The organism is Oryzicola mucosus (assembly GCF_014534685.1).
Classification (GTDB): Bacteria; Pseudomonadota; Alphaproteobacteria; order Rhizobiales; family Rhizobiaceae; genus Oryzicola; species Oryzicola mucosus.
On sequence record NZ_JACVVX010000003.1, the window covers coordinates 342,943 to 399,105 of the forward strand.

The window sequence follows — 56,163 nt, forward strand, 5'->3', positions numbered from 1 at the left end:
CGACCCCAAGATCGACGCAGCGCTCAAGCCCTTTGTTCGCGGCAAGGAACTCACTGTTCAAGTCCCCGTCGAAGGCGGCGAGGCAAAGTCCTACAGTGTCCCGCTTAAGGGCTCGGCCGAAGCCATTTTCGCCTATGAGAAATGTCTGGCCGAGGTGGTTTGGAAAACGAGCCTGCCCGCTGCGACAGCCGCAGCACAGAACGACGAGGAATGACGGAGTAGTGGGAGCCGTGGCCGTTCAGGTTTTGGCTCGGTCCAACCGCTTCTCCAGCACCCCCGCCACCGTCTCCGCCAATCCCCTCCCTTCGGCAACCCCACAGGCGCCCATGCGTTCCTGAACCTCGGCGATTTCGCGGGCAAGGCCGCCGTTCAGGCCGAGCGCGTCGAGGGTGGCGGCGCTCTCGTGCATTTCGGCAGCACGGCGCTTGCCATGCCTCGTGGTGCGTTCGAACTGGTATTCGGCAAAGTCGGGCCAGTTCAGTCCGGGATATGAATTCGACAGCGATGCAAGGATCTCACCGAAACAGCCGGAGGCGCGAGCGGCCAAGAGCGCCTCGACCGTGATCGCCTCCAGCCCCTTGACGAACAGCGACCGCACCATCTTGATCGCGGTTGCCGCCCCCGGCTCGTTGCCGGCTATCGAGGCGGAAAACCCAAGCGCCAACAGGTCGGGCAACAGCCTCTCCGCCGGCTGTCCCGCCAACAGAACCGGTGTCGTGTGCTTCTTCGGATGCACCGGCGCCATGACGGCCATGTCGAGATATTCGGCCCCAGCCGCCTCCACGGCCGCGGCCGTCTCCCGCTTGCGACCGGGCGAGACGGAGTTGATGTCGATCAGGACCTGTCCCTGCCGCAGATGCGGCAGCAGCGGCCCCACCGCCAGAAAACTTTGGTCGGCGGTGACGGCGCTGAAAATCCAGTCGGCGTCCCCGAGCCCCGCGATGCCAACCGGCATCGCTCCCCGCTCCTCCATCGCCGCGCGTATCTTGGCGTCCGTGCGGTCGAGCAGGATGTCGTAGGCCAAGACAGAAAGGCCGGGCCGGCTCAACCCTTCGTGAAAGGCGCGTGCCGCTTCGCCATAACCCAGGAACCCGATCTTCATGGTCGCAACCCCTGCCTCAGCCGAATATCAACCCATCGAACAGTTTCCGCGCCGTGCGCAGCACCGCCGCATCGGTCACCTGCCCGTCCCGAACCGTGGCGATCACGCTCATCTCGCCGGTAGGGTGTTCCACCGAAATCAGCTTCTCATCGCCGTCGGGCACGGTGGCGAGGTCGGCCGCCGGCCCTTCCGGCAGCAAACAGGCGGTAGCAATACTGACCGCGCCCAGAACGCCAATGGCGTCGTGGCAGCGATGCGGGATGAAGGTGCGGGTCGAGATTGCCCCGCCGTGGCTCGCCGCCGATACCATTGTCATCTTGGGCACGGATTTCTGCGCCACGTCGCCGAGATTCATCATCGCCCCGGCCTTGAGCCGTATCGCCTCTAGCCTCTCCCGCAATGCCTGGTTGGCTTCCAGTTCCTCAGGGGTCTCCGTGCCCGCCACACCAAGGTCGGCGGCGCGCATCACCACGCAGGGCATGCCGTTGTCGATCAGCGTGCAGTCAATGCCGTCGATCACGTCGACGGCATTGCCGGTGGGCAGCAGCGCGCCGCAGCTCGAACCCGCCGTATCGGCGAAGCTTATCGGGATGGGCGCGGCCGTTCCCGGCACGCCGTCTATCCGCGCATCGCCGGCGTAGGTAACGATACCTCCCGGCGTCTCGACGCGCGCGGTCGCAAGCTGGCCGGTGTTTTCCATGAAGATGCGGACTTCGGTCTGCCTCTCCCGGGCCCTCACCAACCCACGCTCGATGGCAAACGGGCCGACGCCGGCAAGGATGTTGCCGCAGTTCTGGCCATCGCTGACAACGGCGCGGTCTACGAACACCTGCAGAAACAGATAGTCGACATCGACCCCCTCGCGTGCCGATCGCTTTACGACCGCTACCTTGGAGGTCAGCGGGTTGGCGCCGCCCATGCCGTCGATCTGGCGGTGATCGGGCGAGCCCATGGCGCGCAGCAGGAATACGTCGCGGTCTGCAGGCAGGTCTTCGGCCAGGAAGTAACCGCCCTTCGAGGTTCCACCCCGCATCCACATGCAGGGAATGCCGGTCTCAGTGGACATGGGAAGGCCTTGCGGCGGCAATTTCGGCGGCGAAGACCCCATCACCGTCTCGCCCTACGGGCTCGCCACCTCTCCCCCATATTATGGAGGCGAGGAACCCAAGCTGGTTGAACGCAGCCACTGTTGAGGCCGCGTTCCTCTCCCCTACGAAGTGGGGGAGAGGTGGTTTGCGGAGCAAACCGGTGAGTGGGTGCAGCGGCTTTTGAAGGATGGCGCCCATCGCCCCCTCACACATATTTCAAACCCTTCTCGGCCAAACGCTCGCGCATTTTGTAGAGGTCGAGGCCAAGTTCTCCAGCGGCGAGACGCTTGCGCTTGTCGTCCTCGGCGGCGATGCGTGCCTCGGCCTGCCTGGCCACCTCTTCCGCTTCCTCGCGCCGGACCACGCAGACGCCATCGTCGTCAGCCACGATGACATCGCCAGGATTGACCAGCGCGCCGGCGCAGACCACTCGAACGTTGACCGAACCGAGCGTTTCCTTGACCGTACCCTGTGCGGAGATTGCCTTCGACCAAACGGGAAACTTCATCATCGTCAGGTCGGCAACGTCGCGCACGCCGGCATCGATAATCAGCCCCTTGCAGCCGCGTGCCTGCGCCGACGTCGCCAGCAGGTCGCCGAAATAGCCGTCCTCGCACGGACTGGTCGGTGCCAGAAGCAGGATATCGCCCGCCTTGAGCTGTTCGATGGCGACGTGCAGCATCCAGTTGTCGCCGGGCGGCACGGAGATGGTTATGGCACTCGCTGCCAGTCGCGCGCCCGGATAGATCGGTCGCATATAGGATGCGAGCATCCCTTTGCGCCCTTGCGCCTCGTGCACGGTGGCGACGCCACAGGCTGCCAGCCGCTCGATGATCGCGGGATCGGCTCGTTCGATGGTCTGGACCACGATACCCATCGGCTTCTCCCTCAAAGCTCGTCGACGGTGCGCGGAAACACCGACTGGAATCCTTCCGCGTGGGTCGATTTGCGGCCGCCCGACTGGCCGCCGGAGTTGCGCATGAAATGGTTGCCGCGGTTCTCGGCAACGTTTTTGTAGTAGTGCCAGAGATGCTCCTGCCCTTCCATGCACTGGATCGCGGCCCATTTTTTGTCCCACACCGGCGAGATGTCGAGAAACACGTCCGGCTTCCACTCCATCTGCTCGGTCTGATGCGGCTCGAAGAGATAAAGCTGCGGCGCGCCGAGAACCTTTTCACCGGGATTATGGCCCCAGGCCTGGGCGATCATGCGCGCCTCCAGCGCCACCTGCGTCGCATACATATGGTCGGTGTTGTAGGGGTCCCATTTGGAATGGCTCAGCATGAAGTCGGGCTGGACCTTGCGGATGACATCGACGATCCGGTACTTCGCGTCGCGGTCGACTTCGAGCGGATAGTCGCCCAGGTCGAAAAACTGGATGTCGTGCACGTCAAGCGCCTTGGCCGCATTCTCCGCCTCGATTTTGCGCGCCGCCTTGACCTTTTCCAGCGTCATGCCCTCGTTCTTCCACAGCTTGGCGCTTTCGCCGCGCTCGCCATAGGACAGGCAGATCACTGAAACCTCGTAGCCCTTGGACGCATGCAGCGCGATGGCGCCGCCGCAGCGCCAGACGAAATCAGCGGAATGCGCTGAGATGACGAGTGCCGTCTTTGCCATATCGGATTAGCCCTTCTTGTCTGCGCCCACGGGGGGCGTGCCGTGGGTGTGGAATGTCTCGATGGTCTTCAGGCCCCACGCCTGGCCCTTCTTGCGTTCGGTCTCGGTCCAGGTGACGGTTGGCCAGTCCGGCCTAAGGATCAGCCGAGCGCCTGCATTGGCGAGCTCGACGCGGTTGCCCGCAGGCTCCCAGACATAGAGGAAGAACGTGCCCTGGATCGCGTGCTTGTGCGGCCCGGTCTCGATATGGACGCCGTTCTCCAGGAAGATGTCCGCGGCACGCAGGATATCCTCGCGCTGATCCACCGCATAGGTGACGTGGTGGAAACGTCCCTGCCCTCCGCCATGGTCTTCGGAATAGGCGATGTCGTAGCTCTTGTTGTTGACGGTGAACCAGCAACCGCCCAGCCGCCCGTTGTCGAGCTGGATCTGCTCGGTTACCCGGCTGCCCAGCGCTTGGGTCATGAAGTCTCGGATGACCGAAACGTCGGCCGCCAGAAGATTGAGATGGTCGAGCCGGCGCGGACAGCAGCCCCGGCCGTGATAGCGCTGTGCGATGTTCTTCAGGGCCGGCCGTTCAGCTTCCGGAGCCTCATAGATTTTCGTATCGTAGTAGAGTTCGAAAATATGCCCGTCGGGATCGGTGAAACGATAGGCGCGGCCATGGCCGGCATCGCCATCGACCCAACCTATGCCGCAGCCCATCGCCTCGATGACCGCGACCCGCCGCTCCAGCGCCTGCGGCGATGCGGTGCGATAGGCGACATGACCGACCCCGGTGGTGTGATGGCGCGTCAATTTCAGCGTGTGGAATTCATAGTCGTCAAAGGCGCGCAGATAAGCGCAACCGTCTTCGAGCAGGCTCGGCGTCAGCCCGTAGACGCGGGTGAAGAAATCGAGGCTCTCCTCGAACTTGTCGGTATACAACTCGACGTGGCCGAGATGGGCGACATCGAAACACGGCTCCGTCATGCCCCGGCCCTCCCGCAGGCAATGGCGGCGGTACGCAAATCGCTCATTCTCTCCTCCCGGCCTTGCATCCGGTCGCTTTCAGCACCCAAACAACACGACAATGTATTCTTTATGCGCCATTCGATGACGCGTCTCAACACGAAAATTCCGGAAATGTCTGTATTTTCGCGGAGAGCCTGAAATTTCGTGATTGCAGTTTTGATTCTCATGTATACATTCTGGCTTAAGGATATGGGCGGGAGGTCTGGAATGGGTCTGTTCAGTTTTTCACGAAAGCCCAAGGCTTCCGAACTGGGGCCTGAAGCCTTCGACTTTGCCGAAAACTGGTCGATCGAGGTGATGCCGCGCACGGCGGCTAAGATCGAGGACTTCCGGACCCTGCTGCCCAAGGGCACCCGCGTCTACATCGCCCATATTGCCGGCACGCCCATCGAAGACATGGTGGCGACCGCCAAGCGGTTGAATGAGCAGGGTTTTCCGGTGATGCCGCATTTCCCGGCGCGCTGCATCGCCGATGCTGCGACACTTGAAGACTGGATCAAGCGCTATCGCGAAGAAGCGGATGTCCGGCAGGCACTGCTTCTGGGCGGCGGAAGCTCCACTCCGGAGGGCGAGCTTCACAGCTCGATCGAGATGATCGAGACGGGCCTGTTCGACCGCCACGGCTTTACCCACCTCCACATAGCGGGTCATCCTGAAGGCAATGGCGACATCGACAAGGATGCCTCGACGACGAATGTCGACGCAGCACTTTTGTGGAAACAGGACTTTTCCAGCCGGACCGATGCCGACATGGCCATCGCCACGCAGTTCGCCTTCGAGGCCGAGGTGGTGACGGATTGGGCTGAGCGTATTCGCGACATGGGTGTCACCTTGCCGATCCATGTCGGCATTGCTGGCCCGGCCAAGCTGCAGACGCTGATCAAATATGCAGTCTCCTGCGGCGTCGGTCCCTCGCTCAAGGTGTTGCAGAAACGCGCGCTCGATGTCACCCGCCTGCTCTTGCCCTATGAGCCGACCGAAGTGGTTGCCGGTCTCGCCGACTACAAGGCGAAACATCCCGACAGCCTGATCGAACAGCTTCATGTCTTTCCGCTGGGCGGCATTCAGCCCGCGGCCGAGTGGATGGCCAGGCACGCCACGGCAGACAGTAAGGTGGCTGCCGGATAGCATCAGCACCTGTCCGGTCTCGCAACCTTCCTTGCATCATCGCCGCGAGTATGCACTGCGCGGCTGCCTTGCCGATGAGACCCTCTGAAACTTGCTCTCCGCGCTGACGCTGTATACATGGCTGCAGTCGAATTGCTGACTTGATTCAGGAGGATTTCATGCTCGTCCAAACCCCGCCCTTCCGTGCCGATCATGTCGGTTCGCTGCTCCGAAACGCCTCGGTCAAAGCTGCGCGGCATCGGTTTTTCGACGAGCATGCGACCGGCCGCGAGGAACTGACGGAGGTCGAGGACGAGGCAATCCGCGATGCGGTGAAGCTGCAGGAAGATGTCGGCCTGCCAGTCGCCACCGATGGCGAAATCCGCCGCTCTTTCTGGCACTATGATTTCATGCAGGACCTGACCGGCTTCGAATTCGTCCAGCGCGAGGTCACCACAGGCATCCACTTCAAGGGCGCCAACACCAAGCCGATTTTTCCGACCATCACCGGCCCGCTCGACTTTCCCGAAGATCACCCCATGCTGGACCACTATCGATTTTTGGCCTCGACCACGAAGGTCATGCCGAAAATCTCGATCCCTGGGCCGAGCTGCTGTCATTTCCGCGTCGCCAAGAGCGATATCGGCTGGAAGCCCTATAGCGACGATGTCGAGTTGCTGTTTTCCGACCTCGCCAAGACCTACAAGAAGGCCGTGGACGCCTTCTACCAGGCCGGCTGCCGCTACCTTCAGATGGACGACATTTTCTTCGCCTATCTGTGCGACCCGAAAATCCGCGCCGAAAAGAAAGCCGAGGGACTGGATCCCGACTGGCTGATCGACCAGTACGCCAAGATGATGCATGACGCCATCGCCGACCGCCCGGCCGACATGGTCATCGGCATGCATATGTGCCGAGGCAATTTCAAATCCACCTGGGTGGCCGAAGGCGCCTATGATCCGGCGGCCGATGCCGTGTTCAACAAGACCGGCGTCGACATCTATTTCATGGAATACGACACCGACCGCGCGGGCGGATTGCAGCCTCTGAAACTCCTGCCCAAGGGCAAGAAGCGCGTGCTGCCCGGCTTCATCACGACGAAGACGGGCGAATTGGAAACGATCGACGATCTGCGCCGCAAATTCGACGAGGCCGCCAAATACGCCGATCTCGATCAGATGGGCATCGCCCCGCAATGCGGGTTTTCCTCCACAGAGGAAGGCAATTCCATCACCGTTGACGATCAGAAGCGCAAGCTGGAACTCGTCGTCAAAACAGCTGAGGCGATCTGGGGATCGGTGTAAGAGTGCTTGCTGCCTGCCACCGCAGATTTGCCGGTGGCAAGCGGCGGCGAAGACAACATGCTGATCCGGGCGCGGTTTGATCGTCTTGCACCCAGCATCGATCAACCGACGCCGAGATAGCTTTCCATCAGCGCCGGATCGACCGCCAGTTCGCCAGCCGGTCCGGTCCGCTTGACTTCGCCCAGTTCGACCAGATAGCCGAAATCGGCGATCTCCAGGGCCGCGCGCGCATTTTGTTCGACCAAGAGAACCGACACGCCGGTGGTCCGCAGTTCGGCGACGATGCGCAAGATGTCGGCGACGATCTTGGGCGCCAGGCCAAGGCTGGGTTCGTCCAAAAGCAGCAGGCGCGGCCGGCTCATCAGCGCTCGGGCCAGCGCCAGCATCTGGCGTTCGCCGCCCGACAGGGTGCCGGCGAGCTGTTTCCGTCGCTCGGCGAGGCGCGGAAAGCGGTCGTAAAGCTCACCGCGCGTCTCGTTGCGTTCGGCTGCGGTTCGCAGGAAGCCGCCCAACTCGATATTGTCCTCCACGCTCATCGAGCCGAACAATTCGCGCTTTTCGGGCACCAGGCACATGCCGGCGGCGACGCGTGCTTCGACCGAGCGCGGCACAGGCTTGCCGTCATAAAGGATCGTGCCGGTCGAGGGCACCACGCCCATTGCCGCGTTCAACAGCGTCGTCTTGCCCGCGCCGTTGGCGCCGATCACGGTGACGATGCTGCCTGGCTCCATGCTGAGCGAAATGCCGTGCAGCACCTCGGCATGACCGTAGGAGACATGGATGTTCTTGAGATCGAGCAGGCTGCCGGTCATGCCACGCCCCCGAGATAGGCGGCAATCACCGCGGGATGCTTGCGCACCTCCTGCGGCTTGCCTTGTGCGATCAGCGTGCCGAAATCGAGCACCACGAGATTGTCGACCAGCCCCATGACGAAGCCCATGTCGTGCTCGACCAAAAGCACGCTGACACCTTCGCTGCGCAGCTTTTTCAACAGGTTGGAGAGTTCCTGCTTTTCGCCGTGGCGCAGGCCGGCGGCGGGTTCGTCGAGCAGCAGCAGCGTCGGGTCGGCGGCGAGAGCGCGGGCTATTTCCAGGATGCGTATCTGGCCGAGCGCCAGGTCGCCCGCGGGTCGGTCGCGATACTGGCCTAGGCCGACGCGCTCGATCTGTCGCGCCGCCTCAGTGAGCAGCGTGGCCTCCTCCTTACGCTCCAGCCTCAGGATGCTGCGGAACACGCCGGCGGAGCCACGCAGATGCGCGCCAAGCGCGACGTTTTCCAGAACCGACATATCGGGCAGGATTTTGGCATGCTGGAAAGTGCGCGCCACGCCATGCTTGGCGATCTCGCGTGGGCTCAAGCCTGACAAAGTCTGTCCGGCATAGGCTACGCCGCCGCCGCTCAGGGAGGCGATGCCGGTGATCAGGTTGAAGGTGGTGCTTTTGCCCGCGCCATTCGGGCCGATCAGGCCGACGATCTCGCCTGCCTTGATCTCGAAGCTGACATCGTTGACCGCGACCAGCCCGCCGAACTGCTTACGCACCTTGTCGATGCGCAGAAGCGGCGTGCCGCGCTCGGGCATGTCGCGCTTGTCGAGCTGGCTGGAAGGTTCGGCCAGCTGCCGGCTGCGCCGGGACCTGGGCAACAGCTTCAGCACGAAGGGCCAGAGCCCTTCCTTGGAGAGTTGCAAAATGCCGACAAGCAGGATGCCGAACACGATCATCTCGAAATTCGCCGTCGTATCCAGCAGGCCGGGCAGCACGCGCTGAAGCGTTTCCTTGAGGATCAGAACGACGCTGGCGCCGAAAATGGCGCCCCAGACATAGCCCGCTCCGCCAATGACGGCCATCAGCATATAGGTGATGCCCATATCGAGGCCGAAGGGCGTGGGATTTATCGAGCGCTGCATATGGGCATAGAGCCAGCCGGAGAGTGCCGCGACAACGGCGGCGAAGACGAAGACGGTCAGCTTGGCTCGTTCGATGTTGATGCCGAAGGCTTCGGCCGCCTGGCTGCCGCCGCGCAACGCGCGAATGGCGCGGCCGACGCGGGAATCCAGCAGGTTCTGCGCGCCCAGCGCCGTCAATATGACAAAAGCCCAGATCACATAGAAAATCGACTGCCCGCTGAGGAACCGGTAGCTGCCGATTTCCAATGGCGGGATCGCAGAGATGCCGTCATAGCGGCCGAGCAGTTCGATACGTCCGAAGAGATAGTAAATGGCAAGGCCCCAGGCGATGGTGCCCAACGGGAGATAGTGGCCGGAGAGCCGAACGGTCATCAGTCCCAGCGGGATGGCGACGGCCGCGCCTACGGCAAGCGACAGCGGCAGCGTCATCCATGGCGAAAAACCGTATGCCGTGGTCAGCACGGCCGTAGTATATGCGCCGAAGCCGCAGAAGGCGGCCTGGCCGAAAGAGGTGAGTCCGCCGACGCCCGTCAGCAGCACCAGCCCAATCGCCACCAGAGAAGCGAGCCCGATATTGTTGGCGAGCGTGATCCAGAATGGCGGCACTGGAAGCAGCGGAAATGCGGCAAGGAGGATGAGCGCCAGAGCGCCGGGCAGGATATGTCTGTTGCCAGCCACGGATTAGTCCTCCTCGTGATGGTTTGCGCCGAGGGAGAGCCAGATCAGCACCGGGACGATCAGGCCGAAGACGATGATCTCCTTGTAGTTACTGGCGAAGAAGGACGCGAAGGATTCGACCATCCCAACCCCGATCGCGGCAATGGCCGTGATAGGGAAACTGCCCATGCCGCCGAGGATGGCCGCGACGAAGCCTTTGAGCCCGATCAGGAAGCCGGTGTCGTAGTAAATGGTGGTGATCGGCCCAAGCAGCACGCCGGAGATGGCCGCGATGGTCGCGGCCAGGACGAAGGCCGTGCTGCCGGTCAGCTGCGTGCGCACGCCGACCAGTTGCGCCCCGAGACGGTTGACGGCGGTCGCCCGCAGCGCCTTGCCCAGCAGCGTTTTCTCGAAGAAGAAATAGAGCCCGACCATGATCAGGATGGTCATCAGATAGATCAGCACGCTCTGTGCGGTCACCAGCAGTGGCCCGAGGGTGAAGCTGCCGTCGTGGAGCGGTGCCGCACGCAGGCCTTCCGGTCCGAAGAAGATCAGGCCCAACCCCAGCATGGCCAGATGAACGCCGACGGAGGTGATGAGCAAGACCAGCACGGAGGCATCGGCCAGGGGCCGATAGGCGATGCGATAAACATAGAGCCCCATCGGCGCGATGATCGACACAGCGATCAAGGCGCGGATGAACGAGGGCAGTTGCAGCGGGGCGAGATAAAGAACCGCGCCATAGATCGCCAGGGGAAGTCCGAGGTTGAGCGCTATGTTTTTCACGAGGTCGCGCATGGCGAAGCTGCGCCGCCACGACCAGAGGTCGAGCAGGAAGGCGACCGCTCCAAAACACAAAAGCAGCTTTGGCGTGGCCGGCACTTGGCCGGTATCGAGGATTGCAAGCGTGAGCGCGCCATAGGCGACGAACTCGCCCTGCGGAATGAAGATAACGCGGGTTACGGCAAAGACCAGGACAATGGCTAGACCGAGCAGCGCGTAGATCGCACCGTTGGTCAGGCCATCCTGGATCAGAAATGTCGCGATGGTCGCGTCCAAGTGCAGTCCTCGAGCATGCAAGGGAAAATTCGGTAGGAGGCGGGCCGAGGGCTCGCCGCGCGGCGAGCCCTCGGGATCGAAGTCGATCAGTCCTTCAGCATCATGAATTTGCCGTCCTTGGCCGTCAGCAGCACGGCGCCGCGCTCATCGAGACCGTAATGATCTTCCGGCGTGAACTGGAAGACGCCGTGCGTCGCGTTGTAGGGACCGCTGGATTCAATGGCGTCGCGCAGCGCATCGCGGAACTCCTGGGTGCCGGGCTTGGCCGTCTTCAGCGCAACCGGCACGGCCTTCTGGAGAATGACCATCGCGTCCCAGACATGCGAACCGAACTGCGTCCGCGTGTTGGGGCCGAACTTGCCTTCATATGCCTTGAGATAGGCAAGGCCCTCAGCCTTGGTCGGCGAGTCGTCGGCTTGGTCTTCGGCGACCATGACCGGTCCGGACGAGAAGATGGTGTTTTCCACCGCCTTGCCGGCGATGCGCAGGAATTCGAACGTCACCGCACCGGAAACGACGTAGACCGGACCGGTGAAACCACGCTCACGCACGCCGATCTGCGGCAGTGCCGCACCCGTCCCCGAGGCGCCGATGAAGACGGCATCGGGCTTGGCCGCCAGCGCCTTCAAGACCTGGCCGGAAACCGACGTGTCGGCGCGGGCATAGCGCTCGTCAGCCACCACTTCCAGGCCGAAGTCCTTGCCGGTCTTGGTAAGTTCGTCGACCCATTGCTGGCCATAGGAATCGGCGAAGCCGATGAAGGAGACGCGCTTGACGCCGTCTTTCTGCATGCGCGCGAACATGCGCTTGGCAAGAACGGTCGAATATTGCGGCAGCACGAAGCTCCACTTGCCCTTGGCCACCTGCGGCGGCACCGGCGAGATAGCGAAATGCGGCACACCGACCTCGGCCGCCACGCCGGCCGCACCGATAGCCGCCGGCGTCAGGGCAGAACCCATCAGCACGTCGACCTTGTCGTCATTGGCAAAGCGGCGGGCATTCGTCGTCGCGGCGGACGGGTCGCCCGCATCGTCGAGAATGATCACCTTGAGCTTTTCGCCGGCAATTTCCGTTGGCCAAAGCTCAATCGAATTCTTCAACGGAATGCCCAGCGCCGCACCCGGGCCGGTGGTGGGGATGGTCACGCCGATGGTGATGTCGGCAAGCGCCGACCCGGCCATCAATGTCAGAGACAGCGCGGACGCCGCCCAAATCTTCAAGCTCTTTTTCATCATGTCTTCCTCCCAAAAGAAACGGACCGTTGCCAGGTCGCGTCAGGTTGATGGTCATGCACTCGACTTCTCAGGCGGCGACCTCCTCGATGACATCGGCCCGATATCGGCCTGCCGCCACCCGTGCGGTCATCCAGACGAAAAGCGCGTTCCAGGCTGCGCTGAGATAGGCATCGGCCAGATAGAGCGCCTGATCCGGTGTTGTCTGCATCGCCATCATCTGGCCGCTCAACCGCTCGAAATCGTCCAGCACGCGGCCCGCGGTCTCCGTGTCCTGCGGCGCCAGCGTGACGAGATCAGCCAGATCTTGACGCGCGCGCTTCAGGAAGCTGTCGAGGCCCCTCCCACCGTCGCGCCACAACCGGCGCGTGAGCAGGTCGAGCGCCTGCATGCCGGTGGTGCCCTCGTAGATCGACATCACGCGGGCGTCGCGAAGATATTGCTCGAGCGGCCATTCCTTCGTGTAACCGGCTCCACCCAGCACCTGGATGGCGCGGTTCGCTACGTCGAAACCCGTCTCGGCTCCAAAATTCTTGACCAGCGGCAACATCCAGCCACAGAAATCGGCCAGGTCGCGCTGCTGCTCCCCCTCCGGCTCGATGCGCGCAAGGTCCATCGAAACGGCGAGCTCCAGCACCGCCGCGCGCAGGATCTCGGTGCGCGTTCGGATTTCGAGAAGCTGACGCCGCACATCGGGATGGCTGGCAATGGACACTGGCGGTTTGTGTGCCGGGCCGCCCTGTCGACGCTCGGCGGCGTAGCTCTCGGCACAGTCGGCAGCCGCCGAGGCGATGCCCAGCCCCTGGCAGCCGGTCGACAGCCGCATCAGCTCGATCATGGTGAAAAGCTGCGGCAGCCCCCTGCCCTCCGGCCCGATCGGGATGCCGCGTGCTTCTTCGAACCGGAGGACGCAGGTCGGCGAACCGTGCAGCCCCATCTTGTCTTCGATGCGCTCGACACACACGCCGTTGCGTCTACCGTCGATCGTATCCGGTACCAGGAACAGGCTTATGCCCTTCACCCCCGGCTCGTCGCTGGTCCGCGCTAACAGGCAGTGACCGATGCGGCTTGCCATGTCGTGGTCACCGAAGGAAATCCAGCATTTAGAACCTGTTATATGCCATTCCTCGCCAACAGGACGAGCTTTGGTACGGAGCCGCCCGACATCGGAGCCCGCATCGGGTTCGGAAATGCAGATGGTCGCGGCCCATTCGCCGGAGACAAGCTTCGGCACCCATTCCGAGGCTGTGGTTTCATCGGCAGCTTCGAGCAGAAGATGGGCCGCCGCACGGCTTGCGCCCGCTGCCATCATCAAGGCGACGCAGCCGCGCTCGAACAGCGGTGCGCAGGCAGCCTGCAGGCTAAGCGGCAGGGCCTGCCCGCCAATCGCCTCTGGCCGGTCCATGCCAAGCCAGCCTGCCTCGGCATAAGCCTTGAAGGCTTCGGCAAATCCGTCCGGCGTGCGGACGCGTCCCTCTGCGAGAACGCAGCCCTGCCGGTCCGCTTTAGTATTCAGCGGTCCGAGCACGGACTCGGCGAAAGCGGCAGCCTGCGACAGGATGGTTGCGACGGTTACGTCATCGCAATCCGGACGCAGCGCCTGCACGCGCTGCCAGCCCGGCGTGATGCGCAGCAGGTCCGCCGTCCATTCCGCTTGTCGCTGGAACAAGGACATCGGCATCACCGCGGCTGCATGCGTATGGCGCCGTCGAGGCGGATGACCTCGCCGTTCACATACTGGTTTTCGACGAGATAGCGCACGGTATCGGCGAACTCCGCCGGATCGCCCAGACGCGATGGATACGGGATGGCCGAGGCGAGGCTATCTTGCGCCTCCTTGGGCAGATTGTAGAGCAGCGGCGTGAGAAAAATACCCGGCGCCACAGTGTTGACGCGGATGCCGAAGCGCGCCAGCTCGCGCGCCGCAGGCAGCGCCATGGCGACGATGCCGCCCTTGGACGCGGCATAGGCCACCTGGCCGACCTGCCCCTCGAAGGCGGCGACCGAGGCGGTGTTGACGATGACGCCCCGCCCCTTGTCCTCGCGCTCAGCGGTCTCGACCATGCGGGCTGCCGCCAGCCGCATCATGTTGAAGGTGCCGATGAGATTGACGCGGATGACCGTTTCATAATTGGCCAGAGGCATGGGGCCGTCCCTGCCCAAGAGACGGGCGGAAACGCCGATACCGGCGCAGTTGACGAGGATGCGCAGACCGTCGCCGGCCCTGGCAGCGGTGTCGAGTGCCGCTGTTGCATCCGCCTCGCTGGTGACGTCTCCCGCAAGCGCCACGCCGCCGATCTCGCCGGCGATTTTCGAAGCAGCCTCTGCATTGCGGTCGAAGACATGCACGATGGCGCCGAGCCCAGCCAGCATCCGCGCGGTCGCCTCGCCCAGGCCGGAGCCCGCGCCGGTGACGAGTGCGCTTGAGCCGTCGATCCTCATGCCGCGACCTCTTTCTGGACGCGGATCACGTCTGCTCCACCGGCATAAAGGGCTTCGATGAGGTCCTTTCGATGCGCCAGCACGGCGCGCTGGTTGAGCGATCCCTTGTCGGTGATTTCGCCCCTTTCGAAGCGAGGCGCCTCTTTCATCAGCATGAGCCGCATCACGCGCGTCGCCGAGCCGCTGGCTTGTCTCTGATGATCGCGCAGGCGCGCTGCGAGTTCGGCTCTCACCCTGGGGTGTGACAGGACGGCCTCATCGGACAGATCGGCATCGCCGGCCAGGTTGCGCAACGCCGGCATGAACGGAACGGCCAGCGCGCCAAGCTCTTCGCGGTTTTCTCCGGCGATCACGGCATCGCGGATCAGGCCGCCGAACTGGTCGACCAGTTGCGCGCGTAGTTTGCCCACGGCGACCCAGGTGCCGGTGTCCAGCTTGAAGTTCTCGGCTATGCGGCCATCGAAATAGAAGCCCTGGCGCGGGTCGCCGGGCACCGCGAATTTGACGGCATCGCCGATCCGGTAAAACCCTTCTTCGTCAAAGGCTTCCGCCGTCAGCTTCGGGCTGCGCCAATAGCCGGGCGTGATGTTAGGACCCTTGAGACGCAGCTCGTATTTATCGTCTACGGGAACGAGCTTCATCGTCACGCCCTGCGCGGGGATGCCGAGATTTCCGGCCTTGTCCTGCGGTTCGGTACAGTAGATTGCAAACGGCCCGGTTTCCGTCGAGCCCAGGCCTGTCCCCAGCGGAATCCGCTGTCCGACGGTCTGCACCGCCAGATCGTTGAGCGCATCCCACGTGTGCTGCGCCATGCCGGCGCCGGCATACATCATCAGCTTCAGATCGCGGAAAAACGTCTCGCGCAGACCGGCATCCTCGCGCATCGCCTGAACCAGCATTTCGTAACCAGCCGGCACGTTGAAATACCAGGTCGGCGAAATGTCGCGCAGATTGGCGATGGTCTGGTCCATCAGGGCAGGCGTCGGCTTGCCGCGGTCGATGTAGTAGGTGCCGCCATTGTAGATGACGAGGTTGAACACCTTGTTGCCGGCCGCTGTATGGTTCCACGGCGCCCAGTCTACGATGACCGGCGGCTCGTCGCGAAAATAGGCATAGCAGTCGGCGACCATCTCCTGGTTCGAGCACAGCATACGCTGGGTCTGGATGACAGCTTTGGGCGAGCCTGTCGTGCCCGAGGTGAACAGGAATTTCGCGACGGTGTCGGGGCCGACCTTGGCGAAAGCCTCGTCGACCACCGCACCGGGCTGTGTTTGCAGCAATTGCTCGAAGGAGAAGGCGTTTTTGCGTCCAGCGGGCGGATCGCGCAGCGCCACCAGCGGCAGGTCGTTCCCGAAGGCATGGTCTGCCGCCTCGACGAAACGTGCGCCGCTGTCGATGAAGACGAGGCCCGGGGTGATCTGACGGCCGATATCCGCGAGCTTTTCAAAGTCCGTGGCCAAGGTGGCATAGCTTGGCGAAATCGCCGCCGAGGGAATGCCGACATGCTGGGCGGCAAGCGCCATCAGGCCATGCTCTATCGAATTGTCGGCAAGGATGACGAGCGGACGATCAACGGAAAGGCCGAAATCGAGCAATGCCTGGCTCAACCGGCGCACGCTGTCGAGCGCCTTGGCGTAAGACACACGGCGCCAACTGCCATCGGTCGTACGATCCGCCATCCATGTGCGGTCCGGCGCAGCGCCAGCCCAATGAACGAGCCTGTCGTTGATCTTGTCGGGATAGGGACCGAGCGGGTCCTTCCGCCAGACGAGCACGGATGCGTCGGGCCGAACCTTCCAGTCCAGAAGCGGCGACCACAACTTGACGCTGCGGACTGACTTCTCGGTCATGACTCCTCCCAGACGTCACTCTCGCGATAAGCTATATATGAGCCGCGATGGCTCCTCCTAAATATTGTTTACAAGGAAACAATCTCTCTGTAAACGATCATTTTAGAGATACAAGAATGTCGACCCCGGGAGGAGTTAGAGGCATGGCCGCACAACCGGCAGAAGGCTTCGTCACCTATGAGCTGAAGGGCAATGTAGCCCATGTCGGGCTCAACCGACCGGCAAAGCGCAACGCGATCAGCGACGCCTTTGTGGAAGCTATCGCGGCCGCGGTTGCCCGTGCGGAGACGGAGGCGAAAGCTGCTGTCCTGTTCGGCCATGGCAATCATTTCTGCGCCGGCCTCGACCTTGCCGAACATGTCACCAAGACAGCCATAGAAGGCGTACGCGGCTCCCGACGCTGGCACGCCGTGTTTTCCGGCATCGAGCATGGCACCATTCCATGGATTTCTGCCCTGCATGGCGCAGTCATCGGCGGCGGGCTTGAGCTTGCCGCATCAACCCACATCCGCGTTGCCGACAAGACGGCCTTCTTTGCACTTCCCGAAGGACAGCGCGGCATTTTCGTCGGCGGTGGCGGCTCGGTGCGTGTGGCGCGGCTGACGGGCGTAGCGCGTATGACCGACATGATGCTGACCGGCCGGGTCGCTTCCGCCGAAGAGGCTGAGCGCTGGAACCTTGCGCAATATGTCGTCGACGCTGGAACGGCACTCGATAAGGCGCATCAACTCGCGGAGGCTGCGGCGAGCAATGCCGAAATCTCCAATTATGCCGTGATCAACGCCCTTCCCCGAATTCAGGACATGGCGAAAGAAGACGGACTTTTCGTGGAGTCCTTCATATCGTCCTTCACAGCCACCAGCCCCGAGGCGGAGCAGCGCCTGCGCGCCTTCCTGGAAAAGCGAGTGGCGCGCGTCAAGGCGCCCGGGTCGGCCTGAGGAACAACTGATGGACACGCTGGCGCGCACTGCGGACGATGTCGAGCTCGACCGCCTGAACGGCGCGCTCGGCTTCCTGCTTCGTCTGGCACAGCTCAAGGTCTACGAGCATTTCTTCGCCGAAGTGGGCGGTCGGGACCTGCGGCCGGGCGAGTTCTCCGTGCTGTGGGTGATCCGCTGCAATCCCGGCATTCGGCAAAGCATGCTGGGCCAGCGCCTGATGATCAAGCGGGCGCATATGACCAAGCTGATCCGCGCTCTTGAAGACCGGGGCTTGGTGTCACGTTGCATTCCAGACGAAGACCGACGCGCAGTCGAACTGACGCTGACTGCCGTGGGCCGGACCGCGATCGACGAAGCCGCCGAGTGGTTTTTCACCTATGAGGATGGGGTGGGCGCCAATATGAGCGCGGCCGAACGCAAACAGCTTCTGGACCTGCTGCACAAATTCATCGGGCTGTAAGGGTCAGCACCGAGGGAGGAACCGCATGAACATCGACGACCTTATCGCCATCGATATCCACACCCATGCCGAGGAGCCGTGCTGCGGCCCTCGCGACGACGGCTATGACGAGTTCCAGGCCGGCATGGCCAAATATTTCAAGAACCCGGCGGGCCACAAGGGCATGCTGCCAACCGTGCAGGAAACGGCAGCTTATTACCGCGAACGCAAGATTGGCTGCGTGATCTTCCCCGTCGATGCCGAGCGCGAAACCGGTTTCCGCCGCTACGACAATGAGGAAGTGGCAAAGATAGCCGCCGACAACAGCGATATCATGATTCCTTTCGCCTCCATCGATCCCGCGAAGGGCAAGGCCGGCGCGCGCGAGGCTCGACGGCTGGTGCGCGACTTCGGCGTCAAGGGCTTCAAGTTCCACCCCACCATGCAGGGCTTCTACCCCAACGACCGCATGGCCTATCCGCTTTACGAGGCCATTGCCGAGGAAGGCGCGATCACCCTGTTCCACACCGGCCAGACCGGCGTCGGCGCCGGCATGCGCGGCGGCATGAGCATGCGGCTGAAATTCTCCAACCCGATCCATCTCGACGATGTCGCGGTCGATTTTCCCGACATGCCGATCATCCTGGCGCATCCATCCTTCCCCTGGCAGGAGGAGGCGCTGTCGGTGGCAACCCACAAGCCCAACGTCTACATCGACATGTCGGGCTGGTCGCCGAAATATTTCCCGCCGATCCTCGTGCAATATGCCAACACGCTGCTGAAGCACAAAATGCTGTTCGGCTCCGACTGGCCGGCGATCACGCCGGATCGCTGGCTGGCCGACTTCGCCAAGATCGAGATCAAGGACGAGGTCCGCCCCATGATCCTCAAGGAGAATGCGCGGAAGCTGCTCAAGCTGTAGCGAATTCATCAAATCCATTAAATGCACGACTATTGGTCAACCTGCCGCATTGCACAATTTCTTTGCAGGCTCCAAATGGTGCCATGCTTCGGGATACGCTGACCGTTCTGGTGATCGATGAGAACCGCATCCGAGCCTCCATCATCGAGGCGGGATTGCGGGAGGCCGGCCATGACCGCGTCATCCTTGTTCACGATGTCAACGGCATCGCCCGCAAGATCGAGGATCTGCAGCCCGACGTCATCGTCATCGACCTGGAAAACCCCAATCGCGATATGCTGGAGCACCTGTTCCAGCTGACACGGACGCTCGGCCGCCCGATTGCCATGTTCGTTGACCGGGCGGATGCGAGTTCGATCCAGTCGGCGATCGAGGCGGGTGTTTCGGCCTATATCGTCGACGGATTGAAGAAGGAGCGGGTGAAGCACATCCTCGACGTCGCGGTGAGCCGCTTCAACGCCTTCAGCAAGCTGCAGCGCGAACTCGCCGACGCGAAGTCGGCGCTGGAAGAGCGCAAGGTGGTCGAACGCGCCAAGGGTATTCTCATGAAGATGCGCAACATTCCGGAGGAGGAAGCCTTCGCCCTTTTGCGGCAGACGGCGATGAACGAGAAGAAAAAGCTGGCCGACATCGCCCAAAGCATCGTGACGGCGGCTAATCTTCTGATGTGAGGGATGGCCGGCAGGCCGGAGTGAACAAGATGACGACTGGCATCAGCGATCGGAAGAAAATGGCGGCACCTGCATCGATGCGCTCCGCAGGCTCGAGGATCGTGCGCGCCGGCTTCATTCCGCTGGTCGATGCTTCGGTGCTGATCGCGGCCAGTGAATTCGGCTTCGCCAAGCGCGAGGGGATCACGCTCGATCTGGCCAAGGATACGTCTTGGGCCAATGTCCGCGACCGCCTCGCCTTTCGCATGTTCGACGTGGCCCACATGCTGTCGCCCATGCCGGTGGCGTCGATGCTCGGGCTCGGTTCCAACCCCTCGCCCACCATCGCGCCCTTTGCGCTCAATCGGGGCGGCAATGCCATCACCGTCTCGACCCGGCTTTATCAGCGCATGCAGGAGACGGGCGGGCTTTCCGGCGACGACGGCGCGCTCGCCAATGCGCATGCGCTTGCTGGTGTCATTGCCGAGATGAAGGCCAAGGGCGAGCCCCTGCCCCGCTTTGGCGTGACCTATCCGTTTTCCTCGCACAATTACGAGTTCCGCTACTGGCTTGCCGCCGGCGGCATCGATCCCGATACGGATACACGGCTTGTCGTGGTGCCGCCGCCGATGACCTCGGACGCGCTGGCGGCCGGCGCGATCGACGGCTTCTGCGTCGGCGCACCCTGGAACATGGTAGCATCCGAACGCGGCGTCGGCCGCATCGTCGCGGCCAAGCAGGATCTCTGGCCCTCAGCGCCGGAAAAGGTCGTCGGCATGCGTCCCGACTGGGCTGAGAGCAATCCCGAAACCGTGTCGCGGCTGATCGTGGCGCTGGATGCGGCGGCATCTTGGTGCGACCGCCCGGAGAATCGGGACGCCCTGTCGGAGGTTCTGGCCGACCAGCGTTATGTCGGAGCCCCCGTCGACATCATCCGGCGCGTACTGACGGGCGAGTTCACCATCGATCCGCAAGGCCACCAGCGCATCATAGAGGACTACTTCGTCTTTCACGCTGAGCAGGCCAACTATCCCAAGCCAAGCCAGGCGCTGTGGATTTACAGCCAGATGGTGCGCTGGGGGCAGATTGCTCCGTCAAAAGCCGCCGAGAAGCTTGCGGCCTCCGCCTATCGCCCCGACCTTTACCGCACGGCACTTGGCTTCAAGGATGCCGTGGATGATTTCGGCGCCGAAGGCGTCGCAGAAAACGACCGCTTCATCGACGGCTTCGCCTTCGATCCAGCGTCGATAGAGACATATGTCGAGCGGTTCCCGGTGCGTAGCCGTGCGGCGAGCAGCGCAAGCGACGAAACTTGATAGGCGTCAGTCTGGCACCTTGGCTCGGCTGCCGCCATCCAATTGGTCGCGAAGGTCCAGAAGCTCCTTGCGCAGCCGCTCGACGCTCTCAAGCGTCATGCCGGTGCCTTCCGCCACCTGAAGCGGGATAGCCATCGCTTTTTCGCGCAATGCGCGGCCCTCAGGCGTTAGCCGGATGCGCACCTGCCGCTCGTCGTCCTCGTCGCGACGCCGCGTCACCAGCCCGCGGGCCTCGAGCCGTTTGATCAACGGCGTGATCGTTCCGGAATCAAGAAACAGCCTGTCCCCAAGCGCCTTTACGGTGATGTCGTCCTGTTCCCAAAGCACGATGAAAACCAGATATTGCGGATAGGTCAGGTCGAGCGCCTCGAGCCTGGGCTTGTAGAATCGCGTGAACGCATGCCCCGCCGCGTAGACGGCAAAGCAAAGCATGGAGTCGAGTTTGATCGAGCCGTCGCTCCCAGTCATGGCAACTTCCCTTGCAAGCAGAGATTTCTATAGATCACATTTTTATATTGTGCACAATTAAATTGTGCGCTAGATGATGGGCATCAACATAGGAGAATGCCATGATCAAGTCAGCCCTCTACACTGCCCATGCCCACACCACCGGGGGCCGCACCGGCACCAGCAAGACCGACGACGGCCGTCTGTCCGTCACGCTCGATACGCCCAAGGCAATGGGCGGCAATGACGGCCCCGGCACCAATCCCGAACAGCTTTTCGCCGCCGGATATTCCGCTTGCTTCCTTGGCGCCCTGAAGGCCGTCGCGCGCGGCGAGAAGGTCAAGATCCCCGACGAGGCGACCATCGATGCCGCCGTGAGCTTTGGCGAAAAGGCCGATGGCCCCGGCTATTCCATCGCCGTCGAATTGACCATCACGCTGCCCGGCTTCGAGCACGACAAGGCCGTCGAACTGGTGGAAAAGGCGCATCAGGTCTGCCCGTATTCCAACGCCACGCGCGGCAATATCGAGGTCAAGCTCACCGTAGCCTGATCGCTCCGTCGTTCTCGAAATCGGCGCGCTGGACAGCGGTCCCGCGCGCCGATTTCGTCTCTGCGGGCCACATTCTTCCTCCACAAGTCGTCGCCTGTAAGCCTGACGCATGGCGGATTTGTTCGCATCTGCACAAAACTACCGCCGAAAATATATGCAAAAATGCCATTGCATCGTTTTTATGCAGTGGCATTTTTGAACGAATAATACTGTGTTTTCAGCTCACTAGTTGTTTCTCAGCAAACTGGCACGGTGCTTGCATCGTTATTCTCGTCCCGATCAATGGCGATTGGGGCGACACGGGACACCGAGTAGGCGCCCCGCAAAGACACTGACGTCGCTAGGCTTTCGTCTTCCGGGAATTCCTCCGTTCCCGACGGCACGAAATCCAGCGACGTTTTTTTTGTCCAAAATTCCGCCAGGGATCAAAGGGGAATTCGATGAGCATCAATCTGACGGGAAAACCGTCCCGCCGCAGCATCTTGAAGACCACCGCCGCCACTGCACTGTTCGGTGCGATCAAGACCGCCTTTCCATCCGGTGCCTTCGCCCAGGGCGCCGGTCCTGAAACCACCAAGGCGGTTTTGGGCTTCATTGCCCTGACCGACTCTTCACCCCTGATCATCGCCAAGGAAAAGGGCTTTTTCGACAAGCATGGCATGACCGAGGTCGACGTGGTCAAGCAAGCGTCCTGGGGCACCACGCGCGACAATCTCGTACTCGGCTCGGCCGGCAGCGGCATCGATGGCGCGCATATTCTGACGCCGATGCCTTATCTGATCTCGGCCGGCAAGGTGACGCAGAACGGCCAGCCGCTGCCCATGTCGATCCTCGCCCGCCTCAATCTCGACGCCCAGGCAATTTCGGTCGGCTCGGCCTATGCGGATTTGAAGGTCGGGCTCGACGCCGGCAAGCTGAAGGAAGCCTTCGCCAAGAAGAAGGCCGATGGCGCCCCTGCCAAGGTCGCCATGACCTTCCCCGGCGGCACACACGATCTCTGGCTCCGCTACTGGCTCGCCGCCGGCGGCATCGATCCGGACTCCGATGTCGAGACCATCGTCGTCCCCCCTCCCCAGATGGTCGCCAACATGAAGGTCGGCACCATGGATTGCTTCTGTGTCGGCGAGCCGTGGAACGCGCAACTGGTCAACCAGGGCATCGGCTACACCGCTGTCAACACCGCCGAGATCTGGAACAAGCATCCGGAAAAATCCTTCGCCATGCGTTCGGATTGGGTCGAGAAGAACCCCATAGCGACCCGCGCTCTGCTCATGGCCGTCATGGAAGCGCAGCAATGGTGCGAAGACATGGCCAACAAGGAGGAACTCGCCGAAATCGTCGGCAAGCGCGCCTGGTTCAATGTGCCGCCCAAGGATCTCGTCGGTCGGCTGAAGGGTGAGTACGACTACGGAACCGGCCGGGTCGAAGCAAAGAGCCCGCATCTGATGAAGTTCTGGCAGGATCATGCATCCTACCCCTTCCAGAGCCATGACAGCTGGTTCCTCACCGAAGACATACGCTGGGGCAAGTTCGAGCCCGGCACCGATGTGAAGGCGCTGGTGGCCAAGGTCAACCGCGAGGATCTGTGGCGCGACGCCGCCAAAACGCTCGGCGTGACCGACCTGCCCGCCTCGACGTCGCGTGGCGTAGAAACCTTCTTCGACGGCAAGACCTTCGATCCCGAAAATCCCCAGGCCTATCTCGAAAGCCTGTCGATAAAGCGCATCGCCTGACCTTCGAACCGACGAGACCCGCCGGCGGAATGCGCCGGCCCCACCCATCTTTCAAGGAGACAGGCATGGCCGTCACCAAATTGAAACTGAACGACGGTGCGGCACCTACCCGCAACGCCGAAATCATCGCCCTGGCCCGCGAACCGCGCAAGGCGCGCAAATACGATGTCGCCGCTCTTGCCGGCCGTGTCGCCGGCACCGTATTGCCGCCGCTGGTCACCATCGCGCTGATCCTGGTCCTGTGGGAGGTGCTGTGCTCTTCGCCGACATCCAGCCTGCCCTCGCCCACCCGCGTCCTCGATGAAAGCTGGGAGCTGATCGTCAACCCGTTCTATGTCGGCCAGGGCGTCGACCAGGGCATGTTCTGGCACATCTTCGCCAGCATCCAGCGTGTCGCGATAGGTTTCACCTTGGCTGTTGTCGCCGGCGTGGCGCTCGGCGCGCTGGTCGGCCAGAGCGATTGGGCCATGCGCGGTCTCGATCCGGTGTTCCAGGTGCTGCGCACCGTTCCGCCGCTCGCCTGGCTGCCGCTGTCGCTGGCAGCCTTTCGCGACGGCAGCCCCTCGGCGATCTTCGTCATCTTCATCACCGCGATCTGGCCGATCATCATCAACACTGCAGTCGGCATCCGCAACATCCCGACCGACTACATCAACGTAGCCCGCGTGCTGCGGCTGAACCCGCTGGAATATTTCACCAAGATCATGGTGCCGTCGGCGGCACCCTACATCTTCACGGGCCTGCGCATCGGCATCGGCCTCTCCTGGCTCGCCATCGTCGCGGCCGAGATGCTCATCGGCGGCGTCGGCATCGGCTTCTTCATCTGGGACGCTTGGAACTCCTCGCTGATCTCCGACATCATCGTGGCGCTCGTCTATGTCGGCCTCGTCGGCTTCCTGCTCGACCGCTGCATCGCCTTCCTCGGCCGCATCGTCACTCGCGGCACCGCAAACGCGTAATCGAAGGACAATTCCGATGGCAAAACCCTATCTTTCCCTTGAATTCGTCGACAAGTCCTTTGAGCGCAACGGCGTCCGCAGCGAAGTCCTCACCCAGGTCTCGCTCGGTGTACAGAAGGGCGAATACATCTCCATCATCGGCCATTCCGGCTGTGGCAAGTCGACCTTGCTCAACATCGTGGCGGGGCTGACGCAGGCCACCTCCGGCGTCGTGTTCCTCGACGGCGAAGTGGTCGACTCTCCCGGACCCGAACGCGGCGTGGTGTTCCAGAACCACTCGCTGCTGCCATGGCTGACCGTCTACGAGAACGTCTCGCTCGCGGTCGACAAGGTGTTTTCGCGGACCAAGTCCAAGGCCCAGCGCCACGAGTGGACGATGCGCAACCTCGATCTGGTCCAGATGGGCCACGCCAAGGACAAGCGCCCGTCGGAAATCTCCGGTGGCATGAAGCAGCGCGTCGGCATCGCCCGGGCTCTCGCTATGGAGCCCAAAGTGCTGCTGCTCGACGAGCCGTTCGGTGCGCTCGACGCACTAACCCGCGCGCATCTGCAGGATCAGGTCATGCAGATCCATGCCGAGCTGGGCAACACGGTTTTGATGATCACCCACGATGTCGACGAAGCGGTGCTTCTGTCCGACCGCATTGTGATGATGACCAACGGCCCGTTGGCCAGAATCGGCGAAGTGCTGGACGTGCCGATTGCCCGGCCGCGCCGCCGTATCGAGCTGGCATCGGACCGCATCTATCTGCGCTGCCGCGAGGCGGTGCTGAAATTCCTCTACGAGCGTCACCGCTTCGTCGAAGCCGCGGAGTAATCCCCATGACCGAGAAACTCGTCATCATCGGCAACGGCATGGCCCCCGGCCGCATGCTGGAGCACCTGTTCGAGCAGGCGCCGGGCCGCTACGCCGTCACCATCTTCAACGCTGAGCCGCGCGTGAACTACGACCGCATCATGCTGTCGCCGGTTCTGTCGGGCGAAAAAAGCTATGAGGAAATCGTCATCCATGGCGACGGCTGGTACATCCAGCATGGCATCACCCTCTACAAGGGCCACAAGATCGTCGCCATCGACCGTGCGGCCAAGACCGTGACCTCCGACCATGGCGTGACCGAAAGCTACGACAAACTGGTCATCGCCACCGGTTCCGTGCCCTTCATCATCCCGGTGCCCGGCAATGACCTGCCCGGCGTGATCACCTATCGCGACCTCGACGACGTGCAGGCGATGCTTCTCGCTGCCCAGTCGCGCGAAAAGGCTGTCGTCATCGGCGGCGGCTTGCTCGGACTGGAGGCCGCTGCCGGCCTCGCTTCGCGCGGGATGGACGTCACCGTGCTGCATGTCATGCCGACGCTGATGGAGCGTCAGCTCGATCCAGCGGCGGGCTATCTGCTGCAGCGCGCAGTCGAGGAGCGCGGCATCAAGGTCATCACCAAGGCCAACACCAAGCAGATCGTCGGCGACGGCAAGGTCGAGGGCGTCGAACTCGCCGATGGCACCGTCATTCCTGCCACGCTGGTGGTGATGGCGGTCGGCATCCGCCCGAGCGCGGGCCTCGCCAAGGACGCCGGCCTCGCCGTCAATCGCGGTATCGTCGTCGACAGCGGCATGCAGACGTCGGACGGCGATATCTATTCGGTCGGCGAATGCGCCGAGGTCGATGGAATGGTCTATGGCCTCGTTGCGCCGCTCTACGAAATGGCGCGGGTTGCCGCTTCGCATCTCGCCGGCGACCGCTCCGCCGCTTTCGTGCATGCTGACACGCCGACCAAGCTCAAGGTCACCGGCATCAACCTGTTTTCGCTGGGCGACTTCGCGGAAGGCGACGACCGCGAGGAAATCGTTCTGCGCGACGCCACCGCCGGCATCTACAAACGCCTCGTGCTGCAACAAAACCGCATCATCGGCACGGTGCTCTACGGCGAAACCGCCGATGGCGCCTGGTTCAACGACCTCAAGAAGAAGCAGACGGATATTTCCGAGATGCGCGACACGCTCATCTTCGGCCAGGCCTACCAGGGGGGTGCCCCGCTGGACCCTATGGCGGCCGTTGCAGCCTTGCCGGATGATGCGGAAATCTGCGGCTGCAACGGCGTTTGCAAGGGCAAGATCACATCAACGATCACTTCCAAAGGCTTGACTTCGCTCGATGATGTACGCGCCCACACCAAGGCGTCCGCCTCCTGCGGGTCCTGCACCGGGCTGGTCGAGCAGCTGATGAGCCTGACGCTGGGCGCGGCCTACAACCCCGCCGCTGTTACGCCGATGTGCAGCTGCACCACGCTGGGACATGACGATGTCAGGCGCCTGATCAAGGCGAAAGGTCTCAAGACCATCCCCGCCGTGATGCAGGAACTGGAGTGGAAGACCTCCTGCGGCTGCGCCAAATGCCGGCCCGCGCTCAACTACTACCTCGTCTGCGACTTCCCCGACGAATATGCCGACGACTACCAGTCGCGCTATATCAACGAGCGGATCCACGCCAACATCCAGAAGGACGGCACCTATTCCGTCGTCCCGCGCATGTGGGGCGGCGTTACCAATTCGAACGAGCTTCGCGCCATAGCCGATGTCGTCGACAAGTTCGAAATCCCGATGGTCAAGGTGACCGGCGGCCAGCGTATCGACCTGCTGGGCATCGAGAAGGAAGACCTGCCCGCCGTCTGGGCGGATCTGGGCAAGGCAGGCTTCGTCTCCGGCCAAGCCTATGCCAAGGGGCTGCGCACGGTGAAGACTTGCGTCGGCTCGGATTGGTGCCGCTTCGGCACGCAGGATTCCACCGGGCTCGGCATCCGGCTGGAAAAATTCATGTGGGGCTCGTGGACGCCGGCCAAGCTGAAGCTCGCAGTCTCTGGCTGTCCTCGCAACTGCGCGGAAGCCACCTGCAAGGATATCGGCGTCATCTGCGTGGATTCCGGCTTCGAGATCCATTTCGCCGGTGCCGCGGGCCTCGATATCAAGGGCACCGAGGTTCTAGGCCTGGTCCACACCGAGGACGAGGCGCTGGAATACATTGTGGCGCTGGCGCAGATGTATCGCGAGCAGGGCCGCTATCTCGAACGCATCTACAAATGGGCCAAACGCATCGGACTGGACGAAATCCGCCGCCAGATCATGGCCGATGCGGACAAGCGTCGGGGCTATTACGAGCGCTTCGTCTTTTCCCAGAAATTTGCCCAGGTCGATCCATGGTCGGAGCGCGTCTCCGGCAAGGACAAGCACGAGTTCAAGCCGATGGCTACCGTCGGTTTCGCCCAGGCTGCGGAGTAGAGCGATGACCGTCAACTGGATTTCCATCGGCCTGCTGACCGACATCCCGCTGCGCGGCGCGCGCTGCGTCAAGACACCGGACGGCAAGATCGCGGTGTTCCGCACCGCCGAGAACCAGGTCTTCGCCATAGACGACCACTGCCCGCACAAGGGCGGTCCGCTCAGCCAGGGCATCGTCCATGGCGCAGCCGTTACCTGCCCGCTGCACAACTGGGTGATCAGCCTCGAAACCGGCAAAGCGCTGGGCGCGGACGAAGGCTCGGTGCGCACCATCCCGGTCAGGATCGAGGGCGAGCAGCTGTTTATCGCGCTCGAAGCGCTCGCCTCGCGGGCGGCTTAGGAGAAAAAGTATGACCCAGGCGCGCGAGGTGAGGACCACCTGCCCCTATTGCGGGGTGGGTTGCGGCGTGCTGGCCAAGGTCGCCGCGGATGGTGCCGTCACCGTCCGCGGCGACCCCCTTCATCCCGCCAATTTCGGCCGGCTGTGCTCAAAAGGATCGGCTTTGGCCGAGATCATAGATCTCGACGGACGCCTGCTGCATCCCGAAATCGGCGGCAAGCGCACGAATTGGGACGACGCGCTCGACCTGGTTGCCAGCAAGTTCTCGCAAGCCATTGAAAAACATGGCTCTGACTCGGTCGCCTTCTACGTCTCGGGGCAGTTGCTGACCGAGGATTACTACCTTGCCAACAAGCTGATGAAGGGGTTCATCGGCTCGGCGAACATCGACACGAACTCGCGGCTTTGCATGTCTTCTTCGGTCGCGGGACACCGTCGCGCCTTCGGTTCGGACACCGTGCCGGGCACATATGAGGACCTCGAAAAGGCCGATTTGGTCGTTTTGGTGGGGTCCAATCTGGCGTGGTGCCACCCCGTTCTCTACCAGCGGATCGTCGCCGCCAAGGACAAACGGCCCGGCATGAAGATCGTGGTCATCGATCCGCGCCGGACGATGACCGCCGATATCGCTGAGATGCATCTCGCAATCGCTCCCGACGGCGATGTCGCGCTGTTCTCCGGCCTGCTCGGCTATCTCGCCGCCAAAGATCGCCTTAACCGCGACTATATTGCTGCCCACACCAATGGTTTCGACGAAGCGCTGGCGGCAGCGCCATCCCTGGCCGATGTCGCTGCATGGACCGAGCTTTCGCCCGAAACGCTGTCGGCGTTTTACGCGCTGTTTGCGGCAAGCGAAAAGACGGTGACGGTCTACAGCCAGGGCGTCAACCAGTCGGTCTCCGGCACTGACAAGGTGAACGCCATCATCAACTGCCACCTCGCAACCGGCCGCATCGGCAAGCCGGGCGCGGGTCCGTTCTCCATTACCGGACAACCCAACGCCATGGGCGGCCGCGAGGTCGGCGGACTCGCCAATATGCTCGCCGCCCATATGGACATCGAGAACTCCGAGCATCGCGACCGAGTTCAGCGCTTCTGGGCATCGCCCGCAATTGCGGAGAAGCCCGGCCTCAAGGCGGTCGACCTGTTCCGCGCCGTCGGCGACGGTCGTATCAAGGCTCTGTGGATCATGGCGACCAACCCCGTCGATTCCATGCCCGAGGCGGACGCCGTGCAGGCAGCCCTCGCCGCATGCCCCTTCGTCGTGGTGTCGGACGTGCTCGCCCGCACCGACACGGCGCGTCATGCCCATGTCCGGCTGCCGGCCGCCGGCTGGGGCGAGAAGGACGGCACCGTGACCAATTCCGAACGCCGGATTTCGCGGCAGCGCGCCTTCCTGCCGCTGCCCGGCGAAGCCCGCCCCGACTGGCGCATCATTGCCGACGTCGCCCGTCGCATGGGATTTGCCGAGGCGTTCGACCATCAGCATCAGGCCGCGGTGTTTGCCGAGCATGCGGCACTTTCGGATTTCGAGAATGGCGGCGCGCGCGATTTCGACATCGGCCGCTATGCCGGGATCGATGCAGAAGCCTACGAAGCGATGCAGCCTTTCCAATGGCCGGCCCGGCCAGAGGGGCGTGAGAGCATCCGGTTTTTTGATAACGGCCATTTCTACACGCCCGACCGCAAGGCGCGCTTCATAGCCGTCCGGGCTCACGAAAAGGCTGCGCCCAACCCCGCCTATCCGCTGACGCTGAACACCGGGCGCATTCGCGACCATTGGCACACCATGACACGGACCGGCAAAAGTCCACGTCTGTCGCAACACATCGCCGAGCCCTTCGCCGAAATCCACCCCCTCGACGCGGCTCTGCATGGCATCGCCGATGCCGATCTGGTCCGGCTGGAAAGCCCGCATGGCAGCGTGGTGGTTCGGGCTTTGGTGACGATGCGGCAGCGGCGCGGCAGCGTCTTTGCGCCGATGCACTGGACCGACCAGTTCGCATCCAACGCCCGCATCGACACGCTCGCGCCGGCGGTGGTCGATCCGATCTCCGGTCAGCCGGCGTCGAAGAAAATCGACATCAGGATGCACAAGCTCGCCGCATCGGCCTTCGGCTTCGCAGTGATGCGCGAGCGGCCGGAGACGATCGACGCCGACTATTGGGCCATCGCCAAATGCACCAGCGGGTGGCGGGTGGAACTCGCCTTCACCGAGGCCAGGAAAGATTGGGTAGGCTTCGCATCAAGCCTCCTGCAGATGCCCGAGGATGCCGACCGCCTCGCCTATCAGGACCAGTCCGCCGGCCGGTTTCGACTGGCGGCATTCGACGGACCGATACTTAAAGGCGCGCTGTTCATCGCGCCGGAACCGGTGGCGGTGTCTCGCGCCTGGGCGGCCGAGCAATTGAGCGCGACCCATGAAAACCAGCCGCAACGCTTCCGCGTCGTGGCGGGACGTGCCGGCGCCGACCGCCCCGATCCGGGTGCAACGGTCTGCTCCTGCTTTTCCGTCGGCGTCAACCAGATCACCGCAGCCATCGCCTCCGGCTGTTCCACTGTCGAGGCCATCGGGCAGACGCTCAAGGCCGGCACCAATTGCGGCTCCTGCCGCTCAGAGATCAAGGGGATCATCGATGCAAATCGTCTCCAGGCAGCCGAATGACGCAAGCCGCCGCGAGCGGATCGGAAAGCTGTCGGTCCTGCCGGTGTTTTTCGCCCTCGAAGACAAGCGCGCTATCGTCGCTGGCGGGTCGGAGGCTGCCTGCTGGAAGGCCGAACTTCTCGCCGCGGCCGGCGCCCAGGTGCATCTTTATGCGCAGCCTGACGCCCTGAGCGATGGCTTTGCTCAGATCGCCGACCGCATCTTCCATCACCCGCGCGAGTGGACTTCGAGCGACCTCGAAGACGCAGCCATAGCCATAGCTGACGCGGAGACCCCAGCGGAGGCGCAGGCCTTCTACGATGCCGCTCGGCTTGCCGGCGTTCCGGTCAACGTCATCGACAAGCCGGAGTTCTGCCAGTTCCAGTTCGGCTCCATCGTCAACCGTTCACCGCTGGTGATCGGCATCTCGACTGCGGGCGCTGCCCCCATCCTGGCGCAAGCGGTGCGACGGCGTATCGAAACGCTGCTGCCGGCCTCGCTTGCCGGCTGGGCGCAATTGGCGCAATCCATGCGCGCGGCCGTGCTCGACACACTTCCGGCTGCTTCGTCGCGCCGCAGCTTCTGGGAACGCTTCGTCGATCGCGCCTTTTCCGGCGCGCCGGCTGAACAAGTGGACACCACGCTGCTGGCGGATGCGGATCGGCTCGTCTTCGAAGGCACCGGCACAGGCCGGGTCACGCTGGTGGGCGCAGGCCCGGGCGATGCAGAACTGCTGACGCTGAAGGCGGTGCGGGCCTTGCAGGCCGCGGACGTCATCCTGTTCGACGATCTGGTGTCGCCCGAAGTGCTCGAACTTGCCCGTCGCGAGGCCAAGCGCCTTCTCGTCGGCAAGCGCGGCGGCCGCACGAGCTGCCGGCAGGAAGACATCAACGACATGATGGTGCAATTCGCCAAGGCTGGCCGCAGGGTCGTGCGGCTGAAGTCGGGCGACCCGATGGTGTTTGGCCGCGCCGGCGAGGAAATCGCCCGGCTGCAAGCCGAAAATATCCCCGTCGATGTCGTGCCAGGCATCACCTCGGCGCTGGCCATGGCATCCGCGCTCGGGGTGTCCCTGACGCATCGCGACTGCGCCAAGTCGGTGCGCTTCGTCACCGGCCATTCGCGCAAGGGCGGCTTGCCGGAAGACCTCGATTGGCGCGCGGTCGCCGACCCCTCCGCCACCACCATCTTCTACATGGGCGGGCGGACCGCAGGCGAGATCGCCAGGCGCCTGATCGCCCACGGCATGAGCGGGTCCACGCCCGTGGCGGTGGTGTCCGCCGTCACCCGGCCGCAGGAAAGGCGCAGCCGCGGCACCTTGCAGGAGCTTGAGGCGCTGGTGCTGGCGCATGGATTGGACGAACCGGTGCTGGTCGGCGTCGGTGCGACGTTCGGCGGGGCCGCGATGGCAACGTTGCATGACGGTCTGCTGGCCGCTTCCGCCTGATCTGCGACCAACGAACGACTGGCCGAGCGCCATGCCGCATGCGAAAGTGTAGCAGGCGTTCGGGGTGAGTTGCATGATGTTCGGTCGTGGATTTTTTGCGGGCAGGTTTTTGCTCGGCTTGTTGTTGGCTGTCGTTTTTCATCAGCCGAGCCACGCGGAAAGTTATTCGATCAAGAACGGCCAGGCGGACAAGCGTTACGCTGATCTTCGGAATGCCGATCTGACCGGCTCCGCGCTGCAATCGTCACGCGCCCCCGACCAGCCCGCCTGCGAACGGATGTGCTCCAAGACTACGGGCTGCGTCGCCTACACCTTCGATGCCTGGAACAGTATGTGCCACCTCAAATCGACCTATGGCGAGAAGCGGCTTAATGCTCGCGCGCGTAGCGGCGTGCAGATGGGCATGGGATTGCCGGGATCATCCGCCAACCCGGTCTATTTCGAGTATTTCAACGACAAAGCCTTTCCGGAGGGCATCGGACGCAAGCTCCGCGCGACCGCGCGCATTCAATGCGAGCAAGCCTGCACCGGGGAAGCTGCCTGCATTGCCTTCAATTTTTCGAAAACGGCCTCGTCCTGCGAGTTGTTTGGCGAGACTGAGGCTTACACAAAGAAAAAAGGCATTGAAGCCGGCGCAAAAACGCAGTGATTTCAGGTGCGTATAGACGGTTTCGCACCGTGTTAAAGCGACGGATGATATCCAATGCTGCATTGCAGGGTAATTGATCGGACAATCATGCTGCAGTTGCACAAAACAACGATTCTCAATACAGTGATTAGAGAAAATCGCCCTCGGCTCGGTGTTAAATCCGATGCGGTGAAGCGTCGTAAAAGCGTCGAGATCGGCAGCAACGCTGGCAACCCTTAAAGGATGCGTGCGTTAAGGCCGGAACTATAAGCGCCAGCCCCTGTGTTTGAAGGGGATGTGGAGAGATGACCGGTGGATCTGATTGCCCCATTGCTGACGATGGTCGCCGTCCAGGGATGGGCGGCACTGTTCGTGCTTGGTGCCGCCGAGCGCATGATCCCGGTGGTCCCATCGGCCGTGCTGTTTGCCTTTCTTGGCGCGGGCGTCGCGAGCAGGCGCTGGTCAATCGAAGATGCTTTGTTTTTCAGCCTTGCCGGCGGGCTGTGCGCGAGCACGATCTACTATTGGGCGGGAACGCGCATTGGAGAAGACCGCATGATGCGGCTGTTCCGGCATGTGCCGGGCTGCCGGTCGGAGGGTTTCCGCAACCGGGTGATCGACAACGCGGCCACTTTCTCCTTCGGCATGCAACTCATGCCTGCCGCGCGACTGGTGGGACCGGCGATCAGCGGCACGCTTGGCGTGCGCTTCCCGATGTTCCTGATCACGACCGCTGCCGGTATTGCGCTGTGGAACGCATCTTTCATCGCGCTTGGCTATGCCACATTCGCCGGCATCGTAGACGGCGCCAACGCAACCATTGCTGTGACTTCGGCACTGGCAATGGCCGGAGTGGTCCAGATCGGGCTTTTCGCCTTGCTCAAGCGCAAAAAAGCCAAGCCTGAGTAACGCCAGCTTTTGTCGTCTGGAACCGCAGGTCGTTCCGCAAGTTTCCACGGTCAAAGGAGATTTGCATGAGCGGACCAAGAAATACGCCCATCGAGGAAGCGCCTGGCCAACAGCCGCCGGTGGTCGAAGAGCCCGGTCACCAGATTCCCGAGCAGGAGCCGCCTTCGCACCCCGAGCAGAATATTCCGGTAGAGGACATTCCGCCCGAGCACGAGAATCCGGATGCAGGCGAGACCAATACTCCACCCCAGGAGACGATCATCTGATCGTCATCAGGCGGTCATCGCACCGGCGAGCCGGCGGCTGAGCTTGCCGGTGTCAGTCTTGGGAAGGCTCTCCCTGAATTCGACGGATTTCGGCACCATGTAGTCGTCAAGCCTCTTGGCACAGTAACGGATAACATCGCGCTCCAGCATCGCCGGGTCGGACGAGACGATCAGCGCCTTGACGGCTTGGCCCAGCACCGGGTCCGGCACTCCAAGCACAAGCGCCTCGACCACGCCGGGGATGGTGTAGATCACCGCCTCGACTTCCTTCGGCGCAACCTTCTCTCCCCGCGACTTGATGATGTCGTCCTTGCGCGCCACGAAGCTGAAATAGCCCTCGGCATCGCGCTGGAAAAGGTCGCCGCTGTGCAGGCGGACGGTGCCTGTGCCGGGTGCAGGGCGAAGCGCGAGATTGGTGGCGGCCGGGTTGTCCCAATAGCCGCGCATCACGTTCGGTCCCGAGATGACCAGTTCGCCGACCATGCCTGCGGGAAGTTCGTAACCTTCTTCGTCCACGACGGCGAGTTCGCAGCCAGGAATGGCGATACCGACGGAGCCTGGGTGAAGCGCGAGTTGCTCGGGCGGCATATAGGCCGAGCGGATACATTCGGTCTGCCCGTACATGGAGAAGAGGCGGACATGCGGCAGCGCTTCACGCAGCCGCTCGATATGGGCGACCGGCAGGGCCGCGGCGGCGTTGGTCATATAGCGCAGACTGTCGAACTGGCTGTAATCGAGGTCGCGCGTCTGCAGCATCATCGCGACCATGGCCGGAACCATGGCGAAGCCGGTGGCGCGTTCATCGCGGATGCGCGAGAAAACCTCCGCTGGAAACGCAAAAGACTTTTCCAGCACCAGGGTCGCGCCAACACGGACGCTGGTCAGAAGCTGGCTGAGCCCATAGCCAAACGCCATGGGAAGCACGCTGAGCAGTACATCGTCGGGGGTATTTTCGAGATATTGAGTGATCGAACTGGTTGCCGCATCGATATTGCCATGCGTCAGCATCACGCCCTTGGGCTCGCCGGTGGACCCGGAGGTGTAGATGACCATGGCAAGGTCTTCATCCGATCCAGCCGTGTCGGGCAGAACCGGCGACACGAGCAGGCAAGTGTCGAAATCGAGCGCGGCGGGCAAGAGCGGCGACGGCGCGGTCAGGACTATGCTGAGGGGCTCGGCAAGGTGCGCCTGCGCTTCCACCACCACGCCGGCAAGCTTGCCTTGCGCGATGATGGCACTGGCGCCGCAATTGCGTATGATGAAAGCGAGGCGTCCGGACTTTGTCGAGGGATTGATTGGACAGAGCACGGCGCCGGCCTTCCACACGGCGAAGACCGAGATTGCCGCCTGCCAGCTGTTTTCGATGAAGACCAGAACGCGGTCGCCCGGCGTGACCCCGACCGCGGTCAGCGCGGTGGCGAGACGGTCCGACAGGTCGTCGAACTCGGCATAGGTCAGCCGCCGGTCGCCCGAAACGAGAGCCGTCTTCTGCGGCGCATGCAGCGCGCTTGTGCGGAGGTAATCTTCTATGCGCATGGCGTCCTTTCCCATGCCGGGAGTGGTCGAGAACCAGCCCCTCTCCTGCCGCCGCCGGCTCCCCGCATACAGCGATGGGAGCAGCAACGCGCTGGCTTCATCTTTCGAGAAGCCGGTTCGAACCAGTCGGTTGTTGCCACTGTATGAGAAAGTTGCTGATCTGGCGTTAATTTTGCCGGTAAAACTTATCAATTGTCATGCATCCGGACGGACATGCCCGAAAGGGCGCATGCGCCCGAGGAGGGAGCGGGCTGCGCCCTGCCCTACCGATCCATCAACCGCGTGAATCGATCCGGCCTGACCGATTCATATAAGGCGTTGGACGCCTTGTCCGGTGTTGACGACACTGGGCCATGGCTATCGACAAGACAGAACCGCTGCATTTCCGCAGGATCGACCCGGCGCGCAACATGGCGCGGTTTTATTCGCTTTCGCTTCAGCCGACGCTGTTCGGCGAAGTCTCCCTGGTGCGCAACTGGGGCAGGATCGGGACCGATGGGCGCGGCATGATCGAGACGTTCTCCGCGCTTGCCGAGGCCGAAACTGCGCGCCGGCGCCTGGAACGGGTCAAACGTCGAAAAGGCTATCGAGAAACGGAATAGCGTTCGCCTGCGACGTTCAAAAGCTGGTTTGCGCCTCTTGTACTCCCTATATTCCGCTTCTAGAGTTCGCTTGACCCTTAAGGAATGCCGCGGTGGATGCCCCCACACCCCATGATGCTCTCTTTGACCGGCTGGTACAAATCAGCCGGAAATTGAGAAAGGTCTTCGATGCCCGTGTGTCAAAGCACGGGCTCACGACCGCGCGCGCGTATCTTCTGAAGCATCTCGCAGCCAATGAGGGCGCTACCCAGACCGAACTGGCGGCAGCGCTGCAGGTCGAACAGCCCTCAATGATCGGGCTGGTGGACGGACTTGAGAAAACCGGCTGGGTTGCCCGCTGCGCCATCGAAGGGGACCGGCGCGCCAAGGCGATCTATCTGACGGACCATGGACGCAAGGAAATGGCGTCGATCTCAGCCTTTGCCGCTGATCTTCGCAGCCAACTGCTGGCCGGCATCGACAAGGACGACATGGTCGTTGCCCTGCGGGTACTCGACAGCATCGTCGACAACATCGAGGATTGCGAAAGTCGTTGCGAGGAAACCGGGCTGTGCGTCGAAGCCGACGCGGAAGCGGAATTGGCCTGCTGAAGCATACACGCGCTCTATTACGCGTGTAGCCGCTCCCGATCGGTTGACCTGTATCCACCATACGGCGCCGATAGACGAAACGCTCCTCCCTATCGGTGCGCAGGACAGCAGCCGAATATGCTGGATCGCCAATCCGGTCCATCGGATTGCCTAGGCCTTTTTCCTCACAAACGTGGGGAAGCCGGAATGATGCCTTGATGAACCGGCTCAACTGTACCTAGATGTGTCTGGACCCGGCGCGGCGGTCTTGAGTCCTGCCTCGTAAATCGCTCGCCTCGGCCATGTGCGTTCGGCTTTCAGCGGCCCCAGCCGGGTCGTCGAGGAGGTGGAATTGTCCGACCGATACGTCTACGGCATGCACTTATCGGCCCGTTCAGTGGAAGTCTTGTCCTTGCCTGGCGGTAGCTAGCGAGGGAGCGACCCATGCGGCGCACCGCTGTCCGCGGTGCAGGAGCTGCTCCCGCCGCTGTGCGAGGGCATCCCCATTATCGATGCCCGTGAGGTAATTGCCCGTGGCACAGCAAGACACCCTCCCCCTCCCCGTCGTCGACCTCGGCGGCAAGCCTGGACAGTGGGAGCAGGTTCGCATCCTCGGCGCGATGCTGCGCCGCTCCGACTGTCACCGGAGGACAATCTTCTTCTCCGTGACGCTGCTTACCGTCATCGTGGCGACCGCCTATATGCAGGTGGTGCTGAACAACTGGAACGTGCCGTTCTACAACGCACTGGAACAGCGGAACCTGCCCAGCTTCATCGACCAGCTGCAGCGCTTCTGCTGGATTGCCTTCGTGCTGCTGGTGCTGAATGTCGGGCAGGCCTGGCTCAGCCTGCGCATCGCCCTGGAGTTGCGCCACGGCATTTCCAGCGACCTGATGCAGCAATGGCTGCGCGGCGACCGCTCGCACACCACCGGTACGGACGATACGTCCTATCCCGACCAGCGCATCCATCTCGACGCTCGGTCTCTGGCCGATTCCACCAACGGTCTGGCGATCGGCTTCGTCCAGTCGACGATCCTGCTGGTGAGCTTCATCGGCATTCTGTGGAACGTGTCCAGCGGATTCGTCTTTCGCTTCGAAGGTCAAGCCTTCACCATTCCGGGCTATATGGTCTGGGCCGCGTTTCTGTACTCGGGCATTGCGTCGCTGATGAGCTGGTATGTCGGACGCAATCTGGTGGCGCTCAACACCGACCGGGAGACGCGGGAGGGAGAGTTCCGCTCTTCGCTGAAAACGGTGAACGACAGTCTCGACAAGGGCGACAGCCGGCGCAGTCGCAAAGAACATCTCGCGCGGCTGGAAGGGCAACTCGCCCATGTGCTGAGCGTCAGCTGGAAGATTGCCTTGTCGCAGACCAATCTCACCTGGGTTTCCGCCGGCTTCGGCTGGCTTGCGCTGGTCGTTCCGATCCTGGTCGCCGCGCCGATCTACTTTGCGGGCGGGCTCAATTTCGGCGGGCTGATGATGGCGGTCGGCGCGTTTACGCAGGTCCACACGGCGATGCGCTGGTATGTCAACAACTTTCCCAACATCGCGCAATGGCAAGCCAATCTCAGCCGCGTTACAAGCTTCCGCAAGACGCTGACGACCCGGGACCGGGCATAGCCGGCCGGTTGTCGGCCCGTGTGCGGACCATTGCGCCATGAGGCAGCGGCTGCAGGCTCGCACTCCGGGAGGCAGCGATGGGGCGCGATCTCACGTTTGAGTGCATCGCATGCGCGCTCTCTTGTGTGTGAAATCGATATATGTATACATGGCGTGGATATGTGAGTTTGGCCGCAGCCGTCTTCCAGTTTGAGGAGAAGTGGAATCTTTCAGGCTGACGGCGGTCTTCGGTTTCTGAAGACATGCTTCGAGAAAATGGGAGGAGTATACATGATTACGAGACGTATTTTCATCGCCGGCACAATGGTGGCCGCGTTGGCCGGCACGCCGTCCTTCGCTCAGGATGTTGTGAAGATTGGCCTCGTCCTGCCGATGACGGGACCTTTCGCCTCCACCGGCCGACAGGTCGAAGCGGGTGTCCGTGCATACATGGCGCTGCATGGCGACACGGCGGGCGGCAAGAAAATCGAAGTTGTGCTGCGCGACGATGCCGGCACCGCCGACCAGACCCGGCGCATTGCCCAGGAACTCGTCGTCAACGAAGGCGTCTCCATGCTGATGGGCTTCGGCCTGACGCCTTTGGCCATGTCGGTGGCTCCGGTTCTGAACCAGGCCAAAATTCCCGCCATCATCACCTCGGCGACGACTTCTGCCATCATGAAGCAGTCCGAGTATTTCGTCCGCACGTCCATGGCCGGTCCGCAGTCGGCCGTGCCGGTCGCCACCTGGGCGGTCGAAAATGGGCTGAAGCGCGTGGTGACGCTGGTGACCGACTACGGCCCCGGCCATGACATCGAGAAAGGCTTCACCGACCAGTTCAAGAAAGAAGGCGGTGAAATCGTCGAGGCGGTGCGCGTGCCGCTCCAGAACCCCGACTTCGCGCCCTTCCTGCAGCGCGTCCGCGATGCCAAGCCCGATGCGATCTTCGTGTTCGTACCGTCGGGTGTCGGCTCGGTGTTCATGAAGCAGTTCGCCGACCGCGGCCTCGCCGACGCCGGCATCAAGCTGATCGCCACCGGCGACGTGACCGATGACGACCTGCTCAACGCCATCGGCGATCCCGCGCTCGACGTCATCACCGGCCATTTCTACTCGGCCAATCACGACAGCCCCGAGAACAAGGCCTATGTCGAGCAGGTGAAGAAGGCGGCCAACAATATGCGTCCCAACTTCATGTCCGTCGGCGGCTACGATGCCATGCATCTCGCTTATGCCGCGCTGGAGAAGACCGGCGGCGACACGGATGGCACCAAGCTGGTCGAAGCCATGAAGGGCATGGAGTGGACCAGCCCGCGCGGGCCGATCTCCATCGATCCGGCGACACGCGACATCGTGCAGGATATCTATATCCGCAAGGTCGAGAAGGTCGGCGACGAACTCTATAATGTCGAGTTCGCCACCTACGAGAAGATCAAGGATCCCTTCGCCGCTCAATGAGCCACCGATGACGCGCTGCGGGCCGGTCACGGCCCGCACTGCAACCGCGAGTGACCATGCTGACAATCCTGTTCGACGGCATCGCCTATGGGATGCTTCTCTTCGTCCTCGCCTGCGGCCTTTCGATCACGCTGGGCCTGATGAACTTCGTCAATCTCGCTCATGGCGCGTTCGCCATGGCGGGCGGCTATATCACTGTCATCATGATGAACCGCTATGGCATCTCCTTCTACTGGTGCCTGCCAGCGGCCTTCTTCGTGACCGCGCTGATCGGCGTCCTGCTGGAACGCACGCTCTATCGGCGCCTCTACAAATCGTCGCATCTCGATCAGGTGCTGTTCTCGATCGGCCTTGTCTTCATGTCGATCGCGGCGGTCGACTATTTCATGGGCGGCCAGCAGCAACTGATCAGCCTGCCGCCGGAACTGCGCGGCCGTTTCGACTTTTTCGGCGTCGGCATCGGCCGCTACCGGCTGTTCATCATCGTGCTCTGCGCCGCTTTGACGGTCGCCCTGCAACTGGCGCTGACCCGCACACGCTTCGGCAGCCAACTTCGCGCCGCCGTAGATGACGGGCGCGTGGCGCGCGGGCTCGGCATCAACGTTTCCGTTGTTTTCGCGCTTACCTTCGCGCTCGGGTCCGGCCTTGCCGGGCTGGGCGGAGCGCTCGGCACTGAAATCCTCGGGCTGGATCCCAACTTCCCGCTGAAGTTTCTGATCTATTTCATGATCGTGGTGACGGTGGGCGGTACATCCTCCATCACCGGGCCGTTCGTGGCAGCGCTTCTGCTCGGCATCGCCGATGTCGCCGGCAAATATTATGTGCCGCAAGCCGGCGCCTTCATCATTTATGGCGTCATGATCATGGTGCTGATCCTGCGGCCGCACGGCCTGTTTGCGCGGGAGGGCGGGCGATGAGCGACAAAGCGCTTTCCGCATCCGAAACTGCAAGCGGCCTGCTCAAGCGCGCCGGCCGCTGGCAGATCTGGGAGATCGCGCTGTGGCTTATCGCCATTGCCATGATCTTCGTCCTGCCGTCCAAGATGCTGATCCTCACCGAGATCACGATCCTGGCGCTGTTCGCTGTTTCGCTCGACCTGATCCTCGGCTATGCCGGCATCGTCTCGCTCGGCCACACCGCCTTTTTCGGCCTCGGTGCTTATGTTGCCGGCATCTTCGCCCGCGACTACGTCAGCGAGCCGGTGACAGGATTGCTGGTCGCGGGCGCCGTCAGCGGGTTGTTCGGCTTCGTCACAAGCTTCCTCGTTTTGCGCGGATCGGACCTGACACGGTTGATGACCACATTCGGCGTCGCCATGCTCCTGGCCGAACTCGCCAACCAGGCGGCATGGCTGACGGGTGGCGCCGACGGGCTCTCGGGCGTGATGATCACGCCGATCCTCGGGCTTTTCGAATTCGACCTGTGGGGGCGCAACGGCTATATCTACGCCCTCGTCGTGCTGATGGTGCTCACCTTCATCGCCCGCCGTATCGTGAACTCGCCCTATGGCCTGTCGCTCAAGGCAATCAAGCGCAATCCGGTCCGTGCGGCGATGCTGGGGATTTCGCCGACGCGCCGCATCGTTGTGGTCTACACCATCGCGGCAGTCTATGCCGGTATCGCGGGTGCGCTGCTGACGCAGACGACCAGCTTCGTTTCGCCCGATGTGCTCGCGTTCCACCGCTCCGCCGACGTGTTGCTGGTGCTGGTCATCGGCGGCACCGGCTATCTCTACGGCGGTATCTTCGGCGCCATCATCTTCACGGTGCTGCGTGACTGGCTGTCGGTGATCACGCCGCAATACTGGATGTTCTGGATCGGCCTGATCCTGATCATCATCGTCATGGTGGGCCGCGAGCGGATCACCCGCTGGCAGGCCTTCCTGCCTGGCTCGGCCCGGGCCGAGCGGCTGAAAGCCCGCAAGGCAGCGGAGGACGTGCGATGACGGCTGCGCTCGAAACTCGCAACCTGGTCAAGCGCTTCGGCGGCTTCACCGCCACCAACGACGTGACGCTTTCGGTCCGCCAGGGCGCACGCCATGCGTTGATCGGGCCGAACGGCGCCGGCAAGACCACGCTCATCAACCTTCTCACCGGTGTGCTTGCGCCCAACAGCGGCCAGATCCTGCTCGGAGGGGAAGAAATCAGCCGCCTGCCCACCCATGCACGCGTCGGACGCGGCCTGTCGCGCACCTTCCAGATCAACCAGCTGTTCGGCGATTTCACGCCGCTGGACTCGATGATGCTGGCCATCGGCGAGCGCCAAGGCCATGGCGGCATGGCATGGCGGCCGCTCTCGCGGGATCGCGCGGTGGCCGACGAAGCGGCAGCGCTTCTGAAGCGCTTCAGACTGGCCGACGCGATGGGCGTTGCCACGACGCTCCTGCCTTATGGCAAGCAGCGTCTTTTGGAAATCGCGCTGGCCATCGCCGCAAAGCCGAAGGTTTTGCTGCTCGACGAGCCGGCCGCCGGCGTGCCGGAGGAAGAGCGTCACGAGGTGCTGTCGCTGGTCCGCGAACTGCCCGCAGATGTCACCGTCGTGCTGATCGAGCACGACATGGATCTGGTTTTCTCCTTCGCCGACCGCATCTCGGTGCTGGCACAGGGCGCGCTGTTTGCCGAGGGTACGGTGGCGGAAATCTCGAAGGACCCGCAGGTGAAAGCCATCTATCTCGGGGAGGACGCCTGATGGCCGTGCTTCTGCGCATCCAGGGGCTCGTCGCCGGCTATGGCGAGGCTCGCGTGCTCGCCAAGGTCGATCTCGTGCTGGAACAAGGCAAGTCGCTGGCGCTTCTGGGCCGCAACGGAGCCGGCAAGACGACGCTGCTCGATACCATCGTCGGCGTGACGACCCATCATGCCGGCGCAATCCAGATCGACGGCAAGGATGTCACGCGGTTGCGCGCCGAACAGCGCACGCCGCTTGGCATCGGATGGGTGCCGCAAGAGCGCAACGTCTTCCGCTCGCTGACGGTCGAGGAAAACCTGACCGCCACCGCACGGCCTGGAAGCTGGACGCTGGAGCGCGTCTACCAGATGTTTCCACGCCTGAAGGAACGACGCCGCAATCTCGGCAACCAGCTTTCGGGCGGCGAACAGCAGATGCTGGCGGTCGCTCGTGCACTGATGTTGAACCCCAAGCTGCTGTTGCTCGACGAACCGCTGGAAGGGCTCGCGCCGATCATCGTCGACGAGCTTCTGGCGGCTCTCCGCCGCATCGTTACCGACGAAGGCATGTCAGCCATCATCGTTGAGCAGAAGGCGCGAAAGGTCCTGCCGCTGACCGACGACGTTATCGTGCTCGAACGCGGCGCGGTGACCTATCGCGATACATCTGCCGCCCTGCTCGCCGCGCCCGAGACGCTGGACGCATATCTGAGCGTGTGAACGATGCATCGTAAGCGTTTGATAAGGTGACGTTTCAACAGTTGTGCCGATTTTTCGGTCAAACTGTTGAAACTGGGCTACTTGCCAGACTAACCCAAAGACAACGGCATGAACGACGCCTTGTTCTTTATACAGCGAAGGGTAAAGCAGGAGCGGGAGTGGCGGACGCCGGGAATCTTATAAAGCTTCTTGCTCAGGAATTCCTCATAGGCTGACGTACCGCTGACCGCGACCTTGATGATATAGTCGTATTCTCCCGTGGTCAGATAGGCTTCGATGACCTCAGGCAAGGCCAGCATGGCGGCGCCGAAACGCTGCAGCGCCTCGTCGTCATGCCGTTCCAGCGTGACTTCGACGATGACCGTTTCGCCGAGGCCGAGCGCCTCCTGGTTGAGAATGGCGACATAGCCATCAATGTAGCCGTCCTCTTCCAGCCTCCGCACGCGCTGCCAGCATGGGCTCGAGGACAGGCCGACCCGCTCGGCCAACTGGCTGCTGGTGATGCGGGCGTTGGCAACGAGTTCCCTCAGGATCTTCCGGTCGATCTCATCAAGCGGTTTACGGGGCATCGCATCGCATCCTTCCAATATCTCGCTCAGAAAAATATCTCGTGTTGAGGGGCTTTGGCGTGAGAATTTCCTGACATTTGCGTGGGCTTTCGACGAATTCAAGAGAAACTCCTGTTCGTCTTGAAATAGAATGGATCTGGTTCAACGATTGCCGCCGCATGGCGGCATGACCGGGAGAAATCAGATCATGACGGCAGCGCTTTCGACACTGCGCCCGCGCCCGAGAACCCTCATCCACCCCGGCAGATTCAACCCGGTCCGCATCCAAAGCCTCCATTCGGCGAATGGCCGGCATGTGCGCCTGGCGCTGATGCCTGGTACGAGCCTGTTCGACGGGCTTGTCACACCTTTGGCGGAACTCGGCATCCGCAATGCCTCGACCACCATCCTCGGCGGATATTTCCAGCAGTTGCATTATTGCGTCGCCCCGCCCGACCCCACGGGCAAGGCTGTCATCGCCTATACCAAGCCGATCGACGCGGGCTCGGCTTTTATGATCTTCGGCAATGCAACCATCGGCACCGACATGAAAGGCAAGCCGCTCGTTCACTGCCACGCAGCGCTTCGGTGCCAGGACGGGAGGGTGAAGGGCGGGCATATTTTGACCGACACATGCCTGGTCGGTCCGGATCCCATCCACGTGCTGGTCACGTCTCTGGAAGGATTCGAATTGCGGCAGGCCTTCGACCCCGAAACCAACATTCCGCTTTTGCAGCCCTATCAGGAGCCATTTTATGACTGAGCCGGTCACAGTTGAAGTTGGCACGATGGGCCGCGTCGCCTATGCGCGCATCGCGCCCAACGAGGATCTCGTCCAGGGCGTCGAGAAGCTGTGTCTGGCGCATGGCTTCCGCAACGCTTTCGTGCGCGGCGCGCTGGGCAGCTTGGTCGATGCGTGCCTCGGAACGCGCGACGGGAAGTTCATCCAGATCAAGGGACCCGCGGTTGAGATCGTCAGCCTTGCGGGCGAAGTGCGGTCCGATGTCGACGGGTCGATCACCGCGTCGCTTTCGGGCGTCGTCGCCGATACAAATGGCGACGTCTATGGCGGCCCGTTCGTCGCTGGCTCCAACACTGTCTGCATGACCTTCGAAGTCACGATCGAGGAATGGCTTCCCTCGGAAAAATCGATAGCGGCGTGACAGGAAAAAGCCGGGAGCCATAAAGCCCCCGGCTTGAAGAATCAGCCCTTTTTCGTACGCCAGCTGTCTGCGTAGTTCTCGCGGGCTTCGCTTGCATAAGGCGTGGGCGAGACGCGGACGCGGATTTCGGCCTGCTTGTGCGGCTTTTCGATAGAGGTCTTGCCCGACCCACCATTGGGTTCGCCCCAGATCATGGTCAGCACATCGCCTTCCTGCACATCGGCATCGACGATGCCGAGCGAGAGCATGCAGCGCTCATTGTAGGAATAGCCATTGAACATCGACATGCCGACCTGCTTGCCGTCGCGCAGCACCTTGTCGGCGCTGGTCGAAGCATAGTTGGGCTGCGGGAAGTCGATCCACTTGTAGTGGTCCTCGCCCGGTCGGAAGGCCGAGGCGATGACCTCGACGACGTCCTCGGCATTCCATTCGAAGGTCACCTTCTTGCGGTTGGTCTGTCCCTTCATCTTCTCGAGCGCGGCCTTGCCGACGAAGTCATCCTTCTTCCAGCCGATATAGAAGTCGTAGCCGAGTTCGAACGGCGTGACGTAGTAGTCCTCGATGTTGTCGGAAACGTAGCTGCCGCCGATAGCACCCGTGGCCTCGTAGGAGTCCGCGCCGAGCCAGTCGCGATAGGCGGCCAGCATGCCGTCACCGGTGTAGATGCCGGGCAGCGGCGAGGGAATCCAGCCCGATTCCAGCGTGTTGGTGGAATAGGCGCGGCTGCCGCAGCGGACCAGATCGACGCCGGCTTCCTTGGCCGCTTCGAGGATGCAGGACAGGATGTAGCTCTTGTCCTCGTAGGGACCCCAGATTTCCAGGCCTGGAGCACCCGACATGCCGTGGCGCAGCGCCTGCACCTTCTTGGAGCCGATATTGATCGTATCGACATGGAAGAACTTGATGTCCGGGATCGGGCCGCGGTTCAGCTTCTCGAAGATCTTCGGCGCTTCCGGGCCCTGGATCTGGTAGCGATAATGGGTGCGCAGCACGCGCTCGCCTTCGGGACGCGACGGCGAGCGCGGATCGTGCTTGATGCGAACGTTCCAGTTGCCATAAGCGGCGCAGAACATCAGCCAGTTCGAGGTCGGCGCGCGGCCGACCAGGATGAATTTGTCCTGCCGCTCGCGGAAGATGATGTGGTCGCCGATGACATGGCCGTTCGGCGTCACCGGCACGAAGTGCTTGGCGCGGCCGAGGTCGAAATTCGAGAACGAATTGATGCCGTGATAAGCGAGGAACTTCTCGGCGTCCGGACCTTCGACGAACAGTTCGTCCATGTGGTGCGACTGGTCGAACAGAACAGCGGAATTCCGCCAAGCCCATTGTTCGGTGCGCCAGTTGGAAAATTCGGGCGCAACCACCGGGTATACATACATGCCGGTGCGGGAGTTCCGCAGCAGCTCCGCAGCGCTCGAACTCGTCTTCAAAACATCGCTAAGGCTTGATGCGGCCATGACAATCCTCCCTTTCATCAAAAATATAATGTATACATAGATGCCGAACGGCGTGGAAATTGCAAGCTTCTTCTCGCCCGCATCCGGCGATTATGGGAAGGAAGTCCCGACCGATGACTCCTTCCCGGTCAAACGGGGGCGGATAAGGGACGCCGATCTGATGTGACGGGCGCCGGAACATGGAGTTGCCGATGCCGGCAGCGGTGGTGATCGACAAAACCGCCACGGTGCGTTTTGCCGATGTCAGCCCCGACTGGCTTGTGCGGACGGAGCCGGACGCTATCATCGAAGCGGTGTACGCAACCGTTCACAGAGCGGCCACCCAGACATTGAAAGAAAAGGTACATCGTGTCCCACGACCATCACGACCACGACCATCATCACGATCATGAACATTCAGACGATTACTGGCGTGAGCATGGCGTCAAGGTGATACCTTCGGGTTCGCTCGATCCCAACACTGCGCAGACGCCAGGCATGAATCGCGCAACCGCCATCAGCAAAGCGCGCGCCGGCGCGGAAAAGATCTGGGCGGGGACGGTCACCATCCACGCCAACGCCAAGACCGGCGCGCACCACCATGGCGACCTCGAAAGCATCATTTATGTGGTGAAGGGCAAGGCGCGCATGCGCTGGGGCGACAAGCTGCAATATGTCGCCGAAGCAGGCCCGGGCGACTTCATTTTCGTGCCGCCCTTCGTGCCGCACCAGGAAATCAACGCCAGCCGCGACGAAACCCTGGAATGCGTGCTCGTTCGGTCCGGCCAGGAGCCGGTCGTGGTCAATCTCGACATCGAGCCAGTCGAAGCACCTGAAGAGGTGCTGTGGAAAGACCCGATCCACCGCTGAAAATCCGCGGCCAGTGAAGGGGGGATGTCTTCGCCCCTTCCGTCGTCGCGTCAGACCGGAAGACGCCAGAGGCCGCGGGCGTTTTCCGACAGCACGCGCGCCTTGTCTTCAAGGCTGACACCGGACAGCAGCGCATGCGTTGTCCCGATCCAGGTCGACAGGCCGCCACCCAGCGTGCAGACCGGCCAGTCGCTGCCCCAGATCATGCGCTCGAAGCCGAAGCTGTCGGCGACATGGGCGAAATAAGGTTTCATGTCCTCCAACGTCCAATTCTCCCCGCCATAGGCCGGGATGCCGGAAAGCTTGACGGTAACGTTCGGCCGCCGCGCAATCTCCGCCAGCGGTCCTTTCCAGGCATCGTAGCCGCTGCTCTTGATGTCGGGCACGCCGCAATGGTCCAGGATGAAGCGGACGTCGGGCGCCAGATCTGCAAGCGCCGCCGCGCGGTCGATCTGGTGGGGCAACACGCAGAGGTCGAAAGTGAGGCCCGTGCCAGCAAGTCGTGCTATATTCTGCCGGAAGACGGCACCTTCCGACACATCGTCTGGCACGACATGCAGCACGCGGCGAAAGCCGCGCACGAAGGGATTCTGCCTTACCCGCTCGAGATAGGCTGGGAAATCCCGAGACTCGGGTCGGCATGACGCGATGGCGCCGACGATCACCCCGTCGCTGCCATCGGCAATCTCTTCGATGACAGCGCTTTCCGCCTCAATACTATCCTCGGCGACGTCGACTTCCATATGCAATGCGGCAGCGATGCCAAGCCGCCGCGCCTCGTGCGCGTAGGTCTCGTAGGTGAAGTCGGCATTAAGCTGCGGCGTTTCCGACAGCCAGGGATAGGAAAGCCGATCACGATAGATCAGATGCAGATGGGTATCGACGATCACGCGCAGTTCTCCGCTTGCGGAGAGCAACCTGCCACAGGTCAGTGCGGCTTTGGAATATGCATCCAACGACAAGCGGACGATGCCGACCGCATTTTTGAGTGCTGTGCGGAGTGTGAACAGCAAAACGCTGTGGTGCTCGCCGCCGATCGCATTTATGGAGTTGTGGGCGCGAAGGCCGGCGACTGAAGCGGCCCTCGCGCAGAGGAGAGGAAATCTTATGACCACAAGTCTTCAGGGCAAGACGGTTCTGATCACGGCCGCGGCGCAAGGCATCGGCCGCGCAAGCGCCGAAGCCTTCGCGGGCGCCGGCGCAAGCGTGTTCGCCACCGACATCAATGAAAAGCTGCTGGCCGAGCTCGACGGTCTGGACGGTATAAACGGCCGCAAGCTCAACGTGCTCGACACCGACGCGGTCACGGCGCTGGTCGCCGAGATCGGTGCGATCGACGTGCTGTTCAACTGCGCAGGCGTGGTGCATTCCGGCTCGGTGCTGGAGATGAAGGACGAGGATCTGGAATTTGCCTTCGACCTCAACGTGAAGGCGATGATCCGCACCATCCGCGCCGTCCTGCCGGGCATGATCGAGCGCGGCAATGGAGCTATCATCAACATGTCCTCGGTGGCATCGTCGATCAAGGGCGTACCCAACCGCTTCGCCTATGGCACCACCAAGGCCGCCGTCATCGGGCTGACCAAGGCGGTCGCGGCCGACTATGTCGCGCAAGGCATACGCTGCAACGCCATCTGCCCCGGAACGGTGGAAAGCCCTTCGCTGCAGGAGCGGCTGAAGGCGACCGGCGACTACGAAGCCGCGCACAAGGCCTTCGTGGCGCGCCAGGCTATGGGCCGGCTAGGCTCCCCCGAAGAGATCGCCGACCTCGCCGTCTATCTGGCCGGCGCCACCTACACCACGGGCCAAGCCTATGCCATCGACGGCGGCTGGACCATCTGATCCAAGACGGAAGGAACGACCTTATGAAATTTCTGCGTTACGGTGCTGCCGGCACGGAAAAACCCGGCGTACTCGACAAGGACGGACGCATCCGCGACCTCTCGGGAAAAGTCCCCGATCTTGCCGGAGCGGCACTCGACCCGGAAGCGCTCGCCAAGCTGGCCGATATCGATCCGGCCTCGCTACCGTTGGTCGACGGCAATCCGCGCCTCGGCCCCTGCGTGGCCGGTACCGGAAAGTTCATCTGCATCGGGCTGAACTACTCCGACCATGCGGCGGAGACGGGCGCTACCGTGCCGCCCGAGCCGATCATCTTCATGAAAGCGACTTCCGCCATCTGCGGCCCGAATGACGATGTCATCATCCCGCGCACTTCGGTCAAAACAGACTGGGAGGTCGAACTTGGAGTGGTGATCGGCAAGACGGCGAAATATGTCAGCGAGGACGAAGCGCTCGACTATGTCGCGGGCTACTGCACCATCAACGACGTGTCCGAACGCGCTTTCCAGGCCGAACATCACGGCCAGTGGACCAAGGGCAAGTCGGCCGACACCTTCGGCCCGACCGGTCCCTGGCTGGTGACGAAGGACGAAGTGGCCGACCCACAGGACCTGTCGATGTGGCTCAAGGTCAATGGCGAGACCGTACAGAACGGCTCGACCAAGACGATGGTCTATGGCGTCGCTTTCCTGGTCTCCTATCTCAGCCGCTTCATGTCGCTGCGTCCCGGCGACATCATTTCGACCGGCACCCCGCCCGGTGTCGGCCTGGGCATGAAGCCGCCGCGCTTCCTGAAGGCCGGCGATGTCATGGAGCTCGGCATTGAGGGCCTCGGCACCCAGAAGCAGACCTGCGTGGCGGACGACTGACGCACGACGTCCGGAGGGAAGCATGAGCGGCAGCCTCCTTGGCTCCGTTCATGCTTCTTTATCGGACATTGCTGGCTTTCGGCCGACGAATCACGGCACAGTTCGGGGGATATCAGCAGGGTTATCCCTGTCGCAGCCCGGATTTGACATGCACAGCCTCGATCGCCAGCATTCGGACGGCACCTTCGCAAACGCCATTGTCGAAGCGGATGACGATCAGCCCGCCCCGCGCGCCAATGCCACGCAACGCGCCTATGCCGCCGATTGGAGCCATTTTTCCTCATGGTGCCGGCGGGCCGGATTTTCCCCAATGCCCGCCGATCCCGGCACTGTCGCCCTCTATCTCTCCGCCTGCGCCTCCGGTTCGGCGGACGGTCGCGCGCTGTCGGCATCGACGCTGGAGCGGCGGCTGGCGGGTCTGGTGTGGAACTACGCCCAGCGCGGTGACCGGCTCGACCGCAAGGACCAGCGTCTTGCCGACGCGGTTGGCCTCATCCGCCGAGATCATGCCCGGCCGCCGGAGCAGAAGCAGACGATCGGCAGCGATGACCTGCTGGCCATGTTGGAAACGCTCGGCCATGATCTGCGCGGCCTGCGCGACCGGGCTGTGCTGCTGATCGGGTTCGCCGGCGGCTTGCGCCGCGCCGAAATCGTCGGGCTGGATTGCGGCGCGGATCAATCGGAGGACGGCAGCGGCTGGATCGATATCCGCGACGCCGGGTTGGTCGTTTCGCTTCGCAGCAAGACCGGCTGGCGCACGGTCGAGATCGGACGCGGAGCATCCGACCGTTCCTGCCCGGTCGCAGCGCTGGAGCAATGGCTGAAGCTTTCGCGCATCTCCAGGGGTCCTGTGTTCCGACGCGTCTTCAACGATGGCAAGACGGTCGAGGTGCAACGCCTTGCCGACAAGCACGTCGCACGGCTGGTCAAGAGTGCCGCGCTCGCCGCCGGCATTCGCGGCGACCTGCCGGAAGCCGAGCGTGCAATGGCCTTCGCCAGCCGGTCGCTGCGCGCAAATCCAGGCGGGCGCTGACGTCTTCTACAAATGATGCAGCACGATCGGCTTGCCGTTGATCGTCGCAACCTGCATGGCGAAGCCGAAGACATCCTGCAGCACGGGTGTGGTCAACATCTCGGTCGGTGCGCCATCGGCTATCACCCGCCCGCCCTTCATCGCGACGATGCGGTCGGCATAGGCGCCCGCCATGTTGATGTCGTGCAGCACGATGACCACGGTCTTGCCGTTCTCATCGGCCACCTGCCGCAACGAGCGCATCAGGTCTCGGGCGTAATACATATCGAGATTGTTCAGCGGCTCGTCGAGCAGCAGATAGTCCGTGCCCTGGCAGAAAGCCATGGCGACGAGCGCGCGCTGCCGCTGCCCTCCCGATAGCGTGTCGACGAAACGTCCTGCGAGATCGGCGAGATCGAACTGGTCAAGCGACTGCTCGATGATCGCCCGGTCCGTCTCGTTCAGCCGCCCGCGATTGTGCGGGAAGCGCCCGAAGCCGACCAGTTCGCGCACTCGCAGGCGGCTTGCCACGACGCTGTCCTGGCGCAGGATCGCAGCGATCTTGGCCAGCGTTCGGTTTGAGGTGGTATCGACGGGAAGCCCGTCAATGCTGATCGCCCCGGTCTGCAGCGGCTGCAGTCGCGCCACCAGCGACAGAAGCGAGGATTTTCCAGCCCCGTTCGGGCCGACCAGCGCGGTGACGCCGCCCTTGGGAATCGTCAGGCTGATATTGTGCAGGATGGGCGTCGCCTGATGGCTCAGCGAGACGTTTTCGATCCGGATCATGTGCGGCTCCTCATGAGAAGAAGCAGAAGAAACGCGATGCCGCCGAAAAACTCGATGACGACCCCGAGCGTGGAACTGCTGCCCAGCCAGTGCTGGAACAGCGTCTGGCCGCCGACCAGAATGACAATGCCGGTCAATGCGGCTGCGGGCAACAACACCGCGTGCCGCCGCGTGTTGACGATCCGCTCGGCCAGCGCCACGACCAACAGGCCGAAAAACGCGACGGGACCGACGAGCGCGGTCGAGACGGCGACCAGGGCGGAAACCAGCACAAGGAGACCGGCTACCGTCCGGCTCCAAGTGATGCCGAGCCCGGTTGCCGTGTCCGAGCCGAGCGACACAACGTCGAGCACATGCCGGGCGCGCCAGGCGAGAATGAGGGCTGCGACGGTGAGCACGGAGGCGAAGGCGAGGAGATCCGTCCGCACCGCGTTGAAATTGGCGAAGCTCGCACCCTGCACCACGGCGAACTCGTTGGGGTCGATCAGCCGCGCCAAGAGCGAATGCAGGCTGCGGAACAAGACGCCGAACACCACGCCGGCCAGCAGCATCAGCCCCATGTCGAGCCGGCTCCTGAGCATCGGCAACAGCAGCGCGCAGGCAAGCGCCATCAGCACCAACACCTCGCCGGCGAATTTGATCTGCGGATTGAGCGCGGAATAGCCCAACCCGCCCAGTGCAAACACCAGCGCCATCTGCCCGAACAGATAGAGCGCATCGAGCCCCATGATGGAGGGCGTGACGATGCGGTTTCCGGTAACCGTCTGGAAAATCACGGTCGAGACCGCGATGGACACGCCGACCTGCAGCAGTGCCACCAGCTTTATCGCCCGCAATTCGAGCACAAAGCCGATGTTGCCGCGCAGGCCGATCGTGAGGAAGGCTATGACCGACAGGACGGAAAGTGCGGCCAATATGGCGATACGGTTGTTAGCCATGGGCGGGGCGGCGGAACAGGAGCCACAGGAACAGCGTACCGCCGACAACGCCCATCACCGTGCCGACGGGAATTTCATAGGGGTAGCGGATCAGCCGGCCGATGATGTCGCAGCCCAGCACAAGACCAGCGCCGCTCAGCGCGACCCATTTGATCGTGCCGCGCAGATTGTCGCCCATGAGGCGCGAGACGATGTTGGGCACGACGAGGCCGACGAAGGGGATCATGCCGACCACGACGACATTGAGCGCTGCGATGACGGAGACGATGATCAGGCCGATCCGCATCATCCCAGCATAATCGAGCCCCAGGCCGATACTGGCGTCGCGCCCCAACGCCATGATGGTCAGCCGGTCGGCGACGAACCAGGCAAGCGCCACCATCAGCGCCGCGACCCAGAGCAGTTCGTAGCGGCCGCGCAGCACGCCGGAGAAATCGCCATTGGTCCATATGGCAAGATACTGCAAGAGGTTCGCCTGCCAGGCGATGAAGGTGACACCGGCGCCGATGACACCGCCATAGACCAGGCCGAACAGCGGCACCAGAAAAGGCTGCGAGGGCGGCAGCCGGTGCGCGGTCATGAAGAAGATCGAAGTGCCCAGAAGAGCCGCGCCGCTTGCCACCAGCGTTTTCATGGCGAGCGTTGCGCCGGGCCACAGCAGTGTGGCCGCGAGTATGCCGAGTTCCGCGCTTTGGGCCGTGCCCGCCGTGGCAGGCTCGACGAAGCGGTTGCGCGCCAGCGTCTGCATGATGAGGCCGGCAATCGCCAGTCCGGCGCCGGCGAGCACTGCGGCAAGCGTGCGCGGCAGGCGGCTGACGAGCAGAAGTTGCAGCGCGTCCGGGTCGCTGAGCGCTGTCCCGAACGGCAGGTCGCTGACGCCGACGAACAGGCTCAACACAAAAAGGATCGCGAGCCCGAGGCTCGCGATCACTCCAAGTCGCAAAGGTTTTTTCGCGGCCGCTGCGATCATTGCGCGGCGGAGAACGCCTTGGTGATCGTGGCCATGACGCTCTGCATCGACTGGACGCCGCCGGCGGCGATGTAGAATTCGGGAGCCGGCATATAGATCACCTGCCCTGTCTTCCAGGCAGTCGTCTGGGCAACCAGTTCGTTGTCGAGCGTTGCCTTCGCGCCCTGCTCGCCCGAGCCGATTGCGGCGGCGCGGTCGAGCACCAGCAGCCAGTCGGGATTGGCTTCCCGGATGAATTCGAACGACACCGCCTCGCCATGGCCGGAGGCCTCGATCGTCTCGACTGCAGGCGGCAGGCCGAGCGCGGCGTGAATCCAGCCGAAGCGCGAGCCCGCGCCATAGGCGCTGACCTTCGGGCCATTGGTCATGATGATCAGGCCCTTGCCCTTGCCCTGTACAGCGGCGCGGGCGGCTGCCACCTCGGCTTCGAGTTCCTTGATCGCGGCCTGCGCCTCGTCTTTCCTGTCGAAGAGGTCGCCATAGGAAGCAAGCCGCTCCTTGGCCTGGACGATCAGGTCGTCGCCATCCATCGTCATGTCGATGGTCGGCGCCACCTGGGCCGTCGCCTCCGCCTTGGTGGAGGAGCGTCCGCCGACGATGATCAGGTCTGGGCCGAGCGCGCTGAGCGCTTCGAGATTGGGCTCGAACAGGTCGCCAACGACTTCCGAACCCTGCTTGAGATCGTCGAGATAGGAGACGTATAGCTTTTCCGGGATGCCGGCCGGCTTGATGCCGAGGCGGTCGATGGTGTCGAGCGCGGCGATGTCGAAGACGGCGATCTTCGCCGGTGTCGCGTCGATGGTTACCGGGCCTTTCGCCGTGGAAATTTCGGCTGCCTGCGCGGCAAAACCGGATACCAGAATGGCAGCAAAAGCCGCCACCACGCTTTTCACTCTCATGGTTTCAACCTCGATTTTCTGTCGGGAGGATCAGGCGGCGCGGTCGGTCTGCCGCCAGTCGAACGCGCCCAGTTCCTCGCGGAAGGCAAAGCGCACGAGATGCGATTCGATCACCGCCTGCGCCTGCGCCAGTTTTTCGGCGTCGGGGGTGTTCACTTCCATCCGCAAGCCTTTCTCATCGGCATCGAGAACGGCGGTGCCGAAACCAAAGATGAAATCGGCGTGGGTATCGGTGTAGGTCACCTCGATCTTGTGACCGAAATGCTTGCTCAGTTGCACCAGATACTTGCTGGAATTGGGGGTTTCGACCCGCGCTACTGACTGCAACATCAGTCATTCCTTTCCTGAGTATTTTTGTCCGCTTTACACGCACGGGTCCGGCTTGAACAGTCGAAACCCGCGCACGAATGCGTCAACGGCTATCGGCCCCTCAGAACGTCGCCTTGGCGCTGAGCAGGAAGCTGCGCCCCGGCTCGTAAAGGGGCGTGACATTGGGAAATTCCTGTCCGTAGGTGGCGCGGCTGGAATATTCCTCGTCGAACAGGTTCTGGACCTCGGCGCGGAAGGTGAAGTTGGGCATCTGCTCCGGCTTGTACTCGGCGAAGAGGTTTACGATCTCGTAGGCGTCATACACTTGATATTTCGGCGCGATCTCGACATCTCCACCCACCGTCAGGCCCCAATCGGCAAAGGTATGCGCCGCGACGAGGGTGATGATGTTGCCGACCGGCGTCGCGAGATAATTGCCGCTGTCTGAATCGGCAGGCTTGCCGTCGATATCGACGTCGATATGGGCGTATTTCACCTTCACATAGCCGGTCAGCCAGTCGTAGCCGGCGCCGATCTCAAAGCCCTGAGATTCAACCTCGCGTGACCTGAGGGCAGGAAGCGCTCCAGGGAAGGGAGCTTGGATGTTCGCAGTATAATTCCACAGCGCCATACGGGCATTGTTAATACTGGTCCTGAATACACTGCCTTCGACCGTGAATCCTTCATGTTTGGCTTCCAGGCCAAGGAAATAGTTGTTCGCGGTAACCGGCTCCGGGCCTTCATCTCCGTACTGCCAGCCTGGATTCATGATGAAGTTTTCGGCGAGCGGAACGCCGGCCGAGACGTGGGAGAAGCCGGCCTTGGCGGTGAGATAGTCGGTCAGGTCGTATTCGCCCGAGATATTGGCGCTGAGTCCTGAATTGTCGAAGTCCGAATCGTCGACACCGGTGAAGCGCTGGTGGTCGGCGCGAGCGCCGAAAGACAGCCGTGTCTTTTCCCAGGGCTCCAGGCGTGCCTGGGCATAGAGACCAATGTTGCGCGCCTTCTCGGTGCCCGGCTCGTAGGGATCGTGGAGTTTGGCTTTGTCGCTGTAGAAATCGAGGCCGGCGGTCACGCTGCCGATGTCGAAGGCGAATTTGTTCTCTGCCTTGCCGTTCAAGCTCGAGGTCATCCCGGTGTCCTCATAGGACGAGCCGTCACGCAGGAAGACGGGAACGGTGACATCCGTCGCAGAGTAAGCGAGAACGATTTTCGGATCCCACCAGCCTTCGGGCGTTGTATCGGTGTAAGTGAAGACCGTGTTCTGCCGCTCCAGTCGATAGTTGCGCGTGTCCGGTTCGTTCTTGCCCGTTACAACGGCACCGGCATTCGCCCGAAAGGGACGTTCCGCATCGTCCAGCACGCGGTCGTGGCTGAGCTCGAAACGGTCGCCGCTTTCGAACTCATAGGCTATCTTGCCCAAGCCGCTGATCAGGTCTGTTCCGGTGCCATCGACCTCGTTGCCATTGCCGGCGGTGAAGTTGTCGCCTTTGCCGAAATTCAGATAGCCAAGGATTTCCAGG

At 62.6% G+C, this 56,163-nt stretch carries 56 protein-coding genes (2 of these 56 cut by a window edge); 33 read left to right on the top strand and 23 right to left on the bottom strand.

All coding sequences use genetic code 11. From position 1 onward, the window contains the following. Positions 1-214, top strand: partial view of a hypothetical protein gene (locus ICI42_RS11850; protein WP_188164777.1) — the final stretch only. It extends 380 nt beyond the left edge of the window; only the last 214 of its 594 coding nucleotides appear in the window; its start codon lies beyond the left edge, outside the window; the stop codon is at positions 212-214. 24 nt (positions 215-238) lie between these two features. On the opposite strand, the gene ICI42_RS11855 is transcribed toward ICI42_RS11850, so the two are convergent. The 5 genes from ICI42_RS11855 to ICI42_RS11875 form a co-directional block, all read right to left on the bottom strand. Next, complete coding sequence (locus ICI42_RS11855) at positions 239-1,102, bottom strand: NAD(P)-dependent oxidoreductase (protein WP_188164778.1); 864 nt, start codon at positions 1,100-1,102, stop codon at positions 239-241. A gap of 16 nt (positions 1,103-1,118) precedes the next feature. After that, complete coding sequence (locus ICI42_RS11860) at positions 1,119-2,168, bottom strand: 4-oxalomesaconate tautomerase (RefSeq protein ID WP_188164779.1); 1,050 nt, start codon at positions 2,166-2,168, stop codon at positions 1,119-1,121. A 227-nt stretch (positions 2,169-2,395) separates the two neighbouring features. Next, positions 2,396-3,067: a 4-carboxy-4-hydroxy-2-oxoadipate aldolase/oxaloacetate decarboxylase gene (locus ICI42_RS11865; RefSeq protein ID WP_188164780.1), complete on the bottom strand. Its 672-nt coding sequence runs from the start codon at positions 3,065-3,067 to the stop codon at positions 2,396-2,398. Positions 3,068-3,078: 11 nt separating this feature from the next. Beyond that, positions 3,079-3,807 (bottom strand): PIG-L deacetylase family protein, encoded by a 729-nt coding sequence (locus ICI42_RS11870; RefSeq protein WP_188164781.1) that lies wholly within the window; start codon positions 3,805-3,807, stop codon positions 3,079-3,081. Positions 3,808-3,813: 6 nt separating this feature from the next. Next, complete coding sequence (locus ICI42_RS11875; RefSeq protein ID WP_188164782.1) at positions 3,814-4,779, bottom strand: VOC family protein; 966 nt, start codon at positions 4,777-4,779, stop codon at positions 3,814-3,816. A gap of 249 nt (positions 4,780-5,028) precedes the next feature. Between ICI42_RS11875 and ICI42_RS11880 the strand changes: the two genes are divergently transcribed. Continuing rightward, a complete protein-coding gene (locus ICI42_RS11880; protein WP_188164783.1) occupies positions 5,029-5,949 on the top strand; it encodes a methylenetetrahydrofolate reductase in 921 nt (306 codons plus the stop codon). Positions 5,950-6,107: 158 nt separating this feature from the next. Further along, on the top strand, positions 6,108-7,232 hold the full coding sequence (locus ICI42_RS11885; RefSeq protein WP_188164784.1) for a 5-methyltetrahydropteroyltriglutamate--homocysteine S-methyltransferase: 1,125 nt from the start codon (positions 6,108-6,110) through the stop codon (positions 7,230-7,232). Positions 7,233-7,333: 101 nt separating this feature from the next. Here ICI42_RS11885 and ICI42_RS11890 read toward each other — a convergent pair whose 3' ends face one another. From ICI42_RS11890 to ICI42_RS11920, 7 genes are all read right to left on the bottom strand, one after another. Further along, positions 7,334-8,044, bottom strand: a complete 711-nt coding sequence (locus ICI42_RS11890) for an ABC transporter ATP-binding protein (protein ID WP_188164785.1) — start codon at positions 8,042-8,044, stop codon at positions 7,334-7,336. After that, positions 8,041-9,816, bottom strand: a complete 1,776-nt coding sequence (locus ICI42_RS11895; protein ID WP_330999153.1) for a branched-chain amino acid ABC transporter ATP-binding protein/permease — start codon at positions 9,814-9,816, stop codon at positions 8,041-8,043. Before ICI42_RS11895 ends, ICI42_RS11890 begins: the two co-directional genes overlap by 4 nt. Before the next feature lie 3 nt (positions 9,817-9,819). Next, the gene (locus ICI42_RS11900; protein ID WP_188164786.1) at positions 9,820-10,854 is read right to left on the bottom strand and encodes a branched-chain amino acid ABC transporter permease; all 1,035 of its coding nucleotides are present in this window, start codon (positions 10,852-10,854) and stop codon (positions 9,820-9,822) included. Positions 10,855-10,940: 86 nt separating this feature from the next. Continuing rightward, positions 10,941-12,086, bottom strand: a complete 1,146-nt coding sequence (locus tag ICI42_RS11905; RefSeq protein WP_188165063.1) for an ABC transporter substrate-binding protein — start codon at positions 12,084-12,086, stop codon at positions 10,941-10,943. Between the two features lie 70 nt (positions 12,087-12,156). Then, the gene (locus ICI42_RS11910) at positions 12,157-13,761 is read right to left on the bottom strand and encodes an acyl-CoA dehydrogenase family protein (RefSeq protein ID WP_188164787.1); all 1,605 of its coding nucleotides are present in this window, start codon (positions 13,759-13,761) and stop codon (positions 12,157-12,159) included. A 5-nt stretch (positions 13,762-13,766) separates the two neighbouring features. Then, the gene (locus ICI42_RS11915) at positions 13,767-14,528 is read right to left on the bottom strand and encodes an SDR family NAD(P)-dependent oxidoreductase (RefSeq protein ID WP_188164788.1); all 762 of its coding nucleotides are present in this window, start codon (positions 14,526-14,528) and stop codon (positions 13,767-13,769) included. Further along, the gene (locus ICI42_RS11920; protein WP_188164789.1) at positions 14,525-16,378 is read right to left on the bottom strand and encodes a feruloyl-CoA synthase; all 1,854 of its coding nucleotides are present in this window, start codon (positions 16,376-16,378) and stop codon (positions 14,525-14,527) included. The genes ICI42_RS11915 and ICI42_RS11920 overlap by 4 nt, the downstream gene beginning before the upstream one ends. 143 nt (positions 16,379-16,521) lie before the next feature. Between ICI42_RS11920 and ICI42_RS11925 the strand changes: the two genes are divergently transcribed. From ICI42_RS11925 to ICI42_RS11945, 5 genes are all read left to right on the top strand, one after another. Next, entirely contained in the window at positions 16,522-17,316 is a 795-nt protein-coding gene (locus ICI42_RS11925; RefSeq protein WP_188164790.1) for a crotonase/enoyl-CoA hydratase family protein, read from the top strand. Positions 17,317-17,326: 10 nt separating this feature from the next. Next, entirely contained in the window at positions 17,327-17,779 is a 453-nt protein-coding gene (locus ICI42_RS11930) for a MarR family winged helix-turn-helix transcriptional regulator (RefSeq protein WP_188164791.1), read from the top strand. A gap of 25 nt (positions 17,780-17,804) precedes the next feature. Further along, on the top strand, positions 17,805-18,680 hold the full coding sequence (locus tag ICI42_RS11935) for an amidohydrolase family protein (RefSeq protein WP_188164792.1): 876 nt from the start codon (positions 17,805-17,807) through the stop codon (positions 18,678-18,680). Positions 18,681-18,763: 83 nt separating this feature from the next. Next, the gene (locus tag ICI42_RS11940) at positions 18,764-19,351 is read left to right on the top strand and encodes an ANTAR domain-containing response regulator (protein WP_188164793.1); all 588 of its coding nucleotides are present in this window, start codon (positions 18,764-18,766) and stop codon (positions 19,349-19,351) included. Positions 19,352-19,371: 20 nt separating this feature from the next. Next, complete coding sequence (locus ICI42_RS11945; RefSeq protein WP_407945152.1) at positions 19,372-20,646, top strand: CmpA/NrtA family ABC transporter substrate-binding protein; 1,275 nt, start codon at positions 19,372-19,374, stop codon at positions 20,644-20,646. 6 nt (positions 20,647-20,652) lie between these two features. Here ICI42_RS11945 and ICI42_RS11950 read toward each other — a convergent pair whose 3' ends face one another. After that, complete coding sequence (locus tag ICI42_RS11950) at positions 20,653-21,114, bottom strand: MarR family winged helix-turn-helix transcriptional regulator (RefSeq protein ID WP_188164795.1); 462 nt, start codon at positions 21,112-21,114, stop codon at positions 20,653-20,655. 101 nt (positions 21,115-21,215) lie between these two features. Here ICI42_RS11950 and ICI42_RS11955 point away from each other — a divergent pair, with 101 nt between their 5' ends. The 11 genes from ICI42_RS11955 (at position 21,216) to ICI42_RS12005 (ending at position 33,843) form a co-directional block, all read left to right on the top strand. Continuing rightward, complete coding sequence (locus tag ICI42_RS11955; RefSeq protein WP_188164796.1) at positions 21,216-21,644, top strand: organic hydroperoxide resistance protein; 429 nt, start codon at positions 21,216-21,218, stop codon at positions 21,642-21,644. 440 nt (positions 21,645-22,084) lie between these two features. Then, positions 22,085-23,377 carry a CmpA/NrtA family ABC transporter substrate-binding protein gene (locus ICI42_RS11960; protein ID WP_188164797.1) on the top strand — a complete coding sequence of 431 codons (1,293 nt, stop codon included), beginning with the start codon at positions 22,085-22,087 and terminating at the stop codon, positions 23,375-23,377. Positions 23,378-23,442: 65 nt separating this feature from the next. Next, positions 23,443-24,336 carry a nitrate ABC transporter permease gene (gene ntrB / locus ICI42_RS11965; RefSeq protein WP_188164798.1) on the top strand — a complete coding sequence of 298 codons (894 nt, stop codon included), beginning with the start codon at positions 23,443-23,445 and terminating at the stop codon, positions 24,334-24,336. Between the two features lie 16 nt (positions 24,337-24,352). Continuing rightward, positions 24,353-25,153, top strand: coding sequence for an ABC transporter ATP-binding protein (locus ICI42_RS11970; RefSeq protein ID WP_188164799.1), 801 nt, complete (start codon positions 24,353-24,355; stop codon positions 25,151-25,153). Positions 25,154-25,158: 5 nt separating this feature from the next. Next, complete coding sequence (gene nirB, locus ICI42_RS11975; protein ID WP_188164800.1) at positions 25,159-27,609, top strand: nitrite reductase large subunit NirB; 2,451 nt, start codon at positions 25,159-25,161, stop codon at positions 27,607-27,609. A gap of 4 nt (positions 27,610-27,613) precedes the next feature. Then, positions 27,614-27,949: a nitrite reductase small subunit NirD gene (gene nirD / locus ICI42_RS11980; RefSeq protein ID WP_188164801.1), complete on the top strand. Its 336-nt coding sequence runs from the start codon at positions 27,614-27,616 to the stop codon at positions 27,947-27,949. Positions 27,950-27,959: 10 nt separating this feature from the next. Beyond that, a complete protein-coding gene (locus tag ICI42_RS11985) occupies positions 27,960-30,614 on the top strand; it encodes a nitrate reductase (protein WP_188164802.1) in 2,655 nt (884 codons plus the stop codon). After that, entirely contained in the window at positions 30,586-32,040 is a 1,455-nt protein-coding gene (gene cysG / locus ICI42_RS11990) for a siroheme synthase CysG (RefSeq protein ID WP_188164803.1), read from the top strand. Before ICI42_RS11985 ends, cysG begins: the two co-directional genes overlap by 29 nt. 124 nt (positions 32,041-32,164) lie before the next feature. After that, a complete protein-coding gene (locus ICI42_RS11995; protein ID WP_188164804.1) occupies positions 32,165-32,689 on the top strand; it encodes a PAN domain-containing protein in 525 nt (174 codons plus the stop codon). A 291-nt stretch (positions 32,690-32,980) separates the two neighbouring features. After that, entirely contained in the window at positions 32,981-33,577 is a 597-nt protein-coding gene (locus ICI42_RS12000) for a DedA family protein (RefSeq protein ID WP_188164805.1), read from the top strand. Between the two features lie 65 nt (positions 33,578-33,642). Then, on the top strand, positions 33,643-33,843 hold the full coding sequence (locus ICI42_RS12005; protein ID WP_188164806.1) for a hypothetical protein: 201 nt from the start codon (positions 33,643-33,645) through the stop codon (positions 33,841-33,843). A gap of 6 nt (positions 33,844-33,849) precedes the next feature. On the opposite strand, the gene ICI42_RS12010 is transcribed toward ICI42_RS12005, so the two are convergent. Then, a complete protein-coding gene (locus ICI42_RS12010; RefSeq protein ID WP_188164807.1) occupies positions 33,850-35,379 on the bottom strand; it encodes a class I adenylate-forming enzyme family protein in 1,530 nt (509 codons plus the stop codon). Between the two features lie 353 nt (positions 35,380-35,732). On the opposite strand from ICI42_RS12010, the gene ICI42_RS12015 reads away from it, so the two are divergent. The 8 genes from ICI42_RS12015 to ICI42_RS12050 all read left to right on the top strand — a co-directional run bounded on the left by ICI42_RS12015 (position 35,733) and on the right by ICI42_RS12050 (position 42,998). Beyond that, positions 35,733-35,981 (top strand): WGR domain-containing protein, encoded by a 249-nt coding sequence (locus tag ICI42_RS12015; RefSeq protein ID WP_188164808.1) that lies wholly within the window; start codon positions 35,733-35,735, stop codon positions 35,979-35,981. Positions 35,982-36,157: 176 nt separating this feature from the next. Beyond that, a complete protein-coding gene (locus tag ICI42_RS12020; RefSeq protein WP_188164809.1) occupies positions 36,158-36,571 on the top strand; it encodes a MarR family winged helix-turn-helix transcriptional regulator in 414 nt (137 codons plus the stop codon). A 512-nt stretch (positions 36,572-37,083) separates the two neighbouring features. After that, positions 37,084-38,175, top strand: coding sequence for an ABC transporter ATP-binding protein/permease (locus tag ICI42_RS12025; RefSeq protein ID WP_188164810.1), 1,092 nt, complete (start codon positions 37,084-37,086; stop codon positions 38,173-38,175). Between the two features lie 270 nt (positions 38,176-38,445). Next, entirely contained in the window at positions 38,446-39,612 is a 1,167-nt protein-coding gene (locus ICI42_RS12030; protein WP_188164811.1) for an ABC transporter substrate-binding protein, read from the top strand. Positions 39,613-39,668: 56 nt separating this feature from the next. Next, entirely contained in the window at positions 39,669-40,529 is an 861-nt protein-coding gene (locus ICI42_RS12035) for a branched-chain amino acid ABC transporter permease (RefSeq protein WP_188164812.1), read from the top strand. Next, positions 40,526-41,557, top strand: coding sequence for a branched-chain amino acid ABC transporter permease (locus ICI42_RS12040; RefSeq protein WP_188164813.1), 1,032 nt, complete (start codon positions 40,526-40,528; stop codon positions 41,555-41,557). The genes ICI42_RS12035 and ICI42_RS12040 overlap by 4 nt, the downstream gene beginning before the upstream one ends. Continuing rightward, entirely contained in the window at positions 41,554-42,300 is a 747-nt protein-coding gene (locus tag ICI42_RS12045; protein WP_188164814.1) for an ABC transporter ATP-binding protein, read from the top strand. The genes ICI42_RS12040 and ICI42_RS12045 overlap by 4 nt, the downstream gene beginning before the upstream one ends. Then, positions 42,300-42,998, top strand: a complete 699-nt coding sequence (locus ICI42_RS12050; protein WP_188164815.1) for an ABC transporter ATP-binding protein — start codon at positions 42,300-42,302, stop codon at positions 42,996-42,998. The genes ICI42_RS12045 and ICI42_RS12050 overlap by 1 nt, the downstream gene beginning before the upstream one ends. Before the next feature lie 89 nt (positions 42,999-43,087). On the opposite strand, the gene ICI42_RS12055 is transcribed toward ICI42_RS12050, so the two are convergent. Next, complete coding sequence (locus ICI42_RS12055) at positions 43,088-43,567, bottom strand: Lrp/AsnC family transcriptional regulator (protein ID WP_188164816.1); 480 nt, start codon at positions 43,565-43,567, stop codon at positions 43,088-43,090. Between the two features lie 187 nt (positions 43,568-43,754). Here ICI42_RS12055 and ICI42_RS12060 point away from each other — a divergent pair, with 187 nt between their 5' ends. Together ICI42_RS12060 and ICI42_RS12065 are read left to right on the top strand one after the other, a co-directional pair. Further along, complete coding sequence (locus ICI42_RS12060; protein ID WP_188164817.1) at positions 43,755-44,309, top strand: PPC domain-containing DNA-binding protein; 555 nt, start codon at positions 43,755-43,757, stop codon at positions 44,307-44,309. Continuing rightward, entirely contained in the window at positions 44,302-44,709 is a 408-nt protein-coding gene (locus ICI42_RS12065; RefSeq protein WP_188164818.1) for a PPC domain-containing DNA-binding protein, read from the top strand. The genes ICI42_RS12060 and ICI42_RS12065 overlap by 8 nt, the downstream gene beginning before the upstream one ends. 41 nt (positions 44,710-44,750) lie before the next feature. On the opposite strand, the gene ligM is transcribed toward ICI42_RS12065, so the two are convergent. Beyond that, a complete protein-coding gene (gene ligM, locus ICI42_RS12070) occupies positions 44,751-46,166 on the bottom strand; it encodes a vanillate/3-O-methylgallate O-demethylase (protein WP_188164819.1) in 1,416 nt (471 codons plus the stop codon). 348 nt (positions 46,167-46,514) lie between these two features. On the opposite strand from ligM, the gene ICI42_RS12075 reads away from it, so the two are divergent. After that, on the top strand, positions 46,515-47,015 hold the full coding sequence (locus ICI42_RS12075; RefSeq protein ID WP_188164820.1) for a cupin domain-containing protein: 501 nt from the start codon (positions 46,515-46,517) through the stop codon (positions 47,013-47,015). Positions 47,016-47,065: 50 nt separating this feature from the next. On the opposite strand, the gene ICI42_RS12080 is transcribed toward ICI42_RS12075, so the two are convergent. Next, on the bottom strand, positions 47,066-47,905 hold the full coding sequence (locus ICI42_RS12080) for an amidohydrolase family protein (protein ID WP_188164821.1): 840 nt from the start codon (positions 47,903-47,905) through the stop codon (positions 47,066-47,068). A gap of 217 nt (positions 47,906-48,122) precedes the next feature. Between ICI42_RS12080 and ICI42_RS12085 the strand changes: the two genes are divergently transcribed. The 3 genes from ICI42_RS12085 to ICI42_RS12095 all read left to right on the top strand — a co-directional run bounded on the left by ICI42_RS12085 (position 48,123) and on the right by ICI42_RS12095 (position 50,759). Then, complete coding sequence (locus ICI42_RS12085; RefSeq protein ID WP_188164822.1) at positions 48,123-48,857, top strand: SDR family oxidoreductase; 735 nt, start codon at positions 48,123-48,125, stop codon at positions 48,855-48,857. Between the two features lie 23 nt (positions 48,858-48,880). After that, a complete protein-coding gene (locus tag ICI42_RS12090; protein ID WP_188164823.1) occupies positions 48,881-49,726 on the top strand; it encodes a fumarylacetoacetate hydrolase family protein in 846 nt (281 codons plus the stop codon). Between the two features lie 148 nt (positions 49,727-49,874). Continuing rightward, positions 49,875-50,759, top strand: a complete 885-nt coding sequence (locus ICI42_RS12095; RefSeq protein ID WP_188164824.1) for a site-specific integrase — start codon at positions 49,875-49,877, stop codon at positions 50,757-50,759. A 6-nt stretch (positions 50,760-50,765) separates the two neighbouring features. Here ICI42_RS12095 and ICI42_RS12100 read toward each other — a convergent pair whose 3' ends face one another. From ICI42_RS12100 to ICI42_RS12125, 6 genes are all read right to left on the bottom strand, one after another. Further along, positions 50,766-51,524, bottom strand: a complete 759-nt coding sequence (locus ICI42_RS12100; RefSeq protein WP_188164825.1) for an iron ABC transporter ATP-binding protein — start codon at positions 51,522-51,524, stop codon at positions 50,766-50,768. Further along, on the bottom strand, positions 51,521-52,462 hold the full coding sequence (locus tag ICI42_RS12105; protein WP_188164826.1) for an iron chelate uptake ABC transporter family permease subunit: 942 nt from the start codon (positions 52,460-52,462) through the stop codon (positions 51,521-51,523). Before ICI42_RS12105 ends, ICI42_RS12100 begins: the two co-directional genes overlap by 4 nt. Then, positions 52,455-53,432 (bottom strand): ABC transporter permease, encoded by a 978-nt coding sequence (locus ICI42_RS12110; RefSeq protein ID WP_188164827.1) that lies wholly within the window; start codon positions 53,430-53,432, stop codon positions 52,455-52,457. The genes ICI42_RS12105 and ICI42_RS12110 overlap by 8 nt, the downstream gene beginning before the upstream one ends. Then, entirely contained in the window at positions 53,429-54,331 is a 903-nt protein-coding gene (locus ICI42_RS12115) for a siderophore ABC transporter substrate-binding protein (RefSeq protein ID WP_188164828.1), read from the bottom strand. The genes ICI42_RS12110 and ICI42_RS12115 overlap by 4 nt, the downstream gene beginning before the upstream one ends. Before the next feature lie 30 nt (positions 54,332-54,361). Next, complete coding sequence (locus ICI42_RS12120) at positions 54,362-54,661, bottom strand: DUF2218 domain-containing protein (protein ID WP_188164829.1); 300 nt, start codon at positions 54,659-54,661, stop codon at positions 54,362-54,364. A 100-nt stretch (positions 54,662-54,761) separates the two neighbouring features. Then, a protein-coding gene (locus tag ICI42_RS12125; RefSeq protein WP_188164830.1) for a TonB-dependent receptor crosses the window boundary here: on the bottom strand, positions 54,762-56,163 show its 3' portion. It continues 890 nt past the right edge of the window; the window shows 1,402 of its 2,292 coding nt (coding positions 891-2,292); its start codon lies beyond the right edge, outside the window — the gene reads right to left on this strand; the stop codon is at positions 54,762-54,764.

What these genes read in the sequence shown, in the direction of transcription:
- ICI42_RS11855 (WP_188164778.1), bottom strand. Translation starts at nt 1,102, where the DNA reads ATGAAGATCGGGTTCCTGGGTTATGGCGAAGCGGCACGCGCCTTTCAC.
- ICI42_RS11860 (WP_188164779.1), bottom strand. Translation starts at nt 2,168, where the DNA reads ATGTCCACTGAGACCGGCATTCCCTGCATGTGGATGCGGGGTGGAACC.
- ICI42_RS11865 (WP_188164780.1), bottom strand. Translation starts at nt 3,067, where the DNA reads ATGGGTATCGTGGTCCAGACCATCGAACGAGCCGATCCCGCGATCATC.
- ICI42_RS11870 (WP_188164781.1), bottom strand. Translation starts at nt 3,807, where the DNA reads ATGGCAAAGACGGCACTCGTCATCTCAGCGCATTCCGCTGATTTCGTC.
- ICI42_RS11875 (WP_188164782.1), bottom strand. Translation starts at nt 4,779, where the DNA reads ATGACGGAGCCGTGTTTCGATGTCGCCCATCTCGGCCACGTCGAGTTG.
- ICI42_RS11880 (WP_188164783.1), top strand. Translation starts at nt 5,029, where the DNA reads ATGGGTCTGTTCAGTTTTTCACGAAAGCCCAAGGCTTCCGAACTGGGG.
- ICI42_RS11885 (WP_188164784.1), top strand. Translation starts at nt 6,108, where the DNA reads ATGCTCGTCCAAACCCCGCCCTTCCGTGCCGATCATGTCGGTTCGCTG.
- ICI42_RS11890 (WP_188164785.1), bottom strand. Translation starts at nt 8,044, where the DNA reads ATGACCGGCAGCCTGCTCGATCTCAAGAACATCCATGTCTCCTACGGT.
- ICI42_RS11905 (WP_188165063.1), bottom strand. Translation starts at nt 12,086, where the DNA reads ATGAAAAAGAGCTTGAAGATTTGGGCGGCGTCCGCGCTGTCTCTGACA.
- ICI42_RS11910 (WP_188164787.1), bottom strand. Translation starts at nt 13,761, where the DNA reads ATGTCCTTGTTCCAGCGACAAGCGGAATGGACGGCGGACCTGCTGCGC.
- ICI42_RS11915 (WP_188164788.1), bottom strand. Translation starts at nt 14,528, where the DNA reads ATGAGGATCGACGGCTCAAGCGCACTCGTCACCGGCGCGGGCTCCGGC.
- ICI42_RS11920 (WP_188164789.1), bottom strand. Translation starts at nt 16,378, where the DNA reads ATGACCGAGAAGTCAGTCCGCAGCGTCAAGTTGTGGTCGCCGCTTCTG.
- ICI42_RS11925 (WP_188164790.1), top strand. Translation starts at nt 16,522, where the DNA reads ATGGCCGCACAACCGGCAGAAGGCTTCGTCACCTATGAGCTGAAGGGC.
- ICI42_RS11930 (WP_188164791.1), top strand. Translation starts at nt 17,327, where the DNA reads ATGGACACGCTGGCGCGCACTGCGGACGATGTCGAGCTCGACCGCCTG.
- ICI42_RS11935 (WP_188164792.1), top strand. Translation starts at nt 17,805, where the DNA reads ATGAACATCGACGACCTTATCGCCATCGATATCCACACCCATGCCGAG.
- ICI42_RS11940 (WP_188164793.1), top strand. Translation starts at nt 18,764, where the DNA reads ATGCTTCGGGATACGCTGACCGTTCTGGTGATCGATGAGAACCGCATC.
- ICI42_RS11950 (WP_188164795.1), bottom strand. Translation starts at nt 21,114, where the DNA reads ATGACTGGGAGCGACGGCTCGATCAAACTCGACTCCATGCTTTGCTTT.
- ICI42_RS11955 (WP_188164796.1), top strand. Translation starts at nt 21,216, where the DNA reads ATGATCAAGTCAGCCCTCTACACTGCCCATGCCCACACCACCGGGGGC.
- ICI42_RS11960 (WP_188164797.1), top strand. Translation starts at nt 22,085, where the DNA reads ATGAGCATCAATCTGACGGGAAAACCGTCCCGCCGCAGCATCTTGAAG.
- ntrB (WP_188164798.1), top strand. Translation starts at nt 23,443, where the DNA reads ATGGCCGTCACCAAATTGAAACTGAACGACGGTGCGGCACCTACCCGC.
- ICI42_RS11970 (WP_188164799.1), top strand. Translation starts at nt 24,353, where the DNA reads ATGGCAAAACCCTATCTTTCCCTTGAATTCGTCGACAAGTCCTTTGAG.
- nirB (WP_188164800.1), top strand. Translation starts at nt 25,159, where the DNA reads ATGACCGAGAAACTCGTCATCATCGGCAACGGCATGGCCCCCGGCCGC.
- nirD (WP_188164801.1), top strand. Translation starts at nt 27,614, where the DNA reads ATGACCGTCAACTGGATTTCCATCGGCCTGCTGACCGACATCCCGCTG.
- ICI42_RS11985 (WP_188164802.1), top strand. Translation starts at nt 27,960, where the DNA reads ATGACCCAGGCGCGCGAGGTGAGGACCACCTGCCCCTATTGCGGGGTG.
- cysG (WP_188164803.1), top strand. Translation starts at nt 30,586, where the DNA reads ATGCAAATCGTCTCCAGGCAGCCGAATGACGCAAGCCGCCGCGAGCGG.
- ICI42_RS12005 (WP_188164806.1), top strand. Translation starts at nt 33,643, where the DNA reads ATGAGCGGACCAAGAAATACGCCCATCGAGGAAGCGCCTGGCCAACAG.
- ICI42_RS12010 (WP_188164807.1), bottom strand. Translation starts at nt 35,379, where the DNA reads ATGCGCATAGAAGATTACCTCCGCACAAGCGCGCTGCATGCGCCGCAG.
- ICI42_RS12015 (WP_188164808.1), top strand. Translation starts at nt 35,733, where the DNA reads ATGGCTATCGACAAGACAGAACCGCTGCATTTCCGCAGGATCGACCCG.
- ICI42_RS12030 (WP_188164811.1), top strand. Translation starts at nt 38,446, where the DNA reads ATGATTACGAGACGTATTTTCATCGCCGGCACAATGGTGGCCGCGTTG.
- ICI42_RS12035 (WP_188164812.1), top strand. Translation starts at nt 39,669, where the DNA reads ATGCTGACAATCCTGTTCGACGGCATCGCCTATGGGATGCTTCTCTTC.
- ICI42_RS12040 (WP_188164813.1), top strand. Translation starts at nt 40,526, where the DNA reads ATGAGCGACAAAGCGCTTTCCGCATCCGAAACTGCAAGCGGCCTGCTC.
- ICI42_RS12045 (WP_188164814.1), top strand. Translation starts at nt 41,554, where the DNA reads ATGACGGCTGCGCTCGAAACTCGCAACCTGGTCAAGCGCTTCGGCGGC.
- ICI42_RS12050 (WP_188164815.1), top strand. Translation starts at nt 42,300, where the DNA reads ATGGCCGTGCTTCTGCGCATCCAGGGGCTCGTCGCCGGCTATGGCGAG.
- ICI42_RS12055 (WP_188164816.1), bottom strand. Translation starts at nt 43,567, where the DNA reads ATGCCCCGTAAACCGCTTGATGAGATCGACCGGAAGATCCTGAGGGAA.
- ICI42_RS12060 (WP_188164817.1), top strand. Translation starts at nt 43,755, where the DNA reads ATGACGGCAGCGCTTTCGACACTGCGCCCGCGCCCGAGAACCCTCATC.
- ICI42_RS12065 (WP_188164818.1), top strand. Translation starts at nt 44,302, where the DNA reads ATGACTGAGCCGGTCACAGTTGAAGTTGGCACGATGGGCCGCGTCGCC.
- ligM (WP_188164819.1), bottom strand. Translation starts at nt 46,166, where the DNA reads ATGGCCGCATCAAGCCTTAGCGATGTTTTGAAGACGAGTTCGAGCGCT.
- ICI42_RS12085 (WP_188164822.1), top strand. Translation starts at nt 48,123, where the DNA reads ATGACCACAAGTCTTCAGGGCAAGACGGTTCTGATCACGGCCGCGGCG.
- ICI42_RS12090 (WP_188164823.1), top strand. Translation starts at nt 48,881, where the DNA reads ATGAAATTTCTGCGTTACGGTGCTGCCGGCACGGAAAAACCCGGCGTA.
- ICI42_RS12095 (WP_188164824.1), top strand. Translation starts at nt 49,875, where the DNA reads ATGCACAGCCTCGATCGCCAGCATTCGGACGGCACCTTCGCAAACGCC.
- ICI42_RS12100 (WP_188164825.1), bottom strand. Translation starts at nt 51,524, where the DNA reads ATGATCCGGATCGAAAACGTCTCGCTGAGCCATCAGGCGACGCCCATC.
- ICI42_RS12105 (WP_188164826.1), bottom strand. Translation starts at nt 52,462, where the DNA reads ATGGCTAACAACCGTATCGCCATATTGGCCGCACTTTCCGTCCTGTCG.
- ICI42_RS12110 (WP_188164827.1), bottom strand. Translation starts at nt 53,432, where the DNA reads ATGATCGCAGCGGCCGCGAAAAAACCTTTGCGACTTGGAGTGATCGCG.
- ICI42_RS12115 (WP_188164828.1), bottom strand. Translation starts at nt 54,331, where the DNA reads ATGAGAGTGAAAAGCGTGGTGGCGGCTTTTGCTGCCATTCTGGTATCC.
- ICI42_RS12120 (WP_188164829.1), bottom strand. Translation starts at nt 54,661, where the DNA reads ATGTTGCAGTCAGTAGCGCGGGTCGAAACCCCCAATTCCAGCAAGTAT.